Source organism: Metabacillus herbersteinensis, assembly GCF_042433335.1.
Lineage (GTDB): Bacteria > Bacillota > Bacilli > Bacillales > Bacillaceae > Metabacillus > Metabacillus herbersteinensis.
Genome location: NZ_JBHLVO010000013.1, coordinates 57,672 through 115,342, shown reverse-complemented (window position 1 = coordinate 115,342; position 57,671 = coordinate 57,672). Strand labels below are relative to the sequence as shown.

Sequence of the window (57,671 nt, the reverse complement as noted above, 5' to 3'; positions counted from 1 at the left end):
ATACTTACTGGAAATAAATAATTTAAGAACATGTTACAAAGCAGAACATGGTGATGTTTGGGCAGTCGATGGGGTAGATATTCTACTTGAACATGGTGAAAGTCTAGGTTTAGTCGGAGAATCAGGCTGTGGGAAGACAACCATCATTAAATCTATTATAAGACTACTTCCTGAAAGGGCATTTTCGGAAGGCGAGGTAATTTTCAATGGTGAAAATCTATTAAATTTATCTATGTCTGAAATTAGAAAAATACGATGGAATAAAATTTCGATTGTGTCTCAAAGTGCGATGAATTCATTGGATCCCGTTTATAGAGTAGGAGACCAAATTGTTGAGGCCATTCGAACTCATCGCAATGTCAAAAAGAAAGAGGCATGGAGCAGAGCTGAAGAGCTATTTGAATTAATTGGAATAGATAAATCTCGTTTGAAAGATTATCCGCACCAATTTAGTGGTGGAATGAGACAACGTGCCATTATTGCCATGGCTCTCTCTCTTGATCCAGAAATTATCGTTGCAGATGAACCAACAACAGCACTGGATGTTGTTGTACAGTCACAAATTCTGAAAAGAATTCAAAATCTTCAAAATAAATTAAATAGTTCAATGATCATGGTAACTCATGATATGTCGGTGGTTGCAGAAACATGTCAGAAGGTTGTCGTAATGTATGCTGGCAAAGTAGTTGAGTCTGGTTCTGTGGAATCAATTTTTAATGAGCCAAGTCATCCATATACAATGGGACTAAAAAATGCCTTTCCAAGTGTAAAAGGAGAAAAAATTGAGTTGATTTCGATTCCGGGCTATCCTCCTGATTTACAAAACCCTCCAACTGGTTGTCGATTTGCGGATCGATGTCCATTTACGACAAAGCTTTGTTTAGAAGAATACCCTGAAGTAGTTGAAGTCAATAAAAACCACAAAGTAGCATGCCATCATTTAAATAAAGTGGAAGAAATGCGGAAACTTGCTGCACACCGTTCTACTTGGGAAACCACTGGGAAGGAGTTAGTCTAATGGAAAATGTAAGACTAGAAGACTATGTCGTATATCCTGAAACGTTACTTGATGAACGTCCAATCGTTTTTGATATTCAAGACTTACAAGTTCATTTTCCAGTAAATCAAAGTCTTTTTGAATCATTTGGAAGTAAAAAAGAAGCTAAGAAATTTGTAAAAGCTGTAGATGGTATTTCACTTTCAATTAGAGAAGGTGAAACGATTGGACTCGCTGGAGAGTCAGGCTGTGGAAAAACAACTCTTGCCAAAACAATGGTCAGGTTGGAAGAAGCAACCTCCGGAAAAATTGCTTTTAATGGGAAGGATATAAAAGGATTTCGCTCACAAGAACTTAAGGAATTCCGCAAAAATGCACAAATGGTTTTCCAGGATCCCTATGAATCTCTTAATCCTCAATTTTCGATCAAGCAAACTTTAGAGGAGTCTCTTATCATCCACGGGATGAAGGGTAAAAAAAAGAGACGGGAAAGAATAATAGAAACACTTGATAAAGTTGGGCTTAGACCAGCTGAAAATTTTATTAATCGCTATCCTCATCAAATGAGCGGTGGTCAGCGTCAACGTGTTGCAATTGCAAGGGCTCTTGTAATAAATCCAAAGTTTCTTGTAGCAGATGAACCCGTTTCAATGCTAGATGTTTCAATTCGAGCAAGTATTTTAACTTTGCTCCAGGATTTAGTAAAAGAATTAAATTTAGCAAGTGTCTATATTTCACATGATTTATCACTAATTCGTTATGTTTGTGATAAAACAGCAATCATGTATTTAGGACGAATTGTTGAATTTGGACCAACGGAGGACGTGATCTTAAATCCAATTCACCCCTATTCGAAGGCTTTGATCTCAGCTGTTCCATCCCCTCAACCACTTACAGAAAGTTTACATGTGCCGTTGGAAGGGGAAGCCCCTAATCCAATTAATGTACCGAATGGATGTCGATTTCATCCAAGGTGCCCCGTAGCTATAGACAAGTGTAAAAAAGTGGAGCCAAAAGTCACATATTACGAAAGTCGTAGGGTAGAATGCCATCTATTTGATATAGAAGGAGGTCTATAAATGGAAAATGAAGTAATTTTAAGCATTGAGGAAAAGGTAGATGAAGAGTTACCAAATTTAATTGCTAGTTTACAAGAGTTTCTAAGAATCAAAAGTATCTCAGCGCAAGACATAGGGATGGAAGAATGTGCATTGTTTTTAAAAGACACGATGGAGTCCATCGGAATTAATTGTAAGATTCTAGAAAAAGAGGGTGCATTCCCAGTAGTATTCGGACAAATTCTAAACCCATCTGCTACAAAAACACTACTAATATATGGGCATTATGACGTGCAACCACCAGAACCACTTCATTTGTGGGATAGTGACCCATTTGAACCCGCTATAAGGAATGGAAAAATCTACGCTAGAGGGTCTACGGATGATAAAGGAAATCTCTGGGCAACTATTATGGCGGTTAAGTGTTTACTTGAAGCAGATATCCAAATACCTATTAACCTTAAATTCTTTTTTGAAGGAGAGGAGGAAGTCGGAAGTCCAAACTTCAAGGCATATATGGAAGAGAATAAAGCCTTATTAGAAGCAGATTATACGATTCTTTGTGACAGAGGTGTTCATGAATCAGGTCGTCCTCAAATGTATCTTGGTAATAAAGGAATTACCCATGCAGAAATCACAATACATGGTGCAAAACGAGATGTTCATTCAGGTCAGGCCCCTTTTATACCTAATACGGCATGGCAGCTAGTCTGGTTATTAAATAAATTAAAAGATGAAAATGAAAACATTTTAATACCAGGATACTACGATAATGTTTCGGAACCAAATGTGGAGGATTTACACCTATTAAGAAATGTTCCCTTCGATTCTAAGGAATACAGTGAAATCTATGGAATACGTGATATTTTAACGAAAAATGATGGCATGGCAGCATTAACATCGCTATTATTTAAACCAACGGCAACTATTAATGGTTTTACTTCTGGCTATCAAGGTGTCGGGAATAAAACGATTGTTCCGAATAAAGCATCCGTTAAAATAGATTTCCGCTTTGTGAAAAATCAAGATCCAATTCGATGTGTAGAATTAATCAAGGACCATTTACAAAAGAATTTTGATGGAGAGATTGAAGTTGAAATTGCTGAAGTTCGTAATCCTTCAAAGGTCTCACTAAGTGCTGAAGTTGTCCAAGTTGTAATTGAAGCTTCCAAAAGAATCTATAAAGAAGATCCTATTGTTTGGCCACTGTTAGACGGTGCTGGCCCAATGTCGTTGTTTGAGGAAATTTTAGGTGCACCAGCTATTATTGTCGGTCTTGGTGCCCCATTTGCTTTCGCTAATACACATGCTCCTAATGAAAATATTAGTATAGAAAACTATTCAAACGGTATAAAACTTATGGCAAGCACCTACTACTTATATGGAAAGAGGGAATAATTATGAGTCTAGAACGAGTTGGAAACCTAATTGATAATCGAAAAGACGAGTATTTAGAGCAGTTATTTACACTACTAAGACAGAAAAGTATAAGTACGCAAAATATCGGGGTTCGTGATTGTGCAGAATTACTTAAAGGTATGATGAAAGAAATCGGTATTGAAACTAGATTACTAGAAACTGCAGGTCATCCTATTGTCTATGGTGAAATCATGAAAGATCCAAGTGCCTTTACATTGCTAATTTATGGCCATTATGATGTGCAACCGGCTGAGCCACTTGATGAGTGGTTATCTTCACCATTTGAGCCTACTATTCGAGATGGCAAAATTTATTGTCGCGGAGTAGGTGACAATAAGGGGCAGTTAATGGCTCAGGTGCTTGCAATAAAAACATATTTGGATGCATTCGGTGAAATACCAATTAATATAAAATTGGTGTTTGAAGGTGAGGAAGAATGTGCAAGTGCTAATTTGGCAGAATTTGTAGAGAACAATAAAGAGCTATTAGCAGCCGATCTTGTCTATACCTCTGATGGTCCGATGCACGACAGTGGTTCTCCTTTTGTTCTTTTAGGTGTTAGAGGGATGTTGTATGTAGAGCTTACGGCAAAAGGAGCAGACTGGGATAATCATTCGGGTAACAAAGGTAATATCGTACCAAACCCATCATGGGAAATAATTGACCTTTTACGAACAATGCGTGATGAAAATGGCAGAGTATTAATAGAAGGTTTTTATGATCATATTGTTAAACCAACAGAAAAAGAAATTCAGATTATTAAAAAGCTTCCATATAATCAAAAAGATATTGCTGAAAAAATCGGTTATAGTGGTTTAGATATGGATGGTGAAACTTATTACCGTAGGTTAACGATGGAACCGACATTTAATATTGCAGGTTTTACAAGTGGGTATGGAGGAGAGGGATCAAAGACAATCATTCCTTCTAAAGCTGTATTGAAGATGGATATGCGTCTTGTTGTTGAACAGGATCCAGACGACATTTTTGAAAAATTTTGCAACCATGTTAAAAAGCATGCACCAAATATTGAAGTAAAACGATTAGGTGATATGAAGCCTTCACGTACATCTGCTGATCATGAAATTGTTGGAGTGGTATCAAATGCCGTACGGAATTCCTTTCAAACAGATCTAATTCTTCAACCAAGTATGGGCGGAAGTTTACCTGATTATGTGTGGACAAAAATATTAGGTATACCTTCAGTGGTTGTTCCTTATGCAAATTTTGATGAAGCTAATCATTCTCCTAATGAAAATATGGGAGTTCAAAACTTTTTGGATGGTATCAAATGCACATGTTATGTGATCAATGAAATTAGCAAGAATCATAGTAATGTGAAACTTCAAGAGACTTCAGTTTAATAAGGAAAGTATGATACTTTAGGGCGTGTCGCATTAGAACATAATGCTTGTTTCTGTTACGGATCAGACAAGGTAAGATCGCATTAGCAAAATTCGATTCTGACTACACAAAACGTATAGAGCCGCTATAGAAATTGAAATTGTAAGATACATCTAACACAACGGACTTGGTATCGGTGCGTTTAAGAAAAAAAATAGGTTCTTCTTGTCCCACTAATGGTCGCTTTCCTTTAATTAGGACTGCACCTATTTTTTTTTGCGATAGCACCTATATTACCGAGTGGGGAATATTTTCCTGAGAAATTGAAGCCATTCGTCGATCGGATATGTATTGATGACTTCTTTATGGGCGATGGCAGTAGAGGAAAACGCACAAGAAAACTTGGAATTGAAAAAAATATGCCCAACTTGGTTTAGAAGAATGGTATGGGCCGCAAGCTATTAAAAAAGTATATAAGAGACTTAGTAGCATAGACGATTGTCTTGTAGAAATGGCTCTACCTTAAGAATCAATTGGTAATAGCTTAATGTGTATGTGGTACTACTTCTAATAAATAAGCTTAAATTGGGAAGTGGATGAAATAAATAGCCTATTGGATAATGGGCTATTGTTACCTAAGTTATCTTGCCTGCCTGTTTATCAATTGGACAATGATACGGATAAACATCATTAGAAAAAATATGCTGATAGACGTGTGTATCCATGTCCATGTATGGTATTCAATTAAATCGGTATATTTTTCAAAAAGAACCTCAATAATCGTTAAAACGGAGGTATACACTACGCATTGCAGAGTAATGCCAAGATATCTTGAATAATAAGTTGTTTGATAAAAGTAAATACAGACTACTGGAAATAAGAGATATTCATAAAGAAGATTGGAACCAAAATATTCACTTAAGAAGCTTATAGGATATTCGAGCATTTTCTCTTCTACAACTAAAACACCAAGAAATATTGAGAAACAAGAGGCCAATAAGAAAATTAAAATCCAGTCTTTGATTGGTGGTTTTCTTAAACTAAAAACCAATAGGATGATTCCGATTATAAGTAGTAACCATAAAATTATTCTTTCCATGAATAAATTTGTCCTTCCAGTGGGTTTAAAATAAAGTTTGATCATTTTTGGTGTGTGTTGTTTAACATTAGCCACACATTAGTCATAATTAAGAGGAGTGAAAATCTCTTTTTTTTGTTTAGTTAATTTTATTATTATTTCATTTTACTAATAGGTACTTTGAAGACTACCAAATAAAAAATAATAATTGGAAGTCCAATCAAATATGTTAATAAAGTTTTCTTATGGTGCAGCAATAACGTTGGAAATAGAGTAGCGTCTAATAAAGCTGACCACTTCAAAGATTTATTTTTATCTAGAACCTTGATAATTATTCAATAATCTTCAAACATTATGATGGTTTTAATAAATGATTGATCAAAACAGGCTCTTTTGCTCACTTCAGGCTTGAAACCCCTTAAATAAAGTAAGAATTTCTCGGATAAGATCAGTAGTCAATGCGACAACTGTGGCTCTTCAAAGTTTAAGAGTTCTGTTAAAGGTTATTCGCGTTTTCTAGATATTTGTCTTCAACAAAAAAACTTCAATCTTATATAGTATATAAATTCATTAGAGAGGACTGAAACACGTAGAATGATTCTTAAAAGATTAACAGAAGATCAACTTAATAAATGGGAACAGGACGGTTGTCTCTACATTCCTTACGAGGAGATTTATAGCTCTGAGGTAAAAGGAAATTTAATCAAGTGGGTTGACGAAGTTCAAAATTTCCCTGAAACAAAAGGAAAATGGATGAAATATTACGAAAACAGTCTTAAAGACGGTACAAAAATACTAAATAGAATCGAAAAATTTTCTTTCTTATCATAAGAAACTAGATGAACTAGTAAATGGTAAATGGATGATAGAGCTTGTTTCACAATTGTTTGGAGAAGAAGCTGTTCTTTATAAGGAGAAAATTAACTTTAAACTTCCAGGTGGAGAAGGCTTTAACCCACATCAAGATGTACTAGCTGGATGGGATGAGTACGGACATACCTTGCATATTTCCGTTGCAATTTGTATTGATGAAGCTAATGAGAAAAATGGATGTTTAGAATGTACCTTAGGCGAACACAAAAAAGGACTCCTTGGACCAATGTTTAAAGAGCTTCCGAAAGAGGTCGTAGATAAATTAGATTGGGTTTCTTATCCTATGCAGCCTGGTGATATGATAATATTTGATTCATATACACCACATCGTTCAGGTCCAAACCTTACAGAGACAACAAGAAGAAAGATTTTTTTAACGTTTAATAAGCTTTCTGAAGGGAATTTCCGAGAAGAATATTATAAAAATAAGCGAAAAAATTTCCCGCCGGATTTTGAAAGAAAAACTGGGGAAAACTATGAGTATAAAATATAGTAAGTGGATTTAGGTATCTTGAAGGATCACCTTATAAAATAAAAAATAGAAAAGAATACGAACCTTATTAAAGGATATTTCCTTTCAGTTCCTTACTTCTGACACGGAATGATTTATTACACTAGCACAGCTATAATAAAGAGGTTAACATTAGAGGCTACTTATGCCTCATGTTAACCTTTTTAATTTACAATTCCATCTCAGAAGTCGCAGATACCCTAAGAAAACCAACCGTGTTCTTGCGATGAAATAGAAGATTGGTCACCGTGGGATGACAGCGGTGCTTTAAAAGTCGAAGATCCTTTTTATACTGATTATTAAAATGACTATGTAAACAAAAGGTGTTTCTTATAAGAAACACCTTTTGTTTACAATTATTTTTAGTTTCACACTCTATTTTTATCTTCAGTTTTTATACCAGAACCTTAGTATTATCTACTCCTCATGTTTACCCATACAACGCTCACATTCATATAAATAGGATTCATGTTGCTCTTTAATTTCACATCCGCATTCACGACATTCTTTTTTCGGTAAGTGACGGTAAAACTCCAAAGTTAACATTTTTACTACCCCCATTTATTATTTTATTAAATTCATTGTACTATAACAGATTTAAAATTTCAATACTGTTATATAATTAATTTTATTTCTATCTGAGGTATTGGCTTAACCACACGCACAAAACGCCACTAAATGTTTGGCTTGATACTTACTAGTCCATTGAATATAAACCTACCTTTTGGGCCAATTGTTTGTGAACATGAGGAAACAATGATTGTTGTAATTCTTGCGAAAAGAGGTTCAGTTCATCCGAAACAACTCGGGACTTAAAAAACACCATCCTTTCCACCATATTACAGAAAGAATAGCGTTTTTTTGTTTAGGGATAAAAGAGCCTTGTTCTACCATTACTTTTAATGCCATGATAGTTGCAGAATGAAAAAGCTTTTATTGTCGAAGTTTTTAGTTCAGTTATTAAACTGCTAAAAAGTTATAAACTTGTACTATAGAAAAGGAGAGAACATTTTGTACGAACTAAAAACAAAAGAAACCGAAAGCAATGTTATTGAGTTTATCGAAAATGTCGAAAGCCCTAAAAAGCGTGAAGACGCATATAAATTATTAGATATCTTTACTGAAACGACAGGGTATAAGGCGAAGATGTGGGGACCGAGTATCATTGGATTTGGTGCATATCATTATAAATATGAATCCGGTCATGAAGGCGATGCACCACTAGTTGGCTTTTCACCTCGAAAAGCAAAAATCAGTTTGTATTTTGCGACGGGAGACACAAAAAGAGAGGAATTGTTGAAGGACCTTGGAAAACACACATCTGGAAAAGCGTGTGTATACATCAATAAAGTAACAGATATTGATATTGATGTTTTAAAAGAGTTAATTAACCAATCTGTAAGGTTTTTAAAAGAAACCTATTCGAATCAATAAAGAGTTGTCCCGTACATTCTTTTTCAGTAAGTGGAATAGAAGCTTTAGGAAAAAAGATTTTCCACTAACAAAAGTAAAAATAAAGGACAACAAAAATCTTCATCTTAATAGAAGAGGATTTTTTAATGTGTTAACTTTTTTTTGCTCAATTGCATCTAATTTCATTTCATTTCATTTCATATCAGGTAAGTTTAAAACGATATTAAAAGGAATATACTTAAACTCTGATTAATTACTAGTTATTTTGAGATCAAATTAGTAAATGAATCATAAAAAAGGTAATAAACCTAATTATGTGGAATAGATATTGTGAAGTGAAATAATGGAGGTATTAACATGAGTAAATTTAGCTTGTTCGGTAAGCTTATAGCAAAAGAGGGAGAACGTGACACATTAGTAGATATTTTGTTAGAAGCAGCAGCGTCAATGGAGAATATAATTGATTGTGAACTATACATCGTGAATGTTTCAGATGAGGACTCTAATGCAGTATTTGTTTATGAGGTTTGGAAAAATGAAAGTGCTCATCAAGCCTCACTCTTGCTGGAAGTAACTCAAACCCTTATTCAGCGCGCGAAACCACTACTCATTGGAATGGAGAGAATCAATACACTAGTACCAAGAGGAGGTAAGGGTATTTCAACCCCTTTATAGAATTTGTAGAACAAACACAGCTTGATTTTGAACAAAAAGATGCTAAAGATAAATGGCTGAAGTAAATAAGAGTTGCTAGCGATCAGAAACTCGCTTTTTGTTATAAGTTTTAGTGAAAATTGTATGTTTGGAAAGGTATGATTAATTTGGATATTAATAGTAATGATGGTTTGTCTTTACCGAAAGGGCAACCTACTGGAAGTATATTCGCTAATCGAATTGTTCAAGCGATTATGGCTTCAAACCTTTTACTGCAACTTGGTATATGGGTAAGGAATTTTGCTATTTTATTATATGTCACAGACATTACAAATAACAATCCGATCTATGTTTCGTTAATTTCAATTGCAGAGTTTGCACCTATCTTTATCTTTTCTATTATTGGAGGTACTTTCGCAGACCGGTGGAAACCTAAACTTACAATGGTTTGGTGTGATGTGTTGTCTGCGGTGTCGATCTTTGTTGTGCTGCTAACTCTCATTTATGGTTCGTGGTATGCCATCTTTTTTGCTACTCTTGTGTCAGCGATTTTATCACAGTTCTCAATGCCGTCTGCAATGAGATTGTTAAAACAGCATGTACCAGCTGATCAATTGCAATCCGCCATGGCCATTTTCCAATCTTTGATGGCCATGTTTATGATCATAGGTCCAGTTGTAGGAACCTTTGTTTATCAAAAATATGGTATTTTTATTTCTATTACCGTCATGGGTGTTATGTTTTTGCTTTCTGCTTTAGTGCTAATGTTTCTTCCTCGAGATACCGTGAAGGAAAAAGTAGAAGTTCAAAGCGACTTCAAAAAAGAGCTGATGGATGGTTTTCGATATGTTATGTCTAAGAAGGTACTTAAATCAATGGGTGCTATATTTGCAGTATGCGGTTTAGCAGTTGGGCTCATATCACCACTAATGCTTTTCGTTACTATAGAAAACCTGGGTATGTCAAAGGACTTTCTTCAATGGTTACTTATGGCTAATGGAGCCGGTATGTTAATTGGGGGCGGTGTGGTGGTCGCTTTTTCTAAGAAGATATCTCCACAAAAGCTTCTTGCTATCGGTATCTTTGCAAGTATGATTTTCACGATTGGTATTGGGTGGTCTACAAGTGTACTACTAACCATTCTATTACAAATATTAAACGGCATGTTTTTCCCTTGTATCCATATAGGGATTAATACTTTAATCCTAAAAGGGACTGATGAATCATTCGTTGGACGTGTAAATGGTGTACTCAACCCTTTATTTATGGGAATGATGGTCATCGGGATGTCAGTTTCAGGACTTTTAAAAACCCCGTTGTCTTTATCCGGTGTTTATTTGGTCTCAGGTATATTGTTCCTAATCGGTACATTATTTGTTGTTCCGCTATTTAAATTAAAAGAAGAAGGACCATTAATAGAGCAAGTAGTTAATGTGGAGTAAAGTAGAAGAATATTTAACGGGGAATACAAACTTCGATTTAAAATTATTATAAGTTCTATGTGACACGCGGCTCTTTATAAAGTGGCCGAGTGTTTTTTATGATATCAGCTTAAGCTGTATAAAAACCAACCCACTTTTTAAGTCTGAATTAGCTAACCTTGCTTCAACTAATATAGGGTTAGAGAGCCCTCATCCGAATGGAAGAGGGTTCTGTTTTTAGAAGAATCTATGAGAGTAAGAATAATTTTCGTTGTTAATTTGTTAAAATAGAATTAAGGACTAAAGTGGAATTAATTCATCGAGTTATTTTTGTTGACTTTATAAACTGTAAATATTAAAATTACAGTAATCTTCTTGAGGAGGAAGCGATCAAAGTGAATAGTGATTTTACAATAGGAGTGCATAGTTTAGTCTTTTTAGCTTATTTACCAGATCATATGGCTAGTAGTGAGTCAATCGCTACAAATGTTTGTACAAACGCGGCACGGATTCGCAAGATATTGAGCTGTTTGCGCAATCATGGATTTGTTAAGACAAAAGAAGGTATCGGCGGTGGCTATATTCTCGACTGTAACCCTCAAGAGGTATCTTTGGCAGATATTTATCGTACAGTTTCACGTGGCAGCCTAAAACCAAACTGGTGCACAGGTGATCCGGAGCAAAATTGTGTTGTATCGTCTAATACCCAGGTGGTTATGGATCAAATTTTCAATGAGGCTGAATTGTATTTTGAAAAATATTTAGAGAATATTACTCTTAGTTCTGTTTTAGAAAAAATTAAACTGTGTCCATGATTTAGTTTTTTCTTTTGTCTATACTGTACATTATTTTATTACAGTATGACACGAAATAGATGGTAGACTCTTTTTTTAAAAATAAACTGTAACTTTTTTTATAACATTTAAGGGGTGTATATAACCATGGCCGATAAATATCGATTTGAAAATGGGGATTGGGTACAGGGTAGGTCGAAAGATGGAGAACTGATCCACGGGTTTGTTGAAACCGTAGACTCTAACCAAGGAATTGTAAAAGTAAATGTGGTAGAAAGTGACAATGAAATAGCGATTGGCAAATCGATTTGGATCCTAAATAAATGGACTGAAAAGCTGCCCGATTTAACAGTTAGTAATGAAAGTCACCTTTTAACATTAATCGATTTGGCTTTACTATCAAAAGATAAGCAGTGGTTTATGGAATTATCTGCGAATTTAGCATCCATTAAAAAAACTCCAGAAGTGTATACCAAGAAATCTGAATTTCTAATCAGTGGAAACAGAATTGGGGATTTTGATGCAAAAAGGTAATCTTCATCTATTTGGTGAGAAAATCAAAAAAGTGTTTTTTTTAAAATAAAAAAAATAATATTGGAGGAAATTATAATGGCTATTTCACACGTAACAGATCAAACTTTTACCACTGAAATAAAAGATGGATTAGTGTTAGTAGATTTTTGGGCGCCATGGTGCGGTCCTTGTAAAATGATTGCACCTATGTTGGAGGAAATCGATGGTGAAATAGGTGATAAAGTTGGGATTATCAAACTTAATGTAGATGAAAACCCAGAAACAACAAGAGCTTTTGGCGTCATGAGCATTCCAACGTTGATTCTTTTCAAAGACGGAGTTGCTGTAGATAAGGTTATTGGCTTTCAACCAAAAGAAGCTTTGACAGAATTAATTTCAAAGCACGTGTAAAACGGAAGGGCAATGAGAGAGCCATGCTAGATTGGTCATGTAGACAGACCTACATTGCTTTGGACAATATGACGACGGCAGCCGCACAAATCGACATTGATTCTTGTCCCATAGAAGGATTCGATTATGATGCTGTAAACAAAATTCTAGAAAAACAGGGAATGTTGGAAAACGGTGAGCTAGGAGTATCTGTCATAGTAGCTTTCGGTTTCCGAGTGGCAGATCCACAGCGGCCAAAAACAAGGAAAAAATTGAATCAAGTTGTAGTGTGGGTAAAGTAAGTTTTTCCGATTTTATAGAATTGAAAAAGGTGGAGGAGTAAAGACATGATGAATATAAAATATGCACCATTATTTGAGTCATTTAACATCGGAAAAGGGATTCAATTAAAAAATCGCATTGTCATGGCACCGATGACAAATTTCTCATCAAATCCTGATGGGATCGTCTCAGATGAGGAAGTTAAGTATTATGAACGACGTTCCAATGGCGTAGGGATGGTCATTACGGCATGTACCTATGTGACAGTTAATGGTAAAGGATTTCATGGTGAATTTGGTGGGGATCGTGATGAAATGATTCCAAGTTTACGTCGTCTAGCATCAGCGATTAAAGAGAAGGGTGCTAAAGCGATTTTGCAAATCTTTCATGGAGGCCGCGAGGTTCCACCTGAATTAGTGCCGAATAGAGATGTTGTTAGTGCGAGTAATATTCCTTCAGAAGGTGAAGGAAAACCCGTTCCACGGGCATTGACTGAAACAGAGGTTGAATCTATTATTCGCGATTTTGGAGAAACAACCAGGCGAGCGATTGAAGCAGGTTATGACGGAGTTGAAATACATGGTGCCAATGGATACCTGATTCAGCAATTCTTTTCCCCTCATTCCAACCGTCGTAAAGACAGATGGGGTGGCACTCTTGAAAAACGTCTAACTTTTCCGATGGCGGTTGTAGATGAAGTCAAGAAAGTTGTTGCTGCATATGCGAAGGAGCCTTTCCTGGTTGGATATCGTTTTTCACCTGAGGAACCTGAAACACCTGGAATAACTATGGCTGACACACTAGCACTAATAGATGCACTTGCAGAAAAAGACCTTGATTATCTTCACGTTTCATTGATGGATTTCTGGTCAACACCTAAACGAGGAGTTGTTGAAACACGTTCACGCATTGAAATCATTCAGGAGCGTGTAGGTGACCGAGTTCCAGTAATCGGTGTCGGCTCCATTTATTCAGCAGATGATGCGTTAAAAGCTTTGGAAACGGGAGTCACATTAATCGCATTGGCACGTGAACTGATTATCGATCCTGAGTGGGTGCAAAAAGTAGAGCAAGGTAGAGAATCAGAAATCGTAACCAAAATAAACAAGAATCATCAGCATGAGCTGGATGTACCAGATCCCTTGTGGAAGGCAATTATTCATTCGCCTGGATGGTTTCCGGGTGTAGAATAGATCAGTTGATTACTTATTAAACGGAATTTGTTTATAAAAAGAAAGTACCCAAGGCTAAATTGGGACTGAGCTATGCTAAAAAAATGAGACAATAAATAACACCTTCGTAATATGTACAATGAAAAAAGTACATGTAGCGGAGGTGTTTTTGTATGGGAAAAATCGACATTCAGCAAAAACGAACTATTGTTTTTTGAGCTAGCCGTGAACAAAAGATGTAAAATGATATGCATAAGTCAATTTCTTGTTTTCAAAGAAAGCAATTCAGGTATTAATAGAATGAAATAATTGTAGAAGAGACGGTGGGAAAAATGAAAAAAAGAATTGCTCTATCATGGAGCGGAGGAAAAGACGGCTGTATGGCGTTACATTCGTTAACAAAACAAGGGCATGAAATTGTTTGTCTGATCACAACTGTTCCATCTGAAATTGGGAGAACATTTGGCCATGGAGAAAAAACGGAAGCAATCAAATGTCAAAGCGATGCTCTAGGGATCCCCGTTCATTTTATAGAATGTACATTTGAAGGATATACGCAAAGTTTCATAGATTCTTTAATAAAGTTAAAGGAAAAATATGCTCTTACAAGTGTAGCATTCGGGGACTTGTATCTTGATGGACACCGGAACTGGGGCGAGGAAGTGACAAAGGCAGCAGAACTAGAAGCTATTTATCCTCTATGGATGGAAAAACAACATGCACCACTTGCACTTCAAGCTTTTGTAGATTCTGGTTATAAGGCAGTGATCATTAGAATTAAGGAGGAAGTACTTGAAGAATCGTGGCTTGGGCAAGAGATTGATCAACAATTCGTTGAGAATATCAAGGATAAAAATGTCTGTCCAATGGGAGAGGCAGGAGAGTATCATACATTTGTGTATAATGGACCGTTGTTTATGAAGGAAATTGGATTTAAGTTTGGTGATAAGCTTCAACTAGAAACAACAAAACGACTAGAGCTTGAAGATATGAGATTACTAAAAAAATAGTCGAAATGAACTGATATCACCGCTAATGCTTTTTGTGAAGTAAGAGAACTTCGAAATGTATATATGTTCTATGTGGAACACTCGGCTCTTTTATAAAGTAGTCGAGTGTTTTTGTTTATGATATCAGCGTAGGAAGTATATCCTAAAGTTTGTCCCACTATAACAATTGTTGATTTAAAATAAAGTAAAGATTGATAATTTATTATAAAGTTTGATCAAAAGTCTTGTATTGATATGCAGGATTTTTTTATTCAGCAATCGGGCCAGATTGTGGAATAAATAGATTCAATGTAATATTGAGGAAATGGAGCATCTTTAATTAAGAATATATAGGGAGTCGAATATAATGGGGAAAATGTTGGATAATTCTTAACTTATTTCAAAAGAGTTAATAAAAAAAAGCTTTCAAGAAAGTTTATCGGAGACAGAGAATGAGAAACTCGCTAAAAATGGTCAGTTCAATAAAAAACTACTCGATTACTTTGAATATTTTTCAGTAGATTTAATTCTGAGAACTTATGATTTGAGCGATGAGGAGCTTGAAAAGGGTATAACTGGAAGTGGTAATGACGGTGGGTGCGATGGCCTTTTTTTATTTGTTAACGATGAATTAATTCTAGATGATACACCTCTTGAAAATATAAAAAAGAATCCTGATGTAGATTTATACATAATTCAATCAAAATTTGAGAATTCTTTCAGAGAAAGTGCTTTTGATAAATGGAAGAGTGTTGTTGACAATCTTTTCTCATTAGATACTTTTAAAAACACAGATTTTACAAAGAGATACAACAATGATGTGTTAGAATTTTTTGATAGGTTCCATAATACCTTTCTAGAATTAATAACTAAGTCACCTAAAGTGAACTTTAAATTTATTTATGTATAATTAGGAAATGAAATACATGTTAATGTTCAGCAACAAGCTGAAGAGGTAAAAACAAAACTTAAAAAGTTATACCCTAGCCCTAATACAAATGTGACAGTAAATTTCATTGATGCTCAAGAAATTTTAACACTATATGATGCTCCTTCGAAAACAGATTTTGTTTTACATATTTCTGAATCACCAATAATTATAACAGAAGAAAAGGAATACATTGTTCTAGCTGATTTAAATCAGTACTTTGATTTCATAACAAATGAAGATGAAAAACTGATAAAACATATTTTTGAAGCAAATGTCAGAGATTATCAAGGCAAAACCACTGTGAACAAGGAAATAGCTGAAACCTTAGGTAAAAAGGTCTATGAGGAAGATTTTTGGTGCCTAAACAACGGAATTACTATGCTAGCTAATAAGATTGATTAAAAATCTACTAAAGTGTTTGAAATTAAAAATCCTGAAGTTGTTAATGGATTACAAACTACCACAGAAATATATAATTATTTCACCTCGAAAAAAGAAGAGAATGCTGAATATCATGAAGCTAGAAGAGTTCTACTTCGGATAATTGTTCCAAATAATGAGGCTTCACGAGATGCGATTATCTTAGCAACAAACAGTCAAACATCTATCCCAAAAGCAATTTTAAGAGGAACAGACAAAATTCACAGAGAAATTGAAAATTATTTGAAAACAAAAGATTTATTCTATGATCGTAGAAAGAACTTTTATAAAAATGAAGGAAAGCCAAAAGAAAAAATAGTCAGTATACCTTTTCTTGCTCAATGCTTAATATCTATACTGTTAAAAAAACCTAATTATGCGAGAGCACGACCTTCAACTCTCTTAAATGATGAGGAAACATATAAATATTTATATATTAATAATAAAACCTTGAACAGTTATTATAAGGGTGCACTAATAGGAAAGAAAGTTAAGCAAGTCATTAATAGTCTCGGTATATATACAATTAGTGAACAATCTGATATTTCCTTTTACGTAATGTATGTATGTTCTTCGAAAATCATTGAATCTAAAGATATTACACCTGATCAATTAGGTAATATAAACTGATGATGGAAATGAGTTGATGAAGGAAATAATGCCGAAATATCATGAGTTAGTTGATGGTATGTTTGATTCATTAAATTCGGATGAAGCTGAGACATTGGTGCATCTTTTGACAAAAGTAAGGAATGAAGTTTAAACCTTCATTTTTTTTAATACATTATCTCGAATTCGAGATAAATTACATTTAGGAGGATTTTAAGATGATAAATATTGGTTTATTAATCATTCGTTTGGTAATTGGTTTACTATTTGTGGGTCACGGTGCTCAAAAATTGTTTGGTTGGTTCGGTGGCTATGGGTTAAAAGGTACCGGAGGTTGGTTTGAATCCATTGGTATGAAACCTGGAGTAACCATGGCTCTTTTTGCAGGATTGGCAGAATTTGTTGGTGGCATATTGTTTGCTTTAGGACTTTTAACACCACTTGCAGGAATTTTGATTGCAGGGACTATGGCGATGGCTATCATTAAGGTTCATGTGCCTAATGGTTTATGGGAAACAGAAAATGGATATGAGTACAACCTAACATTGCTTGTAGTTGCTATTGGTATAGCTTTAATAGGACCTGGTCAATATGCTTTAGATCCATTTTTATTCTAAAATATCTCGAATTAAAGCTATATATTTAAAAATATATTTACTAGACATGTGTTATCAATTTTCAAAAGGACAAAATAAGGTCAGTCTAATTAAATGGAACAAACATCCTACCATTATAGCCAGGTTTTAATGAAGAGAATATCTTCTTGTATTGAAAGGGGAGAAAATAATGAAACATATATTTCAAAAAGGCTCGATTCCTTTAAAACCCACTTTTATTACTGCTTCACGGTACTGGAGGAAATGAACTAGATCTCTTACCTATTGCAGGAAAAATTGATGATGAGGCTTCAATATTAAGTATCCGTGGAAATGAATCGGAAAATGGAATGCCACGTTTTTTCCGAAGATTAGCAGAGGGAGTATTAGATGAAGAGGATTTAAAATTTCGAACAAAAGAATTAAATGAATTTCTTGACGAAGCAGCACAAAAATATGATTTTGACCGAAATAATATTTTTGCAGTTGGCTATTCAAATGGTGCGAATATCGCTGTAAGTTTATTATTTCACTATCAAAATGCTTTAAAGGGCGCAATTCTTCACCATCCGATGGTACCGATTAAAGGTATGGACCTTCCTGTTTTATCAGGAAAATCAGTCTTTATTACGGCTGGAACAAACGATCCATTAATATCACCATCGGAATCAGTTGAACTGGAATCTTTATTAGAAAAAGCTAGGGCAAATGTAGAGCTTCATTGGGAAAATAGGGAACATCAATTAATCATTGAAGAAGTAGAATCTGCAGCCGAATGGTATGCAAAGATTGTAAAAGGAGTGAAATGAGATGGAACTATTAGGATTACATCATGTATCAATATTAACAGGAAAAGCGGAAAAAAATTATGAATTTTATACAAAAATTTTAGGAATGAGATTGGTAAAGAAAACAGTTAACCAAGATAACACGGAATCCTACCATCTTTTCTATGCTGATGCGGAGGGAACCCCTGGGACTGATGTGACGTTCTTTGACATTCCTCATCTTGGACAAACATACAGGGGTACATCGGATATTTCTACTGTATCACTAAGGGTTGTAAATTCAGATTCATTGTTATTTTGGAAAGAACGTTTTAAACAATACGGGGTTGAACATGATGATATTCAAAAAAGAGCAAATCGTGATACATTGGCTTTCATAGATTTCGAGGGGACTTGTTTAATCCTAGTAGCCGATAATGGTGAAAAAGGTGTGAGAGCAGGGGTTCCTTGGCAAAGGGATGACATTCCTTTGCAACATGCAATTATTGGTTTAGGACCAGTAACTCTCACAGTCGGAATTGCAGAACCAACAATCGGTGTTTTAACAGAGGTTATGGGTTTTCGATTTGTCGGTTCCTATCCGTCACTTGAGGGGAATCACCCTGATATATTGATTTATGCAACAGGTGAAGGTGGTAGTGGTGCGGAAGTTCATATTGAAACAAGACCCGATTTGCCAAGAGCTCGCTTAGGTCGTGGTGGTGTTCACCATGTTGCCTTTCGTGTTCCGAATGAGGAAGAATATGATCAATGGGCAGTGCGTTTAAAGGATTATCGGTTACCGAATTCAGGGAAAGTGGAACGATATTACTTTAAGGCATTATATTTCAGAGAACCCAATGGTATATTATTTGAATTATCAACGGATACACCGGGATTTACGGCAGATGAACCAATGGAAACAATGGGGGGGAAACTAGCACTTCCACCATTTTTGGAACCAAATCGAAAAGAGATTGAAGAAAAATTACGATCATTAGATATAAATTAAATTTAGTTTCTAAGGAGGATTTTAATATGAACCATCTAAAAGGAATCCACCATGTAACAACGATTACTAGTAGTGCAGAAAAGAACTATGAATTTTTTACTTATGTTTTAGGTATGCGTTTAGTTAAAAAAACGGTAAATCAAGATGATATTCAAACTTATCATTTATTCTTTGCAGATGATAAAGGCAGTGCAGGAACAGACATGACTTTCTTTGACTTCCCAGGTATTCCGAAAGGCGTACATGGTACAAACGAAATTTCAAAGACATCGTTCCGTGTACCAAGTGATGCAGCGTTAGACTATTGGGTAAAACGTTTTGATCGTCTTGAAATCAAACAAACCGGAATCAAAGAGCAATTTGGCAAGAAAACTCTCTCTTTCGTTGATTTTGATGATCAACAATATCAATTGATTTCAGATGAATTCAATAAAGGGGTGGAATCCGGTACACCTTGGCAAGAAGGTCCAATTCCATTAGAATATGCAATTACTGGTTTAGGACCTGTTTTTATTCGAATTGCGAAATTTGATTACTTTAAAGAAATGATGGAAAAAGTTCTATTATTTAAAGAGACTGAACAAGAAGGGTCATTCCATTTATTTGAAGTGGGGGAAGGCGGAAATGGTGCCTCAGTTATTGTAGAATATAATGCCATTCTTTCTGAAGCCCGACAAGGTTTTGGTACGGTTCACCATGCTGCATTCCGAGTAGAGGATCGCTCTGTATTAGAAGGGTGGATCGAACGGATGAGTAGTTTTGGATTTCATACATCCGGATATGTAAATCGTCACTTTTTTGAGTCCTTATACGCAAGGGTTGCACCACAAGTTTTATTTGAGTTTGCTACAGATGGTCCTGGTTTTATGGGGGATGAACCCTATGAAACGCTTGGGGAAAGGTTATCGTTACCTCCATTCTTAGAACCTAAACGTGCAGAAATAGAAAAATTAGTTCGCCCAATTGATACAGTGAGAAGTACAAAGGAATTTATCAAAGAATAAAACGAAGATTAGTGGAAAAAAAGTGAAAGTGAATTTTGATTTAAAAAAAGACGATGTTTCCTACGCTAAGGAATCATCGTCTTTATTAGTGTAAAACGTTAATTTTTTTGATATTTTTTTAATGAATAACGAACCAAAAATCCAACTAATAATCCAGGGATTAAAAATAACATAGGAAGGAAGATTGGACCGAAAAACACATCGAACATGGTAAACTTCGTTGAATACATTAGCCCAACTGTAACGAAATATGCCCCAAAAGCGAAAGGTAAAAAAGCAAAAGGTCCAGTATTATCTCCAGCATTCTTGTAGGCGTCGTACATTGCAAACATGTAAACACATGGATAAAACATCAGCCATTGATAATCGATTATTTGTACTGCCTCGCTTATTTGCCCTAAAAAGCTAAGCATAATAGCTTTATTAAAAGAACTCATTACATTTATAAGGAATTCTAAGAATATGAAAATCATTCCTTTGATAATTTGACCATTAAGAAGTTGACCAAAACCGGGAAGAGCAATGCTCCAAAATACAGCTTCTATTTTGTTCGTTTTCCTCATCTTTCAACAAGCTCCCCCCTTGTTTCCAAAACTACAATTCCAGTTGATTATTTACTCATTGATTCTTCTACTTTCAGCAACAGGACTAGAAGTTTTTCTAATCGATTTTTCTATTATGTACTGAAATCCATAAATGACAATTGCGAAACCAACACATATAAAATACCAAATCGTATGATTCATCTTTTTTAATTTAAATATTCCGAGGTTTTCCCAGATTTGGGCAAAAGGGTAAGCATTAATAACGTCCAATACTATATTTGTTATTAAGTATTTCGAGAATTTGCCATAGGTTAATTTAAATATCCAAAGTGTTGCTACAAAAAACGGACCTAATATATAAGTAAAATCTACAAGACCTGGAGACAGAGGATTTTTATTTATCCACCACTTTTTCTTATTCGCAACTACGCTAAGTACACTTATGAACAAATTGGTAAAACTTGCTACAGGCAAGAACCTAAAAAATGAATTTTTCCCCATGAAAGGGACCGATAGCCATGGGAAAATTACCATAGCCAGTGAGAACGCCATTTTTTTATTATGCTTAGACATAAAGTTTCTCCTTTAACTGTAATATAAAACTTATCATTACCTTTTCTTTGGAGGTAATCTTGATAAAAATTTTGCAAAAACTTAACTACCACGACTTAAAAAATTATTTAACCACTTTTATAGTATTCATCCTGTGCCAACAAACTTATTCTATGTTTTTAGGGTATTAATTGGGATGAATAGGATATGGCAGGGGTTATATTTGGGAATTCATCTGAGCTGTCACTTCAATCGGTAAATTGCACCTGTTTTAGGTGCTATTTTCAAAATACGCCTATTCTAAACAATAAAAGCACTTATCAAGCTGTGGTCTGGTAACAAGTGCAAGAGATTGTGAAGTTCTTTTAAGAATCAAAAAAACGAAAAAGAGTTTACTATATCAAAAGCAAAGCGTTGATATAGTCGGCTTGTCAGGGAGTTCTATGCTCCCTGCAAGGCGTTGTCATGTGTTGAACCTAATCACAAGAAACTTATCATTAATTTAATGTTAATAACTCTACGGAGAGTATAAAAAGCCATTAAGCCTAGTGCGTTCCCTTTAAGGGGGGAAGTGTTAAGTAACAATAAAGTTGTTAAAAAAACGCCAGTCATACTATTCCACAATCTGGGCGCTATTGTTGAAGATCATAGGTAGAAAATGATCAAACTTTTTAATAAAAACCAAACTTAAATCTGCTGAAAAAGAATCCATTTTGATCAATCTTTTTTTCAAAATGGACTCTTTTAATTTATCGTAAAATATGGGTTTATGAGGTGTTTTTAATCAAAATTTGTTGCGGATGTTCTGAACTTTGAATATTTTTACGAAGAAGATAAGCGTGTTACAGCCTATTTAAAGCATATTGAGAAGTTATCACCAAATGCCACTGAAATCTATTAACATGAATAAACGACGGTGGATTTAATTGAAGATCAATAAGAATTTTCTTATCTAATTTCATACGTTCGTTCTTCAACAATAAGGAGCTTTCCTCTCATGAGGTTAGCTCTTTATATGTTACTAGCTATATATGAAATAAGAAATACAACAACAATTCCCATCCAAATTTAACAAACTTCAAAGAAAATTCCTCCCTAATACCGTGCCTTATTTTTTTAGGAGTTCATGGACCTATTAAAGCATTTTTTCTTCTTGTGAATGACAAATGAAAATAATTTCAAAAATAAACAAAAATAAATTCAAAAGAAAGCAAAGATATTGTATAATAAAAAACAGATAATAAAATTATAAAACAAACAAACGGACAATTAAGAGGAGGAAACAAAAATGGTTCAAAGTTTATGGAATAAAGAGCAAGCTGCAACATTACCTCAAGGAGTAGAGGAGTTGGTATACCGCTCTAACTTAATCGGTACAGATCGCGCAGTATGTAATTGGGGTGGCGGAAATACGTCAATGAAAACAATGGAAAAGGATTTCCGTGGCCGTGACATAGAAGTTATGTGGGTGAAAGGTAGCGGATCAGATTTAGCTACAATGAAAACTCAAAACTTCACAGGCTTAAAAATGGAAGACATTCGCTCACTTATCGAGCGTGAAGAAATGCCTGACGAACAAATGGTTACTTACCTTGCACACTGTATGATCGACAGCAAGCACCCACGTGCATCAATTGAAACACTTTTACATGCATTCTTACCTTTCAAACATGTTGATCACACACACCCTGATGCGATTATCAGCGTTTGCTGTGCAGACAACGGTAGACAAATTGCTGAAGAGATTTATGGAGATCGTTTTGTATGGGTACCATATGTACGCCCTGGATTTACATTATCAAAAATGATCGCTGAAGGTGTTAAAAACAATCCAAATGCAGAGCTAGTCTTAATGGAAAAACACGGTCTAGTAGTATGGGGAGAAACAGCAGAAGAAAGCTATGAAAAAACAATTTCAATCATTAATGAAGCAGAACAATATATTGGGGCGAGAGTTGTAGAGGAAAACGTATTTGGCGGAAAAAAATACGCTGCACTTTCAGATGAAGACCGCAAAAATGTTTTAGCACAAGTGATGCCAGTTATTCGCGGTGCTGTTAGTGATGAAAAGAAAATGCTTTTAACATATGATGATGCTGAAGATGTATTACAATTTGTAAACAGCAATAATGCACCAGAATTATCACAAGTTGGAGCAGCATGCCCTGACCACTTAGTTCACACAAAGATGACACCATTATACATCGATTGGAATCCGCAAACAGAAGATGTTGCTAGCTTAATAGAAAAAGTTAAAACTGGTATTGAAAGTTTTAAAGAAGAATATATTGCCTATTTTGAAAGAAACAAAAATGATGGTGACAAAATTTCTGAAGCGGCTCCACGTGTTATTTTAATTCCAGGTATCGGTATGGTTAACACGGGTAAAAACGTTGCAAATGCAAACGTGAGTGGTGCTTTATACCACCGTGCAATTTCAGTAATGAAAGGTTCTACTACTCTAGGAAGCTTTGTTTCTTTAGATGAAAATGAATCTTATAATGTAGAATATTGGCCATTAGAGCTTTACAAATTATCATTAGCTCCAGCAGAAGCTGAATTCTCAAGAAAAGTAGCATTTGTAACAGGTGGTGCAGGTGGTATAGGAAGCGAGACTTGCCGTCAATTTGTATCACAAGGAGCACATGTTGTGATTGCTGACCTGAACATTGAAGGTGCAGAAAAGGTAGCAGCAGAAATCAATGAACAATATGGAGAAAGCCGTGCCATTGCTGTAAAAATGGACGTTACAAATGAGGAAGCTGTTCAAGCAGCGTTCAGGCAGACAGCTTTATCTTACGGTGGCGTAGACGTTATCGTAAATAATGCAGGTCTTGCTACTTCAAGTCCCTTTGATGAAACATCTTTAAAAGAATGGAATCTTAACATGAACGTACTTGGTACAGGTTATTTCTTAGTTGCCCGTGAAGCGTTCAAACAAATGAAAGCACAAGGCGTTGGCGGAAACATGGTATTCATTGGTTCTAAGAACTCTATTTATGCTGGTAAAAATGCAGCTGCTTACAGCTCTGTTAAAGCAATGGAAACTCATCTTGCAAGATGTATCGCAGCAGAAGGTGGAGAATTCGGTATTCGCGTAAATTCTGTTCTTCCAGATGCTGTTCTTCAAGGATCAGCAATTTGGGGATCAAACTGGCGCGAGGAACGTGCAGCAGCATACGGCATTCACCCAGATCAATTAGAGGAACACTATCGCAAACGTACAACATTATTAGTGAATATCTATCCTAAAGATATTGCGGACTCAATTTTATTCTTTGCTTCATCTAAATCAGACCGAACTACAGGTTGTATGCTAACAGTTGACGGCGGCGTACCAGCAGCATTTACTAGATAATATGATAAAATCAAGGTGTAATAGGTAAAGAATTCTAATACACCTTGATTTATTTCCTCATTGTGAGTGTAACTGGGAGGGTAAGATTTAGATGCTTGTAGCAGAAAGACATCGGAAAATTGTTGAAGTAGTAAATGAAAAACTAAGCGTACGAGTTACTGAGTTAAGTAAGATCTTTCAAGTAACCGAAGAAACCATTAGACGCGACCTAGAGAAATTAGAAAAAGAGAATTTACTGCGCCGAAGTCATGGTGGTGCTGTTAGCATTCAAGATGAGCAATCAGAGGTTTCTTATGCAGAGAGAGAAATAACAAACTCTATGGAAAAGAAAGCCATTGCCATAGAAGCAGTAAAACTCATTCACCCAGGCGATCAAATTGTCTTAGATGCGAGTACAACAGCATGGTATATGGCAAAAGAAATGCCAGACCTACCATTAACAGTCATAACGAACTCAATTAAAGTCGCAGTAGAACTCAGCAAAAAAGATCAGGTTAAAGTCATCTCCACAGGAGGTATGCTCCTACCAAAATCCCTTTCATATGTTGGTCCTTTAGCAGAAAGGTCACTGAACATGTATCATGTAAACAAAGCGTTTATTTCCTGTAAAGGTGTACACATAGAAGGTGGATTGAGTGACTCAAATGAATGGCAAGCTTTATTGAAAAGACAAATGATGGCGATAGCCGATCAAACGATTCTTATGGCTGATTCTACAAAGTTTGGTGTTCGAACCTTTGCTCATATCACTGATATCGGGCAAGTAAATTGTGTGCTAACCGACTCTAAAATTGAGGAATTATATAGTAAGGCACTAGAAGAAAAAGGTGTCGAAGTCAGGGCTGTTATGGTTTAAGAGAAAGCGGGGTAGCAGGATTTTCTACTCCGTTTTGCTGTATAAGAAATTGACACCAATTAAAAAACCATTATTCTTCTAGTTAACTTTTTTTAACATATAAAATTTGATACTAAGTCTGCGTTTTTACATCCAGCTCCAGCGCCTAGACCCTCGAGGTCATAAGTCAGTTACAAATTGAAGGCAAAGTACACCTTCTATTTATAATCGTCTTATGCTTGTCGGGTCTGACCAATGCGCTTGCGCTTTTGTTCAGACACCATCTAACTAATCATGTGCAAATGAGGACAATAAAATAGTTAATTCATGTTAAAGGATCTACTATTTTATTGTTTTATTATGAAATAAGGCAAGCGTTTTCAATAAAGAGGGTGACGAAAATGAGTAAATATTGCTTAGCAGTAGATATAGGCGCATCAAGTGGAAGATTGATTCTTGGGCATCTCGAAGATGGTAAGCTAAAATTAAACGAAATTCATCGATTTGAAAACAATATTGTTCATTCTGGTGAACATTATTGTTGGGATATAGAAAAGTTATTCAATGAAATAATAGCAGGAATAAATAAATGCAAGGAGTTAGAGGTTAAGCCATTAAGTATCGGGATCGATACATGGGCAGTCGATTTTGTTTTACTAGATGAAGATAATAACCTATTAACAGATCCGGTGTCTTATCGAGACCCTAGAACGGATGGAATGATGGAAGAGGTTTTCAACATCATTCCGAAAGAGAAGCTCTACTTAGAAACAGGTATTCAATTTCAAAAATTCAACACGATTTATCAGCTATATGCTTTACAACAAAAATCTCCAGAGGTTCTTAAAAAAGCGAAAGCATTTCTTATGATCCCTGAGTATTTTAACTTTTTATTAACAGGTAAAAAGGTAAATGAATATACCAATGCAACTTCTACACAGCTAGTAAATGCTTTTACAAAAAAGTGGGATCATGAAATATTAGACCTATTAGGAATTAATAAAGAGATGTTCCAAGATATCAAACCACCTAAAACAATTTTAGGGAATTTATCTGAAGCGTTAGTATCTGAATTTGGATTTGATATGCAGGTCGTTCTACCAGCAACACATGATACAGGCTCTGCAGTTATTTCTGTACCTGAATTAGAGGAAACAATCTACATCAGCTCTGGTACATGGTCATTGATTGGTGTAGAAAATCGCTTCCCTATTTGTGTCCCCAAGGCTCTTGAATATAACTTTACTAACGAAGGTGGAATCGATTATCGCTTCCGTTATCTAAAGAACATAATGGGGCTTTGGATGATCCAAGAGGTAAAACGGAATTATGCTGACAAGTACTCTTTTTCTGATTTAGTTGAGCTCGTTCGTGAGGAGAAGGAATTTAGCTCGGTTGTGAATGTTGATGATGATCGTTTTTTGAAGCCAGAAAACATGATTAAAGAAATTCAGTGCTTCTGTAAAGAAACAAGTCAACAAGTACCACAAACTCCAGGACAAATTGCAAAATGTGTATATGATAGTTTGGCAGATAGTTATAAGCATGCTATCAATGAAATTGAAGAAATCTTCGAAAAGACATTTCCAAAAGTGAATGTAATTGGTGGAGGGTGTCAAAATGAAATGCTAAACCAATTGATTGCAGATGTGACTGATAAAGAGGTGTGTGCAGGACCAATAGAAGCAACTGCGATTGGCAACATTGTGTCACAGCTTATGGCACTTGGAGAAATAGAAGATATCCATCAAGCTAGAGCAATCATTAAAGATTCATTCGAAGTAAAAACATATAAACAATCAAACTTAAAAGGGTGAGTGGAATGACAATTAAAGAGAGTTATGAATTAGCAAAAAAAGAATACCAAAAATGGGGCATCAATGTTGATGAAGTATTAGAACAGTTAAAAAAGGTACCTGTTTCGATCCATTGTTGGCAAGGTGATGATGTTGGCGGCTTTGAAGTAAAAAAAGGTGCGTTTTCCGGTGGAATCGATGTAACAGGAAACTATCCTGGTAAAGCTAGAACACCTAACGAATTAAGAAGTGATTTAGAAAAGGCTCTTTCGCTTATCCCTGGTAAGCACCGTGTTAATTTACATGCTATCTATGCTGAAACAAACGGTGAAGTTGTTGAAAGAGACCAATTAGAGCCAAAGCATTTTGAAAACTGGGTAAACTGGGCAAAGAAAAACGAACTTGGTCTTGATTTTAACCCAACATTGTTTTCCCATGAAAAAGCTACAGATGGATTAACATTATCACATCCTAATCAAGAGATTAGAGAGTTCTGGATTAATCATTGTATCGCAGTCCGTAAAATTGCGGAGTACTTCGGAAAAGAATTAGGCACACCTGCATTAACAAACATTTGGATTCCAGATGGATATAAAGATATGCCTAGTGATCGTCTTACACCAAGAGTTCGTTTAAAAGAGTCATTGGATAAGATTTTTGAAGAGAAAATTGATGAGCAGTATAATATTGACGCAATAGAAAGTAAATTATTCGGTATTGGCTCAGAGTCATATGTAGTTGGCTCACATGAATTTTATTTGGGATATGCCTTAAAAAATAACAAACTATGCCTGCTAGACACTGGACATTATCATCCAACTGAAACTGTATCAAATAAAATTTCTTCAATGCTTCTATTTAGTGACAAGCTAGCACTACATGTTTCAAGACCAGTTCGTTGGGATAGTGATCATGTTGTCACACTAGATGATGAATTAAAAGAAATTGCCCTTGAAATCGTTCGTAATGATGCATTAGATAAAGTGATGATCGGTCTTGACTTCTTCGATGCAAGCATTAACCGTGTAGCAGCATGGACAATCGGAACTCGCAATATGATAAAGGCTATACTGTATGCAATGCTTGTACCAAATGAGCATTTAAAACAATTACAAGAAGAAGGTAACTTCACAGAAAGACTAGCATTGATCGAGGAGTTCAAAACATATCCATTTGGAGCTATTTGGCATTACTACTGTGAGCAAATGGGTGTTCCGGTGAAAGAAACTTGGTTAGAAGATGTTAAGAAATATGAATATGAAGTATTATTAAAAAGATAAATAGCTAAATGACTCATACCAATTTTTAAAGACGTATATATCAATGACAATTTGCATCTAATTATTATCCGTTAGAAATTCTTCAGTTTTTACTAAAAGAATTTCTAACGGATAAAAAATAATTATGGAAATTATTACCTATAAATAATAGGTCTGAGTTATTCTTTTTTCTCTATAAAAATCTAAGCATGACTTCATCATCGTTATTACCACTTGCTCAAGTAAAGATAGTATAGTTTGAATTCATCCCATTAATGTCCTCTAACTTCCCAATGGAAGATTTGGGAACAATAGTGACTATAGCTACTGTTCCTTTGCTTCTGTTCCTCAGCAATTGAATCAAACAGTTGCCTCAGAATCTAAACTAATGATAAGTAAATCATTCTGTGCTACAATTAAATTTTAGAAATACTTTCCCATTTTGGTTTGCTAAAAGTGTAAACAACATTCAGAAGTAGTAATTTCTAGTTAATAACTTACTTTTAACCCACATGGGTAGATTAGGAAAAAGATAGTTGCAATATCGCAAGTGTGTAACATAAAATAGTATAATAATTTATTATATGTTAAAACCCAGTTAGTAAAACAAAAAAGCGTCCTAAAAACAACATGAAACCCAAGTTAAACAAATAATAAAACAAGATATTTTGTTGGTTTTTTGTTGTTTTTTTAGATTTAGAAGTAGGTGAATTATATTGGAAACAAATCTGCCTTGGTTTGGTAACGAAAGGCAAGCTCATATTTATAAACTAATAGATGAACTTGGAAACATTAAAGTATCAGATATGAGTAAGCGTTTTAACGTAACCGAGGAAACAATTCGTAGGGACTTAGAACGTATGGAAAAAGAAGGTCTTTTAACTAGAGTTCATGGGGGAGCAGTTCCGCTAAAAAAGAGTGATACAGAAATTCCTGTATTAAAAAGGCAAAATAAACTTGTAATGGAAAAAGAGGCAATTGCATCAAAAGCTGCCACATTTATAGAAGATGGCGATATTATTGCTCTTGATTCAAGTACAACTACATTACGAATGACAAAACATATTAAAGCAAAGGATGTTACTGTTATTACTAACTCTGTTGCAGTAACTTTAGAATTAGCAAATCAAAAGGATATTACGGTTATTACAATAGGTGGTTATTTGTTACAAGATTCCATGTCTTTTGTTGGAATATCCACTCAAAAAGTCATTGAAGATTACCATGTAGATAAATTCTTTTTTTCATGTACCGGATTTGATGTAAATAGAGGAATAAGTGAGGTTCATGAAATGCAGGCTCAAATAAAGAAAAAGTTTATAGCGATATCCGACAAACTATTCTTACTTTGTGATTATAGTAAATATGGTATTAAATCTCTCGTTCGCATAGATGACCTACCAAATATTGATTATTTAATAACTGATCATAAGATGGCGGTAAATGATGTAAGGAATATTCGTAATCTTGGTGTAAATACAATTTTAGCTGATTAAAAAACACAAACAAATTTGTGAGACCACTGAAAAATTCTCGTTTTTTACAAAGGAATTTAATAGCTGTACCAAAAAGACGACTCAAATTCACTTCCTGAATTTTTGAGTCGTCTTTTTTTGAACACCTGGTTTGCTATATGACCTGGTTTTTAACCCATTAGTTTAAGAATTCTTTACTCTGGTATTCTAATCTACACATAGTAGTTGGTTAAATGCAAAAAAAATAACAAAAATCTGCGAAAAATAACAAAAACAAAGAAAAAGTGTTGAAAAACAAAAAAAATTGAATTATAATAAAAATCAGTTAAGGTGGTGGAACATTTGGAAAGTAAATTTGTGTTTGGAATTGATTTTGGAACTGAGTCAGCAAGAGCTATTTTAGTCAATGTCGAAACAGGAAAAACTGTTTCATCATCTGTTTCAAGTTATAAACACGGAGTTATAAGTGAATTATTGCCGGGAAACAATGTGTCTTTAGGACCTAATTGGGCATTACAACATCCGGAAGACTATATTTATTGTCTAAAAGAAACCATAAAAAAGTGTTTAATAGATTCTAATGTTAAAAATGAAAGCGTTATCGGAATAGGCGTTGATTTTACGGCCAGCACTGTCTTACCAATATCCAAAAGTGGGAAACCTCTTTGTTTAGTGCCTGAATTCAAAGAAAACCCACATAGTTGGGTTAAACTTTGGAAGCACCACGCTGCTCACAAGGAAGCTTCCCAAATAAATGAAACCGCTTTTAAGATGAACGAATCTTTCTTAAAAAGATATGGCGGTGAAATATCAGAGGAATGGATGCTTCCGAAAATATTACAGGTTTTACATGAAGCTCCTGAAATTTATGAAGCTGCGGACAAGTTTATTGAAGCTGGTGACTGGGTTGTTATGCAGTTAGTAGGAACTGAAATGCGTAGTTCTTGTATGGCCGGTTATAAAGGTACTTGGAGTAAACGAGAAGGCTTTCCTAATAGTAATTATTTGAAAGCGCTTGATCCTGCTTTAGAAACTATTGTAAAAGATAAGTTATCAAAAAACATTTATCCAATAGGAACAAGAGCTGGTTTCCTTACAAACGCAATCGCTGAAGAAGTTGGTCTTACTGAAAACGTTGCTGTTGCAGTAGGAATCATCGATGCACATGCTGCTGTGATAGGTGCTGGTGTAAATGAACCAGGAAAAATGGTAATGGCAATGGGGACTTCTATATGCCATATATGTATGGATTTAAAAGAAGCTTTTGTCCCTGGTATTAGTGGTGTCGTTGAAGATGGAATTATACCCGGATACTTTGCATATGAGGCAGGTCAAAGTGCTGGCGGTGATTCATTGGCTTGGTTTATAAAAAACGCTGTTCCAAGTCATTTACTTGAAGAGGCAGAAAAAGTAGGTATATCAATCTACCAGCTGTTGGAGGAAAAAGCTTCTCATTTAAAACCCGGTGAACATGGACTTATTGCCTTAGATTGGTGGAACGGAAATCGATCGATCCTAAAAGATTCTAATCTTACAGGAACGATCATAGGTATGACGCTGCAAACAAAAGCAGAAGAAATTTACAGAGCTTTAATGGAGTCATTAGCATTTGGTACAAGAAAAATTGTCCAAGCCTTTAATGAAAGCGGTATCGAGATTAAAGAGTTATACGCATGTGGTGGACTTGCTGAAAAAAATAAGCTACTAATGCAAATTTTTGCTGATATCACGCAAAAAAGTGTGCATGTCGTCACTGTTCCAAATACCTCTGCAATGGGATCTGCTGTCCTAGCCGCAGTTGCTGCTGGCAGTAATAGAGGCGGCTATGAAACCATAGAAGAAGCAGTTGCCAAAATGATTAAATTTGAAAGTGAAGTTTTTCAACCAATCTCTGAAAATAGTGAAATATATAATGAGATATTCTTAGTATATGATTCTTTATATAAATATTTTGGTGAAACATCAAATGAAATGAAAGCACTATTAAATATTAAAAGACAAAAAAAAGAAATCAATAAAGTATAGGAGGAATAGTATGGCTTTAATTGGTCCGTCACTTATGTGCGCTGATATGGGAAATCTACAGGAATCGATTTTGAAGTTAGATCAGGCAGGCGTAGATTTTTATCATTTGGATGTTATGGATGGGAAATTTGTCCCGAATTTTACGCTAGGTCCTGATCTAATAAGAACAATAAGGCAATATACGAAAAAACCTTTTGATGTTCATTTAATGATAGAAAAGCCAGAAGATTATATTGATCTATTTATCGAATCAGGTGCAGATATGATTTCGGTACATGCGGAAGCAACTAATCATCTACAACGTACCCTACAAAAGTTAAGGGATAAAGGTGTTAAAGCAGGTGTTGCATTAAATCCATCTACACCAATAAGTGACATTGAATATGTATTAGATGTAACAGATTACATAACGTTGATGACTGTAAACCCTGGTTTTGCAGGACAGAAATTTGTTCCTTTAATGAACAAAAAGATAAGTAAGTTAAAAACATTAATTGATAATGAAGGATATAACATTGAAATTCAAGTTGATGGAAATATCGGATATCAGACAATACCTGGCGTATTGGAAAACGGTGCTGGAATGTTAGTTTGTGGAACTTCATGTTTATTTAAACCAGATATTTCTCTGGAAGATGCGGTAAAAAATCTAAGATCGTTTATCGCTAATCAACAACTTGAAGCAAAAACTCTGGTGAAGATGGAGGAGAAATAATGGGGGATATTACAGTTGTTGGTAGTATTAACATTGATATTGTTGTTCAAACAGATCTATATCCTCAACGCGGAGAGACGATCTTTGGGAAACAAATGAATCTTTTATCTGGTGGTAAAGGGGCGAATCAAGCGACTAGTTGTGCGCGTTTAGGAAAATCTGTTTATATGATTGGGTCTGTTGGTGAAGATACTTATGGTGATATACTACTAGACGCTCTTAAAGAAAATAAGGTTAATACAACATTTATAAAACGAGTACAAAACAGTGCGACTGGCTGTGCCATAATTACTATCGATAGTACGGCAGAAAATACAATGCTCGTTGTCAAAGGGGCGAATGACGAGTTAACAAAATCTGATATCAAGCAAGCTTTTTCTCAAATTGAGGATAGTAAAGTTCTTCTTGTGCAGATGGAGATACCAGAAGAAGTTGTGCTTGAATCTATGATTGAAGCAAGAAGTAAAGGGATGTTTATCATTCTTGATCCAGCACCTGCAGAAGGAATCACTGTACGTGCACTAGAATATGCAGATTTAATTGTTCCAAATCGTCAAGAAACAAAACAATTAACTGGTATTGATGTAACAGATGTTGATTCTGCTTATAAGGCTGCAAAATACTTTGAATTAATCGGTGTGGAAAATAGCATAATTAAAATGGCTGAAAAGGGATCTCTAGTTTATACAAATGGAAATTCAGAATTTATTGAACCGATCAATGTTAGAGCAATTGATACTGTAGGTGCTGGGGATTCTTACGCTGGAGCAATAGCTTGCGCATTGGCGGACGGACAAGATCTTGTAAGCGCTGCAAAATTTGCCACCATCGTAGGAGCACTTAAAGTAACGAAGTTAGGTGCACAGGCAGGAATTCCGACAATAGATGAAATTAATCAATTTTGTGAAGAAAGAAACTTAACTTATTATAAGCTGGAAAATAAAAGTTCAACACAGGCTTGATTGTTTGAGAGAGGAAGGAGGATGACGATGTCAGAATACTTACTGAAAATGTCAAACATTAGTAAAACATTTCCGGGTGTGAAAGCGCTTGATGACGTCAAGATTGAAGTTAAGCCAGGTGAAGTTCATGCTTTAATTGGAGAAAACGGTGCAGGTAAGTCAACACTAATTAAAATTCTATCAGGTATTTATCAACCGGATTCGGGTGCGCAATTTTTCTTCGAAGGGAAAAAAGCTGAAATAACAAAACCTATCGATGCTACTCTAAAAGGAATTTCAATTATCTATCAAGATTTAAGTTTGTTCCCAAATCTTTCAGTAGCAGAAAATATATATATTGGTAGAGATAGTAATAATAAGGCATGGAAGAAAATTAAGTGGAAAGAAATGGAGGTAATAGCTGAAAAGGCGTTAAAAGAACTTGGTGTTGATATTGATTTACATGTTCCAGTTGAAAAGTTAAGTATCGCCCAACAACAATTAATTGAAATAGCAAGGGCATTAGCATTTGATTCTAAACTTATTGTCATGGATGAGCCAACATCTTCCCTTTCCAGTGGAGAGGTAGAGAAACTATATAAAGTGATTAATAATTTAAAACAAAGAGGAATATCTATTATCTTTGTTAGTCATAAACTGAAAGAACTATTTACTGTATCAGATCGTTTTACTGTATTGCGTGATGGTAAGTATGTTGGTACATACGATACAGAAGAACTTGATGAACAGAGACTAATCACATTAATGGTTGGTAGAAAAGTAGCGTATGAAAAAAACGAAAGCAACGCTAGCATTGGTGACGCAATGTTTGAAGTAAAAGGTTTATCAAAAGAAGGTAACTTTAAAGATATCTCCTTTGAATTAAAAAAGGGAGAAGTCCTAGGCATTACAGGACTTGTAGGTTCAGGAAGAACCGAATTAGCTCAAGCAATATTTGGTGTAAATAATCCTTATGAAGGTGAAGTCCTATTAAATGGAAAACAAATAAAGGTGAAATCTTCAGAAGATGCAGTAAAAAAAGGAATTGCCTATATTCCAGAAAGTAGAAAGACACAAGGTCTTGTTTTAAGACAATCTGTCATCAATAACATATCTTTACCTGTATTAAAGCAACTTCGAAATGCATTTGGTTTAATTAATCGTAAAAAAGAAATCGAGCTTGCAAATCATTATGTTAAAACTCTTGATGTTAGACCTGCATTGCCAGATAGACCTGTTGGGCAATTATCAGGTGGGAATCAACAAAAGGTAGTAATTGGGAAATGGTTATCTACAAAGCCTAAAATTCTAATCATTGATGAACCAACAAATGGAATTGATATTGGAGCGAAGACTGAGATTCATAAACTTCTCCGTAAACTTGCATCTGATGGTATGGGAGTAATTGTTATATCTTCTGAACTCCCAGAAGTATTAGCAGTTAGTGATCGTATTTTAATCATGAGACATGGAAGAATAGCAAGGGAATTAGGAATCGAGGAAGCAACTCAAGAAAATATTATGAATTATGCGCTGCGCGGTTCATCATTTAAAGCAAAGAAAACAAATGAGGTTGTAGCTAGCAAGGGGGTGCAGATGTGAAAACATTCTTAAAATCAAAAGAAATGAGTATTGCAGTAATTGTATTATTACTCGCTATTACCTTAACTTTTGTAAGTCCAGTATTTTTAACTGCAGATAATTTACTTGATGTACTAAAAGCAAACTCTGTTATTGGTATATTAGCTGTAGGTATGACTCTTGTTATTATTACCGGTGGGATTGATGTATCAGTAGCAGCTGTGACCAGTGCAGTTTGTGTAATCATGGGAAAAGTTATGTTAGTAATGCCAGATAACATGGTATCACTTTTACTTATTTTTTTGATTGCACCAGTGTTAGGTATTATATTAGGTGCAATAAATGGATTTCTAGTTTCAAAGATTCAGATACCAGCAATTGTTGTAACATTAGGAACAATGAGTATTATAAATGGTCTTGTTCTTTACATTACAAATGGTCAATACTTAAATAGTACGAGTTTCCCAAAAATATTTATTGATTTTGCTAACTTTGAAATTTTAGGTATTTCAATTATTATTCTTCTTTTTATCGCAATTGCAATTTTCACTTGGTATATCCTTAAATACACAGTAATAGGGCGTGAAGTTTTAGCAATTGGTGGTAACAAAGACTCTGCTGTAAGAGTTGGTATAAACTTTGATAAAGTTCAAATATTTGTATTCTCCTATATGGGATTTTTAGCAGGGATCGCCGCAATTGCCCAAACAGCATATACAAAAGCGGTCGATCCTAACGGTTTATTAGGTTTAGAACTATTAGTAATTGCGGCAGTTGTATTAGGTGGAGCAAATATTATGGGTGGTCGCGGTACGATTCATGGAACATTCTTGGGAGTGATCTTATTAGGAATTGTCCAAAATGGTCTAATTTTAGCCCATATTAGTACGTTCTGGCAAAAAGTATTTACTGGTGCAATCATTCTACTAGCAGTTTCTTATGATCAAATACAATATAAAAGAGCAAAGAATAAGCTTTCTAAAATAGAAGTAGAAGCATAGAAAGAGGTGTAAAATTTATGAAAGCGTTAACCTTATCGAAGGAAAATATTTTAGGACTTATTGCTTTAGGGTTATTTGTTCTAATGAGTCTATTTACACCAAGTTTTTTTACATCGAATAATCTTAATAACATGATGTTTCAACTACCTGAATTTGGATTAATTGCCTTAGCAATGATGGTGGTTATAGTAACGGGTGGTATCGACCTTTCAATTACTTATACGGCAGCGTTATCAGGAGTTTCTATTGCTATTATGCAAAGCAATGGATACCCAATCTTAACATCGATCCTTGTTGGTGTAATAGTAGGCTTATTATGTGGTAGTGTTAATGGTTTTATCGTTTCGAAAATTGGAGTTTCACCAATACTAGTAACTTTAGGAACGATGGTATTATTTGAGGGTATCATTTTAAGTATTACAAAAGGTAATTCTGTATCAGGCTTTAGTGAAGCTTATAGTTTAATAGGAAATGGTTACTATCTCGGAGTTGTTCCACTGTCTATAATCATATTTATTTTTTTCGCTATATTGACAGGAGTACTATTAACAAAAACAAACTGGGGAAGAAGTGTATATATGGTTGGGAGCAACCCGATTGCCTCACTTTTCTCAGGAGTTAATAATAGTAGAGTATTGATGAAAGTGTACTTATATTCTGCACTCCTTGCTATAATAGCATCGATTATTATGACATCTCGATACAACTCAGCAAAAGTTGACCTTGGATCTTCCTACCTTCTTCAAAGTGTGGCAGCCGCTGTACTCGGAGGTACTGAAATTCAAGGGGGATACGGAAAAGTAATAGGAACAGTATATGCCGTTATTATTTTCCAAATTTTATCGAATGGATTAAATTTACTTGGTGTACCACGTTCGATTGTTGGCGTTATGATGGGAGTTATCTTAATATTTGTTCTCGTCCTTAATTTCCTAAAAGGAAAATTGGATGAAAAGAAGCAGAAGAGGTTACAAGAAGCAGTTTAATGTAAGGGTTTACTCTGATCTAATTCAGATACCATAAAAAACTTATTTACAAAAAAGAGGGGGATTTTATCATGAAGAAGTTTATAGGGTCGATTGTATCATTCATGTTTTTAATCGGTATTCTAGCTGGTTGTGTATCGCAAGGAAGTTCGAACTCTGAAAATGAAGGAACTACGAACAATGCTAGTGAAGAAAAAGAAGCCAATGGTAAATTGAAAATTGCAGTAGTACCTAAGCTTATCGGTATTCCTTACTTTAATGCTTCAGAAAAAGGAGCGATTCAAGCTGGTGAAGATTTAGGGGTAGAAACTATTTATACTGGTCCTACTGAACCAGATGCTGCACAACAAGTTAAAGTAATCGAAGATTTAATCAGTCAAAATGTTGATGTCATTGCAGTTGCTCCAAATGATCCGGCTTCTTTAACACCAGTTTTAAAGAAAGCAAAAGACCAAGGGATTATCGTAATGGACTGGGACACTCCAGCTGACCAATCGGTTGTTGAATTGTCTGTTCACCAAATAGATGACGAGCAGTATGGTCGTCACATTGCGAAATCCTTAATTGAAAAAATGGGGACTGAAGATGGAGAAATTGCGATCCTAACTGGAGGTCTTTCAGCAGCTAACTTAAATACGTGGATCGATGGTGCGAAGAAAGAGCTTGAAGAAAATTATCCTGACATTAAATTAGTAACAGACAAAATTGCAACAGATGAAAAGCAACAAGTTGCATATCAAAAAACGCTTGATTTAGTTAAATCTTATCCAAATTTAAAAGGAATTATGGCATTCTCAACACCTGCTCCATTGGGTGCTGCACAAGCAATACAAGAAAAAGGTTTGCAAGATGATATCGCAGTAGTTGGTACTGCATTACCTACCGATTCTAAACCATATTTAGAAGATGGTTCTTTAGATGTAGCAATCCTTTGGGAGCCTGATAAATTAGGTTACCTAACAGTAGCTCTTGCTAAGCAATTAGCAGAAGGCGGAAAAGTTGAAAATGGTCAAAACGTTGAAAACGTTGGTGAAATTGAAGTTTGGGAAGATGGAAAAACGATTATCATGGGTCCTCCATCTGACTTTACAGCAGAAAACGCTGCAGACTACGACTTTTAAGTAAAGAAGACCCACAGTTTAAGTTGGACTGTGGGTCTTTTTTAGTAATAATTTTGAATCGGAAAAGATGTGGAGGTAATAAAATGATAAAACAAAATTTTGAAATAAAAAATGAGAAAATAAAAGAGTCCTTTTTTGAACTTAAAAAGAATAAGCCAGAACAATTTAAAAATAGATTAAATCTATCTTGGAGCAATTGGATGTTTGGTATGGAAACTCTGGAGGAATCAGCAAATAGATTACATAATGCTGGAGTAAAATATATTGAACTACACGGTAACCATTATGGAACTGATCTTGGTTATAGGGTTGATTCAACATTAAAGGTTCTTAATGAGTATAATATGAAAGTTTCAGGAATATGCGGTATGTTTTCGTCAGAAAATGATCTTTCCAGCAATAAGCCTTTACAAAGACAGGCAGCTTTAGATTATTTAAAGAGAGAAATTGAATTTGCCTCTAAAGTAGGTGCAGAGTATATTCTAGTTGTTCCAGGTGCAGTGGGAAGGCCAAAAGCTTATGACAATACCGAATTTGAAAGAAGTATTGAATCAATAAGACTAATTGCTGATTTGTTCGTGAAATATAATATAAAAGCTGCTATTGAGCCAATACGTGCAGCTGAAGTAAGTTTTATCCATTCAATTTCAGATGCAAAAGAATATATAAAGGCTGTTAACCACACTGGAATACAATATATAAACGGAGATGTATATCATATGCTTTCAGAGGAATCTAATATAGGGGAAGCCTTGATAAATGCAGGTGATATGCTAGTAAACCTTCATTTAGCGGATAGTAATAGGAGAGCGCTAGGAGAGGGTGCACTTGATTTAGACACCATAATAATGGCGTTATATTTATTTGGATATAATAGGGAAGGAAGGTTTGTAACACCTGAACCTTTGGGACCAGGTGGAGATCCATACCCAGCAATGAATGGAAAACCGGATAAGGAGAATAATGATAAATTAGTTATGCAGACAGTCAGGTACTTTAGAGAAAGGGAAGAAGTACTTGTAAAATAAATACTCATTTTCACTCCTAGAATAGTGAATTACTATTACGGCCATATGGATGGTCCGGTATAGTAACTTGTTTTAGAAGATGTGAATAAAAATATGCAGGTGTTTTATCAAAAGAATAAATAGTATAGGGAATTAAACCGAAAAATGGTTTAATTCCTTTTTATTGTGAGGCCAGCATTGGTCAAGCTAATGAGTCTGCAATACAAGATAAAACTCTTACTTCCGAAGATATCACAGAATAAATGAAATTAAATACATGAATAATCTCAAATTCAAGAAACTAACTTAATGAATCAAAAATCTTATCAAGCATGGTAAAGGAGTTTTATCATGAACGAAATACTAACAAAGTACTATGCGCAGGCCGTAGATCGAACAAAAAAAATTGTCTTAGAAGATCTTTTTAAATATTTAGAACGTAAAGTGACACTTCCATCCATTGAACAATATTTAAGAGAAAGGGGACCATACATTGACCAAATTTGGTTGAATTCTTGGCTAAATACTGCTACAAGTCATGCTTCTACTGCCGAAAAGATCGGCTATTTGTCAGATAAGGGTTTTCAAGTGGAAGGAGTAAGAAAAAAGCTAATCAACCAAATGTTTCGTACCGAGATTAGGGATGTGGAACCGTTCGATGTCATGGGCTGGCTAAACAGTTGGATTGTGGATCAATTGGAATCGTGGGAACAAAGATATGAGCAAGCTAGAGAATCCTATCTGCACCAAATGCATATTCAGCAACAACGTGAGTTAAGAAGAAAAATGGTGTTAAAGGTTGAACATTACATAAACCAAGTACTTGGCGCACATTATGAGGAACTGTACCTATATGTTCGATACTTACTTGGCAGTAACCTTGCTATTGAGGTCGAGCAGAAAGGGTTGATTTTATCAACAGAGGAAATCACCTTTTCTTCCTATTTATATAATGAAACTGAGTTAGCCTATAACGCACATCACTATGAAGAAGACCTAACCGAACAGTATGAACAACTCATTTCTACTTATTTATTTGATTTTGGTCCCAACTGGCTGAAAGACCACCTTTCCTCTCATCTTTTTGAAGAATACTTTGAGATGTTCGATGAAACGTTATCAGATTCATTATTGAGAGAGGCCGCATTTGAACCGTTTAATAATCTTAGCGCAGACTTATTTGAAGATTTGTTAGAAGAATATCTATCTGATTTAATTAAGCTAATAGACATTCCGTTTGACTTAGCTACACATCAAGAGATTTTTACTAAAGATCTTTCTGAAAGAGAACGGAAGCTTGTTGAAGAAAGTGAGGAAGTCACACGTCGAAAAGAAGAAGAAGAACGAATGATTGAGGACATTTTCGGAAGGGAATATAATCTCCCAGCAGGCCGCAATATTCAATATGTTCTTCATGTTGGTGAAACAAACACCGGTAAAACTTTTCAAGCTATAAAACGAATGAAGGCAGCAAGTAGTGGCCTTTATTTAGCACCCCTTCGATTATTGGCATTCGAAATATATGAAAGGCTAAATGAGGAAGCGGTTCCATGTTCCTTAAAGACAGGTGAAGATGAGAAGCTGGTGGATGATGCAAATCACCTTGCTTGTACAGTAGAAATGTTTCATGAAAAGGACTTTTATGAAGTGGTTGTGATTGATGAGTCTCAAATGATAGCCGATAAAGACCGAGGCTTCTCGTGGTATAAAGCGATGACTAAGGCTAATGCAAAAGAAGTTCATATTATCTGTAGTTTCAATGCAGAATCAATGATTCTTCAACTTCTTGGTGAATCAGAGGTTAAAGTTCATGTATATGTAAGAGACATTCCTCTAGAGGTGGAATCTACTTTATTTCGTTTAGGTCATGCTAAAAAAGGGGACGCACTCGTTTGCTTTTCGAGAAGGAGAGTTCTTGAAACCGCTTCAGAGCTCCAAAAGACCGGTCGCCAGGTAAGCATGATTTACGGGAGTATGCCACCAGAAACAAGAAAAAAGCAAATGCAGAGATTTATTAAAGGCGAAACAGCGGTCATCGTATCGACAGATGCAATCGGGATGGGATTGAACTTACCTATAAGGCGTATTGTTTTCTTAGAAAATGATAAGTTTGATGGTACTCGAAGAAGAACTCTAAAGTCTCATGAAGTAAAGCAAATTGCCGGACGTGCCGGGCGAAAAGGAATCTATGAGATCGGAAAAGTAGCGTTTACAAGCGACTCCAAACCGATGACTCGTCTTCTAGAGCAAGAGGATGAACCTCTTAAAGTGTTTGCCATTGCTCCGACAACTGGAGTCCTTGAGAGGTTTCAAAAATACTCACGAAAACTTAGTCTATTTTTTTACTTGTGGGAACAATTTGAAAGTGCTTCAGGAACAAAAAAAGCCACTTTATCCGAAGAAAGGCTTTTATATGAAATGGTAGAAGATACGCTAATAGAAGTAAAGCTCTCCGTAGCGGACTTATATAGCTTCTTACACTTACCTTTTTCAACAAATGAACCTTCTTTGAGAGCGGAATGGAAGAGAAAGCTTGAAGCAATTGTAGAAGTTGATGAATTACCTGATCCCTATATTAAAGAATCAGGGCTTGAAGAACTTGAACTTTCATATAAGTCGGTTGGTCTTCACTTATTATTCCTATACAAATTAGGCAGAAACACAGAAGCTCATTATTGGGAAAGAGTCCGTGAAGAAATCAGTGACAAAATCCATGAACACTTAAAATTAGGAGTACAACTTGTAAAGAAAACCTGTAAATACTGCAGGAAAAGCCTTCCACAACGTTTTAAATTTCAAGCTTGTGATGAATGTCATTTTGCACGACATGATAATAAAAAGTTCTTTAACACTAACTCCGGCACTAAAGGAGGACCTTCCCATTAAAATTAAGCTTCGATTGTTTACATTTTGTACTTTTGTCTGTGCCATGATCTCTAGTCATGTCGTAAACGCAAATGGTCCAACCCCACCCATGAAAGAACAGATTCAAGATGTTTTACAACAAGATCCTCGTCTAGATGGGTCTGTAACGGGGATTAGCATAATTTCAGGGGAAACGGAAGAAATCGTGTATCAACAGAATGACTCTATTCATTTGCAGCCTGCTTCTAATTTAAAGCTTTTTACGGCAGCTACAGCCCTTCAAAGCTTAGGTACAAATTATACGTTTACAACAGAGGTACTAACAGATGGAAAACAAAGGTTGGGACTGCTTGATGGAAATCTTTATATAAAGGGAAAAGGGGATCCCACTCTGTTAGCTAAAGATTTCGACCAATTAGCCAAGGGAATTAAGAAAAACGGGATATCGGTGATCCGAGGCAATATCATCGGGGATGACACTTGGTACGATGACGAAAGGTATTCGATTGATTTACCTTGGAGTGATGAAACAACTTATTACGGAGCCCAGGTTTCTGCCTTAACCGTATCTCCAAATTCAGACTTTGATGCAGGTACGGTAATTGTTGAGGTAAAGCCAGACAAAAAGCCGTCTCAAAAGCCGGAAATCATTCTAACTCCTTCTACTGATTTTATAGAGGTCAAGAACCTTGCTAAAACTGTTTCTTCAAATGGAGTGACAGATATAAAAATCGAGCGATTACACGGTACAAACACAGTGACCATCAAAGGAACTATTCCAATAAATAGTAATTCCTTAAAAGAGTGGATCGGCGTATGGGACACTACTAACTATGCCTTAAAAATTTTTAAACAGTCGTTAAATAACAACGGAATTAAACTATTAGGACAAGTAAAACCTGGGAAGACTCCTGAACACGCTACACCCATAACTCAACATACTTCCATGCCGTTATCAGACCTTCTCATTCCGTTTTTAAAATTAAGCAACAATGGACATGGAGAAGTTCTTGTTAAGGAAATGGGGAGGGTATTTGGAGCAGAAGGTAGCTGGGAAGAAGGATTAAAAATCATGAATAATGAGTTGCAAACTTTGGGAATAAACACCGATACCATCATGCTTAGGGATGGATCAGGCGTTTCTCACGTGAATGCTGTACCTGCTAATGAAATCACAAAGCTTTTGTACGAGGTCCAGGGTAAGGAGTGGTTTCCAGCATTTAAGGAAGCTTTGCCAGTTAGTGGAGCTTCAACTAAACTTGAGAGTGGGACACTAAGAAACCGTATGGAAGGATTGCCTAAAAATGCGAAAGTAAGCGCAAAAACGGGGACGTTAACCACAGTGAGTTCATTATCAGGGTATGTTACTTCTAAAAGTGGAAAAAATTTTATTTTTTCTATTTTGATCAATCATGTTATGGATGAGGAAAAAGCTAAACAAGTTGAGAATCAGATTGTTATGATACTTGCTAATCAGTAGTAATTTCTTATTTTTTTGAAGGACTACAATACGAAGGGTGCGAATAATAGTAGAGACACTTCAATTACTTCACCCTTTCTTATGTTTACATACAGATCCTGTGATCAGATTTTCGATTATGGAGTCTAAACGAAGACTGCAGGTTTACTTTGTGTTAATAGTGTGAACTTCAGGAGGGATACGGTGAATTTTCAAAAATCGGTCATCGAGACAATGAGTAAGCGTCAGTCGATTAGAACGTATGAAACTCAAACTATATCAGAATCTCATTGTAAAAGAATAGAAGAGTACCTAAATCAGGACAAGAACCTAATCGGACCGTTTGGCAGAAAAGGCAAAATTAAGATAATACAGGTAACCGATAATGTCACGGACAAGGGGATTAAGTTGGGCACATACGGATTTATTAAAAACCCTAAAGCATATATAGTAGGTATCTCCGAAAATAATAAATACTCCATTGTAGAGTTTGCTCACACGTTTCACAAACTTGTTTTATATTTGACGGAGTTAGAAATAGGTACTTGTTGGATGGGTGGAACGTTCAACAGAAATTCGTTTGAGAAGGAAATATCATTAAATGCAGGAGAGTTTATTCCTGGTATAACACCTATTGGCTATCCCAAAGATAAACAACGAGTTTTTGACAAAGCGCTTCGTTTCGTTGTAAAAGCAGACAATAAAAAATTATGGGATAAGCTTTTTTATTCATCAACCTTCGAAAACTCTTTAGAAAAAAAACAAGCAGGTGAGCTTGGGTTACCGATAGAAATGGTAAGACTAGGACCATCTGCATCAAATAAACAACCCTGGAGACTTGTGTTAACTGAAGACAGAAAAGTTTGCCACTTTTACATAGAGCATACGCCGAACTATAGTGCTAAATTAGGATATGACATGCAGCTACTGGACATGGGGATTGCCATGTGTCAGTTTGAATTAGCATGTGATGAATTAGAAATTGAAGGAGGGTGGGTAGTTGAAGATCCTAAACTAGTACACCCGAATGAACAGATAGAGTATGTAGGTAGTTGGAAGACTATATAATAGTGTTAGTTTACTAATTTCCATAAATTCAATAGACCGTTAACCTCTATGATACAATTGTGATAATGATTTATAATTGTTAATTAGTGCACGCAAAGTTACATACTTCACCACCATTCTTTTAACATCAATCCATGAAAACAAGCCTAGATAAATAAAGAGAAATATCCTCTAGAAGGAGCAAGGCATTTGAATATAAAATTAAGTCAAAAAATCATAAAAGAAATGTGCGGTACAGTCTCCTTCAAAAGAGGAGATTCTTTTTATCGCGGGAATAACGTTACATTTAATCATTACAGTCCCGATATTTGTGAAGCGATGGTTATTGGCAAGGAAGATTTTCATGTCACCATTGAAAAAGAAGTCAACGGAGGATTTCGCACGTCTTGCAGTTGCCCAACGCTTGCATCTTTTCAAAAAGATTGTCAGCATATTGCGGCCGTTTTACTATCTATTTACGAACACCAGCGTCACGGAACAGTCCCTATATCTCCTAACGATTATTACTCTGACTCTTCCATAAATCAAGCACTGACAGAAGGTTTGCTTACCCTTTTCAATGATCAGCCTATACGATCAACCAGCCAACAGCTTCACTTTGAAAAAAGGCAAGTTCTTGATGTAGAGTTTACATGTAAGCCCGTCGCAATAAAAAATGGAGAACATATGTTGGGAATAGAACTTAAGATCGGTCCGACAAAAGTGCAAAATATCCGAGATTTTCTCGTGCGAGTCAAAGAAGGAATTCCCAGCCCTCTTTCCACTTTATTCACGTATGACCCGAGCCTCCATTGCTTTCAAAATGAAACAGATGCTGTGATTCAGCAGCTCATTCAAGTAATCCATGATGAAAAGGTGTACATAGGAGAATCGTCAAACAAATTAGATGTAATAAGCGATAATCAACTATTACTAATTCCTCCATCTTCTTGGGACAGGCTATTTCCTATACTTGAGAAAGCACCTATAGTGAAGCTTGAGTATGACTGGAATTTGTATGACGGTCTACACTTATCAAACGAACCACTTTCTTTAAAATTTGACTTTGCTGAAACAGACGGTAAAGATTATCAACTGAAAATCAATGGGATGAATCAAATGGTCGTGTTGAATTCTTATAAATCTGTCCTAGCCGAAGGAAGACTAATACAGATGAATAGTGAGGACTGTAAACGACTTTCAGAGCTAAAACAGATGCTGGATGCTTCGGGAACGAATCAAATTCCAATTCCTCAGGAGCAAATAGGTTTTTTCCTAGACAAAGTAGTTCCAGGTTTGAAAAAGTTGGGCGACGTCCAAATATCTAGAGCTATTTCTAATCAGATTGTAAAAAAACCATTAATTGCCAACTTGTATTTGGATCGTGTGAAGAACCGCCTGCTTGCTGGGCTAGAATTTCACTATGAAAATAATGTAATAAATCCTTTAGAAAGCAGGGAACGCAGGGCTGGCTCTATTCTTATTAGGGATGTCGAGAAAGAGGATGAGATCCTGAAGCTGATGGAAGAAAGCTTGTTTGCCAAAACGGACGAGGGATATTATCTGCATAATGAAGAGTTGGAGTACGAGTTTTTGTACCATGTCGTTCCCAAACTTCAAAACCTTGTCAAACTATATGCAACTACAGCAGTGAGAAATCGAATTTTCAAAGGGAATGCACGTCCGCAGATTAGGGTTAGGATCAAAAAAGAACGAACCGATTGGCTGGAATTCAAATTTGAAATGGATGGCATACCTGAAAAACATATCCGTGATGTTCTATTGGCTTTAGAGGAAAAACGGAAATATTATCGTTTGCGAAACGGATCACTACTCTCCTTAGAGACAAGAGAATTTGAAGAAATTAATCGTTTCATGAATGCACAACCTATCCAAAAAGAAGATCTGGAGAGTGGCTTGAATGTACCAATTGTCAAGGGTTTTCAGCTAATAGATACTGTTGATGGTCATGTATTCACGTTAGAAGAAACGTTCCTTGAGTTCTTGGAAAATATCCGCAACCCGGGCGGCCTGGAGTTCGAGGTTCCGGAGAGCTTAGAGTCAATATTACGTGATTATCAAAAACAAGGCTATAAATGGATGAAAACACTTGCCAGCTATAGCTTTGGAGGTATTCTAGCAGATGATATGGGACTTGGTAAGACGTTGCAAAGCATCACGTTCATTCTATCAGAGCTTCATGAAATACGTAGAAAGAATTTACCTGTCCTTATTGTTTGCCCATCATCCTTGATGTATAACTGGCTAAGTGAAATCATGAAGTTTTCCCCAGATCTACAAACCGTTGTCGTTGATGGCAATAAAAAAGAAAGAATTAGTATACAGAAGGATTTAACGGGTATGGATGTTGTCATTACCTCCTATCCGTTGTTACGTAGGGACATAATGTGGTTTGAGAAACAAGCATTTCACACAGTGTTTTTCGATGAGGCTCAAGTCTTTAAAAATCCTGTTACACAAACTGCACGAGCGGTAAAAAGGATCCAGGCAGATTATCGCTTCGCCCTCACTGGTACACCGGTTGAGAATTCAACTGAGGATCTGTGGTCAATTTTTCACGTTGTCTTTCCTGAATTATTCATGGGGTTAAAGGAATACAGTAACCTATCACGGGAAAAGATTGCCCGACGCATTCGTCCATTTTTGCTTCGTCGATTAAAAGAGGATGTACTTTCAGAGCTTCCTGAAAAAGTCGAGTCGATTGATTCGGTGGAATTGCTACCGGATCAGAAGAAGCTGTACGCAGCCTATTTGGCGAAGTTGAAACATGATACTTTGAAGCATCTGAATAAAGATAATCTCCACAAAAATCGCATTAAAATCTTGGCTGGTTTAACTCGGTTACGACAGATTTGTTGTCACCCAGCCTTATTTGTTGATGATTATAAAGGAAGATCAGCGAAATTTGAACAACTGATGCAGATTGTAGAGGAATCAAAGCTTTCTGGAAGAAGGGTGTTGATTTTCTCTCAGTTCACGAAAATGCTTGAGCTCATTGGTAGAGATTTAGCAAATCAAGGGCTCCCTTTTTTCTACCTTGATGGACAAACCCCATCAAAGGAACGGATGGAAATCTGTAATCGATTTAATAGAGGCGAACGTAATTTCTTCCTTATTTCCTTGAAAGCAGGCGGTACAGGCCTCAATCTGACTGGTGCTGATACAGTTATCTTATATGATATTTGGTGGAATCCTGCAGTCGAGGAGCAAGCAGCCGACCGTGCACATCGCATCGGTCAGACAAATGTTGTACAGGTCATAAAGCTTGTTTCCAGAGGCACAATCGAAGAAAAAATGAATGAACTACAAGAAAAAAAGAAACATATGACTAATGAAATCATTGGTTCTGAAGCAAAAGTGTCCTCTACTCTTACCGAAGAGGACATACGGGAGATATTGAAGATATAGAATGAGAAATAATAGGTTCTTATAGTAGAATGAACAATAAAGAATGGAGGAAATGAATTATGTCTAATTTGCCAAATTGCCCAAAATGTAATTCAGAATACGCTTACGAGGATGGAAGCCTTTTTGTTTGCCCAGAATGTGCTCATGAGTGGACTTTAGAAATAGAAACTGAAAATAGTGAAGATAAAAAAATAATTAAAGACGCCAATGGAAATGTCTTAAATGATGGTGACTCTGTAACAGTAATCAAAGATCTTAAAGTAAAAGGAACTTCATCAGTCGTAAAAATAGGTACAAAAGTAAAAAGTATACGTTTGGTTGATGGAGATCATGATATAGATTGCAAAATTGATGGTTTTGGAGCTATGAAATTAAAATCTGAATTTGTTAAAAAGGTATAATTGCGATTTTAATGCAACAAAATCTAAATATATTTAAAAAAATCAAGGACTATCAAAAATGATGGTCTTTTTTTTAGTCTAATTTTTTCCAAACTATTCGTAACGCTCCTACTGAACGGAATAATTCATGGGAGGTTTTCTAACGTTTAAACTTGTTGAAAATAAGACAATTTAATAATTTTTTAATAAAAAATAAAAAAACGAACAATAGTTTAAGATATAACAGTATTGTTAGCGTTTGCATATGTTTGTTGACTAAATATTCAAAAAAGTAATTGATTATCGAGGAAGATTCTGTATAATATGAATTGTAGACGGTGTTAGTTTTCCTTACATTATAAGTTATATATAATAACATCTAGGTTTTCATAGGAATCGCTAATGCGACAGAATAAATAAAAGGGGTGTTGATTAATGAAATTGAAAAGAGGATTTTTAGCTTTACTGGTTGTAGTGGTACTCCTGGGTGCTTGTTCGGCACAGACGAATGCACCTGCTAAAGAAACTGGATCCGATACTAGTTCAAGTAGTTCTGATGGTGATACGGTTCAAGTTGGGATCTTACATTCCTTAAGTGGCACGATGGCCATTAGTGAGGTTTCCTTACGTGACGCTGAGCTAATGGCAATTGAAGAGATAAATGCTGCCGGCGGTGTACTCGGAAAACAAATTGAACCGATTATCGAAGATGGTGCATCAGATTGGCCTACATTTGCAGAGAAAGCAAAAAAACTTCTTCAACAGGATAAGGTTGCAACTATTTTCGGAGGTTGGACATCAGCTAGCCGAAAAGCGATGTTACCAGTGGTAGAGCAAAACAATGGATTACTGTGGTACCCAGTACAATATGAAGGTATGGAGGAATCTCCTAACATCTTTTATACCGGAGCAACTACAAACCAACAAATTGTGCCTGCGGTTGATTGGATGTTAGAAAACGTTGGAAAAGACATATTCTTAGTTGGATCTGATTACGTGTTTCCACGAACTGCGAACAAGATTGTAAATGCTCAGTTAGAAACAAAAGGAGGAACGGCAGTTGCAGAAGAATATACACCACTTGGACATACAGACTACAACACAATCATTAATAAAATTAAAACGGCAAAACCCGACGTCATTTTTAATACGCTAAATGGGGACAGTAATGTCGCGTTTTTCAAGCAGCTTCAGGATGCTGGCATTTCAGCTGATGATATTCCCGTTTTATCAGTGAGTGTTGCAGAAGAAGAAATTAGGGGTATTGGAACAACTGTATTAGAGGGACATTACGCAGCATGGAACTATTTTCAAACGACTGACACTCCTGAGAATATAGAATTCGTTGAAAACTATAAAGCAAAATACGGTGATGACCGTGTAACTGGCGATCCAATTGAAGCAGCATATATTGCCGTTTACTTATGGGCTGAAGCAGTTAAAAAGGCAGGCTCATTTGATGTTGAAAAGGTGAAAGAAGCGTCAGATGGAATTGAGTTCAAGGCTCCTGGTGGAGTCGTAAAGATAGATGGTGAAACTCAGCATATATACAAAACTGTTCGAATTGGTGAAGTGCAAGCTAATGGTCAATTTAAGGAAGTTTGGAACTCTGGTGAGCTCATAAAACCTGATCCATATTTAAAAACGTATGACTGGGCATCTGGATTAGGTCAATAAACATCGGTAATTTAGTGTAGGGGTTAAGCTTAGCTACTCCTTTCGTTCCTTAAAGAGATTTCTAGTTAGATAGAACGAAAGGTGTATGCTACAAGCTTAGAAAAAAAGGTCAGTTCTAATCGTAAAGGAGGTAATGTCCTTGTCAATTATCGTTACACAACTTTTTAATGGCATTAGTCTCGGATCGATACTTTTATTAATTGCTTTAGGACTAGCGATTACATTCGGATTAATGAATATTATTAACATGGCTCACGGTGAATTTATTATGATTGGAGCCTATACTACATATGTTCTTCAACAAGCATTCATTCAATATCTTCCACAATCGGTCTTTAGTTATTATTTTATCATAGCAATTCCACTATCTTTTATCGTAGCTGCATTGATTGGTTTATTAATGGAGAAGACAGTAGTCAGATTTTTATACGAGCGTCCACTCGATAGTTTACTAGCAACATGGGGTGTTAGTTTGATCCTCCAGCAGGTTGCAAGGTCAATCTTCGGCGCTCCAAATGTTGCTGTGGTTGCACCTGAGTGGTTAAATGGAGCACTTACTTTAAATGTTATAACATTCCCTTACAAAAGACTCTTTATTATTGCTTTAGTTTTAATGAGTATTTTCACTTTAGTCCTTTATCTCTATAAAACGCCTTCGGGAAGAAGAATGAAGGCTGTTACGCTAAATCGTGATATGGCTTCATGTTTAGGTGTATCGACCAGAAGGGTTGATAGTACAGCATTTGCTTTAGGTAGTGGTTTTGCAGGTTTTGCAGGTTGCGCCTTAACATTAATTGGTTCAATTGGACCTACTTTAGGAACTGCTTATATTGTTGATGCATTTATGATTGTCATTTTAGGTGGTGTAGGGAAGTTAAAAGGAACGATTATTGCAGCATTAATGCTAGGGATATTAAGTACCTTTGTTGAGTTATCAACAAGTGCAACAATCGCAAAGGTAATCGTTTTTGCTTTCATTATTATCTTCTTACAATGGAAGCCGACTGGACTCGCAGGTGTGAAGGTAAGAGCTTTAGATTAATGGAGGTGCGGTAATTGATGAAGAAATATAGTCAAGGAGCGTATTACGGATTGTTTTTTCTATTAATCTTTATAGCTCCTTTCATGCTTTCGGACTTTAGAGTAGGTTTACTTGCTAAGTTTTTATGCTTTGCTATTATCGCCGTTGGAATTAGTCTTATCTGGGGTTATACAGGTATTTTAAGTTTAGGTCATGGTGTTTTCTTTGGCTTAGGGGCCTATTGCATGGGAATGTATTTAAAAATTGAGGCTTCACCAAGTGGAGTTCCGGATTTTATGGAGTGGAATGGAATAACAGAACTGCCGTTTATATGGACCTTATTTAAGAATCCTTTTTTTGCGATTAGTGCTGCGGTGATACTACCATTTTTAATTGCTTCAATTATCGGATATTTTACTTTTAAAAATCGAATTAAAGGGGTGTTTTTTTCCCTTATTTCCCAAGCTGTTGTTGTAGTAACAGTTACACTTTTTATCGGGAGTCAGCAAATTACAGGAGGAACCAGTGGACTAACGAACTTTTTTACAGTATTTCAATTACCACTAGCTGATCCGGAGATTAAAAGACTGCTTTACTTTTTAACTGCTATATTATTAGCAGCTGTAATGAGTTTATCCTTGTTACTTACAAAAACCCGTTTTGGACGATTACTAATTGCGATAAGAGATGGGGAAAACCGCCTCCGCTTTTTAGGCTATAATCCGGTAAGTTTTAAGGTTTTTATTTATGCCCTTTCAGCAGCTTTTTCTGGCGTAGCAGGTGCACTATTTGTTTTACAAGTTGGAATTATTTCTCCTGAAATGATGGGGATTATTCCATCAATTGAAATGGTGTTATGGGTGGCGATTGGGGGTAGACATTCTATCTTAGGGGCGGCAATTGGAGCTATCTTAACAAATAGTGCAAAAAGCTTTTTAAGTGAAGCATACCCTGAATTTTGGACAATTTTCTTAGGGGGATTATTCTTACTAGTTGTCTTATATTTACCGAATGGATTAGCTGGTTTAGTTCAGAATGTGCAGAAACGCTTCTCGAAAAAAGATAAAAAGGAGGCGGAAAAGCATGCAGCTGATTCTCTCGTGTCATAATGTTATGGTTGATTTTTCTGGTTTTAAAGCACTTCAAGGAGTTGATTTACAGGTTCAAAATGGAGAAATATTATTTTTGATTGGGCCAAATGGAGCTGGGAAAACAACGTTGCTAGATGTTATATGCGGAAAAACAAAATCAACAAACGGTGAGGTTCTCTTTAATGAAAGAATCTCACTTACAAAACTTCCAGAGCAGAAAATAGTTCATGAAGGTGTAGCAAGAAAATTTCAAGCTCCAAGTATTTTTTTACAGTTAACACCATTTGAAATTCTTGAGATTGCAATGAAGCAAAAAAAGGGTCTATTTTCGATTTTAATTGCCAAAATGTCGAAAGCTCAGCAAGAGAAGATTGAATTATTGTTAAAGAAAATTAATTTATATGATGTTCGTAATGACTTAGCTGGATCATTAGCACATGGACAAAAGCAATGGCTTGAAATTGGGATGCAGCTTATTCAAGAACCTAAACTTTTACTTTTAGATGAGCCCATTGCAGGCATGTCGGGAGAGGAACGTACGAAAACAGGAGAGTTAATCAAAGAGATTGCTAAGACATGTTCCGTATTAATAGTGGAGCATGACATGGATTTTGTTCGAAAGTTTTCAACAAGGGTTGTTGTCATGCATGAGGGTCGTGTACTTTGTGAAGGGACAATGGAAGAGATTAAGGAGAATGAAGAAGTGAAGAACGTTTATTTAGGAAGGAGTGGGTAAGATGCTATCTGTTTATGATCTCCAAGCTGGATATGATGAAACAATGATTTTACGAAACGTTCAGTTGAAAATTCCAAAAGGGAAAATAGTAGGTCTTCTTGGTCGTAATGGAGTTGGAAAAACAACGCTCATAAAGGTTTTAATGGGTCTTCTACCTGTTGTCCATGGAAAAATCCAATTTGAAGAAAAGGAATGGAGAAATGAGCGTCCAGAACATCGAGCAAGAGCAGGCATGGCCTATGTACCACAAGGAAGAGAGATATTTTCCGATCTGACTATAAAAGAAAACCTTCTCTTAGGTATGGAAGCTATTCCTAAATCAAAACGTTCATCTGTCATTCCACAAGAAATTTTTGAGTGGTTTCCTGTACTGGAGGAAATGATCAATCGCAAGGGTGGAGACTTAAGTGGTGGACAACAGCAACAACTTGCAATTGCACGAGCCATCATTTCAAATCCTAAGCTCCTCTTACTTGATGAGCCAATGGAGGGTATTCAGCCTTCAATCATTCAGTTAATTCAGGATGTGTTGGTGAAAATTTCAAGAGAAAAAGAAATGTCAATTTTATTAGTTGAACACAACTTAGATGCAGTTTTGGCTTGCGCTGACTTGTATTACATTCTTGATAAAGGACGAATGGTCATGAATGGTCAGTGCGATGAAATAAATGAAGATGAACTTCAAAAGCATTTAGCAGTATAAGGAGAGGTTGAAAATGAAGCTGACATCACGTGAGCAAGATAAGCTGATGATTGTCGTAGCTGCCGATTTAGCAAGAAGAAGACAGCAACGTGGATTAAAGTTAAATTATCCCGAAGCGATCGCCATAATTACATATGAGGTCATGGAAGGAGCAAGAGATGGAAAGTCTGTATCAAAGTTAATGCAATATGGCAGACAGATTTTATCACGCGAAGATGTCATGGAGGGAATATCGGAAATGATCCATGATATTCAAGTGGAAGCAACCTTCCCTGATGGAACGAAGCTAGTGACGGTGCATGAGCCTATCCAATAATCAAAATTTATAAGTCTATGCAATGAGAAGAGGGTGAAGCATGATACCAGGAGAATACAAGTTGAAAAAAGATCCAATAATTTGTAATCAAGGAAAACAGCCGATAATCGTGGATGTAATTAATAATGGTGATAGACCAGTGCAAATTGGCTCACACTTTCATTTTTATGAGATTAATAGATCATTAGAATTTGATCGGACAATAGCATTTGGTAGGAGGTTGAATATTCCAGCGGGGACGGCCGTACGTTTTGAACCAGGTGACCGGAAAGAAGTTGAACTCATATCATTTTCAGGTGAACGGAAAGTATATGGACTCAACAATTTAACAAATGCTGCACTAGAAAAAGGAGTGTAACAATGGGTTTTCAAATGTCACGACAGCAATATTCAGATATGTTCGGCCCAACTGTTGGTGATCAGGTAAGACTAGGAGACACGGAACTATTTATTGAAGTTGAAAAGGATTATACAACATATGGTGATGAAGTAAAGTTTGGTGGAGGTAAAGTTATACGTGATGGGATGGGACAGCATCCTTTAGCAACGAGAAGTGAGTCGGTAGATCTAGTTGTAACAAATGCATTAATTGTTGATTACACAGGCATATATAAAGCGGATATTGGTGTGAAGGATGGTCTTATAGCAGCTATAGGTAAGGCTGGAAACCCGCTATTAATGGATTCTGTTGATATTGTTATTGGGGCATCTACTGAAGTACTTGCCGGAGAAGGAATGATTATAACAGCAGGTGGTATCGATGCCCATATTCATTTTATTTGCCCTCAGCAAATTCAGACGGCAATAGAGTCTGGCATGACAACGATGATTGGTGGTGGAACAGGTCCTGCAACAGGGACAAATGCTACAACTTGTACACCTGGAGCTTGGAATATCCATAACATGCTAAAAGCCGCAGAGGAATTCCCGATGAATATCGGATTTTTAGGAAAAGGCAATGCGTCAAGTGAAGAGGCACTTATTGAGCAAATTGAAGCAGGAGCAATTGGCTTAAAGCTACATGAAGACTGGGGTACGACTGCTTCTACTATTGATAAAGCTTTAACTGTTGCAGACAAGTATGATGTACAAGTCGCGATTCATACAGATACATTGAATGAGGGCGGATTTTTAGAGGATACACTTCGAGCAATTGATGGACGTGTGATTCATACGTATCATACCGAAGGAGCTGGTGGAGGTCACGCACCTGATATCATAAAAGCTGCTTCATATTCTAATATCCTTCCATCGTCAACAAACCCAACAAGACCATATACAGTTAATACCATTGCGGAACATTTAGATATGTTGATGGTATGTCATCATTTAGACCCTTCTGTTCCAGAAGATTTAGCATTTGCAGATTCAAGGATACGTAAAGAAACCATTGCTGCAGAAGATATCCTTCATGATCTCGGTGTGTTCAGTATAATCAGCTCTGACTCACAAGCAATGGGAAGGGTTGGCGAAGTTATTACACGTACTTGGCAAACGGCTGACAAAATGAAGCGTCAGCGTGGAGAGCTTGTTGCAGGAGAAGAAAATGATAATGCAAGAGTAAAACGATATATCGCTAAATACACGATTAACCCGGCAATTACACATGGTATTTCAGAATATGTTGGATCAATTGAGGTTGGAAAAGTCGCTGATTTTGTTCTTTGGAACCCAGGTTTTTTCGGTGCAAAACCTGAATTGATTGTTAAAGGAGGCATGATTGCATGGAGCGTAATGGGCGACCCAAATGCATCCATCCCAACGCCACAGCCAGTCATTTATCGTCCGATGTTTGCAAGTCTTGGTAAAGCAAAATATTCAACATCACTAACATTTGTATCAAAAGCTGCATTTGAGCAAGGTGTGCATGAAAAGCTTGGTCTACAGAAAAAGATTTGTGTTGTGAAAGATACTCGTAAATTAACGAAGAAGGATATGGCTCTTAACGGTGAAACACCTGAAATTGATGTCGATCCACAGACATACGAAGTGAGGGTGGACGGTGAATTGATCACATGTGAACCAGATGACAAGGTTTCATTAGCACAACGATACTTTTTATTTTGAGGTGAAGGAAATGATCATTGAAGAAATTATTGGAAATATAAAACGAACAGAAAAACTACCTACTCATATTGAACGCGTTTATTTAAGAAGTGATGATTTAGTTAAGAAAATTCAACGAGTTAAAACCGACCACGGGAATGAGCTCGGCATTCGCCTTAAGGAAGCAAAGGATTTAAAGGATGGAGATATCCTCTTTCAAGATGAGAAAAATTCAATCGTCATTTCTGTGATAGAAGATGATGTTATCGTGATTCAACCGACTAGTCTCATTCAAATGGGAGAGATTGCTCATCAATTAGGCAACCGCCATTTACCAGCTCAATTTGAAAATGACGAAATGATCGTCCAGTATGATTACTTAGTTGAAAAGTTACTACAGGAACTTGATGTTCCATTTGTTCGTGAAAAAAGAACAATGAAGGAAGCATTCAAACATATCGGACATTCTCATGACTAACCAGCTGTTTCATTTGCTGCAAATTTGTGATTCGAATTTTCCTTCTGGTGCGTTTTCACATTCATTTGGTCTTGAAACGTATATACAAGAAGAAAAAGTGATAGATAAAGAAACCTTTTTATTTGCCCTTAAACAATTTATACATTCACAATTTGTGTATACAGACGGCTTAGCATGCAGATTCACCTATGAAACTATTCAAGAAGGTCAATTAGAAAAAGTATGGCAAATCGATCGAGAATTATATGCCCTTTCTAATGCAAGAGAAACACGAGAAGGTAACAAACGGATTGGACGTCAGCTAGTAAAAATAATGAATGAATTATATCGTAATGAACATCTAAAAAATTATGAAGCAAGAATAAAAGCAAAACAAAGCCATGGACATAGTTCACTTGTTTTTGCGATCGTATGCTTAGGGCTGAAAATTGATGTAACAACAACTCTATCAAGCTACCTATTTTCTACTACCTCTTCGCTCATTCAAAACGGGGTAAGGGGTATACCTTTAGGTCAAACAGATGGGCAAAAACTACTACATGAGATCCAGCCATTTCTCGATTTAACAGTTGAAAAGATCCTGAATCTATCTGAGGATGATTTTGGAGCAGGAGCACCAGGATTAGAAATCGCCCAAATGATTCATGAACAGCTATCAGTACGCTTGTTCATGTCTTAAAAAGCTTAGTAATCTACGAGTGTATAAAAATAGAAAGGGTGAGTTAAATGGGAGAGCCTATACGCATTGGAGTTGGTGGTCCTGTTGGGGCTGGGAAAACACTTTTAGTCGATAAATTAACACGTGAACTAAATATTGACTATGAGCTTGCTGTCATAACGAACGATATATATACGAAGGAAGATGCTCAATTTTTAATCAAAAACGGAGCATTGCCCGAGGATCGGATTATCGGAGTTGAAACTGGAGGATGTCCACACACAGCGATTCGTGAGGACGCGTCAATGAATTTTGCAGCAA

51 protein-coding genes and 5 pseudogenes (2 of these 56 cut by a window edge) are annotated in these 57,671 nt (G+C 35.9%); 52 read left to right on the top strand and 4 right to left on the bottom strand.

The features are described 5' to 3' along the window. From ACFFIX_RS15670 to ACFFIX_RS15650, 5 genes and pseudogenes are all read left to right on the top strand, one after another. Positions 1-1,018, top strand: partial view of an ABC transporter ATP-binding protein gene (locus tag ACFFIX_RS15670; RefSeq protein ID WP_378935586.1) — the 3' portion only. 11 nt of this gene lie to the left of the window's left edge; the window shows 1,018 of its 1,029 coding nt (coding positions 12-1,029); its start codon lies off the left edge, out of view; it ends in the stop codon at positions 1,016-1,018. Further along, on the top strand, positions 1,018-2,076 hold the full coding sequence (locus ACFFIX_RS15665) for an ABC transporter ATP-binding protein (protein WP_378935584.1): 1,059 nt from the start codon (positions 1,018-1,020) through the stop codon (positions 2,074-2,076). The genes ACFFIX_RS15670 and ACFFIX_RS15665 overlap by 1 nt, the downstream gene beginning before the upstream one ends. Beyond that, positions 2,077-3,453: a M20/M25/M40 family metallo-hydrolase gene (locus ACFFIX_RS15660; protein WP_378935582.1), complete on the top strand. Its 1,377-nt coding sequence runs from the start codon at positions 2,077-2,079 to the stop codon at positions 3,451-3,453. A 2-nt stretch (positions 3,454-3,455) separates the two neighbouring features. Continuing rightward, positions 3,456-4,838, top strand: a complete 1,383-nt coding sequence (locus ACFFIX_RS15655) for a M20/M25/M40 family metallo-hydrolase (RefSeq protein WP_378935581.1) — start codon at positions 3,456-3,458, stop codon at positions 4,836-4,838. Between the two features lie 258 nt (positions 4,839-5,096). Beyond that, positions 5,097-5,344: pseudogene (locus ACFFIX_RS15650) on the top strand (hypothetical protein); the annotation flags it as partial. Between the two features lie 114 nt (positions 5,345-5,458). Here ACFFIX_RS15650 and ACFFIX_RS15645 read toward each other — a convergent pair. Then, on the bottom strand, positions 5,459-5,917 hold the full coding sequence (locus tag ACFFIX_RS15645; RefSeq protein WP_378935579.1) for a CBO0543 family protein: 459 nt from the start codon (positions 5,915-5,917) through the stop codon (positions 5,459-5,461). Positions 5,918-6,337: 420 nt separating this feature from the next. Here ACFFIX_RS15645 and ACFFIX_RS28000 point away from each other — a divergent pair. From ACFFIX_RS28000 to ACFFIX_RS15635, 3 genes and pseudogenes are all read left to right on the top strand, one after another. Continuing rightward, a pseudogene (locus tag ACFFIX_RS28000) lies at positions 6,338-6,454 on the top strand (DUF8096 family protein); the annotation flags it as partial. A 36-nt stretch (positions 6,455-6,490) separates the two neighbouring features. Continuing rightward, the gene (locus ACFFIX_RS15640; RefSeq protein WP_378935578.1) at positions 6,491-6,727 is read left to right on the top strand and encodes a hypothetical protein; all 237 of its coding nucleotides are present in this window, start codon (positions 6,491-6,493) and stop codon (positions 6,725-6,727) included. A 31-nt stretch (positions 6,728-6,758) separates the two neighbouring features. After that, positions 6,759-7,262 (top strand): phytanoyl-CoA dioxygenase family protein, encoded by a 504-nt coding sequence (locus ACFFIX_RS15635; protein WP_378935576.1) that lies wholly within the window; start codon positions 6,759-6,761, stop codon positions 7,260-7,262. 435 nt (positions 7,263-7,697) lie between these two features. Here ACFFIX_RS15635 and yhfH read toward each other — a convergent pair whose 3' ends face one another. After that, the gene (yhfH, locus tag ACFFIX_RS15630) at positions 7,698-7,826 is read right to left on the bottom strand and encodes a protein YhfH (RefSeq protein ID WP_378935574.1); all 129 of its coding nucleotides are present in this window, start codon (positions 7,824-7,826) and stop codon (positions 7,698-7,700) included. 465 nt (positions 7,827-8,291) lie between these two features. Here yhfH and ACFFIX_RS15625 point away from each other — a divergent pair, with 465 nt between their 5' ends. From ACFFIX_RS15625 to ACFFIX_RS15555, 15 genes and pseudogenes are all read left to right on the top strand, one after another. Further along, positions 8,292-8,714, top strand: a complete 423-nt coding sequence (locus ACFFIX_RS15625; RefSeq protein ID WP_378935572.1) for a DUF1801 domain-containing protein — start codon at positions 8,292-8,294, stop codon at positions 8,712-8,714. Between the two features lie 336 nt (positions 8,715-9,050). Then, positions 9,051-9,368, top strand: a complete 318-nt coding sequence (locus ACFFIX_RS15620) for a putative quinol monooxygenase (protein WP_378935570.1) — start codon at positions 9,051-9,053, stop codon at positions 9,366-9,368. 203 nt (positions 9,369-9,571) lie between these two features. Next, complete coding sequence (locus ACFFIX_RS15615; protein ID WP_378935603.1) at positions 9,572-10,789, top strand: MFS transporter; 1,218 nt, start codon at positions 9,572-9,574, stop codon at positions 10,787-10,789. A 374-nt stretch (positions 10,790-11,163) separates the two neighbouring features. Then, the gene (locus tag ACFFIX_RS15610) at positions 11,164-11,583 is read left to right on the top strand and encodes an RrF2 family transcriptional regulator (protein ID WP_378935568.1); all 420 of its coding nucleotides are present in this window, start codon (positions 11,164-11,166) and stop codon (positions 11,581-11,583) included. Between the two features lie 126 nt (positions 11,584-11,709). Continuing rightward, on the top strand, positions 11,710-12,096 hold the full coding sequence (locus ACFFIX_RS15605; RefSeq protein WP_378935566.1) for an IDEAL domain-containing protein: 387 nt from the start codon (positions 11,710-11,712) through the stop codon (positions 12,094-12,096). Positions 12,097-12,171: 75 nt separating this feature from the next. After that, a complete protein-coding gene (gene trxA, locus ACFFIX_RS15600; protein WP_378935564.1) occupies positions 12,172-12,486 on the top strand; it encodes a thioredoxin in 315 nt (104 codons plus the stop codon). An 11-nt stretch (positions 12,487-12,497) separates the two neighbouring features. Continuing rightward, positions 12,498-12,767, top strand: a pseudogene (locus ACFFIX_RS15595) (nitroreductase family protein); the annotation flags it as partial. A 45-nt stretch (positions 12,768-12,812) separates the two neighbouring features. Then, a complete protein-coding gene (locus ACFFIX_RS15590) occupies positions 12,813-13,940 on the top strand; it encodes an NADH-dependent flavin oxidoreductase (protein ID WP_378935562.1) in 1,128 nt (375 codons plus the stop codon). A gap of 311 nt (positions 13,941-14,251) precedes the next feature. Continuing rightward, positions 14,252-14,929, top strand: coding sequence for a Dph6-related ATP pyrophosphatase (locus ACFFIX_RS15585; RefSeq protein WP_378935560.1), 678 nt, complete (start codon positions 14,252-14,254; stop codon positions 14,927-14,929). A gap of 523 nt (positions 14,930-15,452) precedes the next feature. After that, a complete protein-coding gene (locus tag ACFFIX_RS15580; protein ID WP_378935559.1) occupies positions 15,453-15,818 on the top strand; it encodes a hypothetical protein in 366 nt (121 codons plus the stop codon). 90 nt (positions 15,819-15,908) lie between these two features. Continuing rightward, a pseudogene (locus ACFFIX_RS15575) lies at positions 15,909-16,889 on the top strand (AIPR family protein). A gap of 197 nt (positions 16,890-17,086) precedes the next feature. Further along, positions 17,087-17,485, top strand: coding sequence for a DoxX family protein (locus tag ACFFIX_RS15570; RefSeq protein ID WP_378935557.1), 399 nt, complete (start codon positions 17,087-17,089; stop codon positions 17,483-17,485). A 169-nt stretch (positions 17,486-17,654) separates the two neighbouring features. Then, positions 17,655-18,273: pseudogene (locus tag ACFFIX_RS15565) on the top strand (alpha/beta hydrolase). A gap of 1 nt (position 18,274) precedes the next feature. Further along, positions 18,275-19,243 carry a ring-cleaving dioxygenase gene (locus ACFFIX_RS15560; RefSeq protein ID WP_378935555.1) on the top strand — a complete coding sequence of 323 codons (969 nt, stop codon included), beginning with the start codon at positions 18,275-18,277 and terminating at the stop codon, positions 19,241-19,243. Between the two features lie 26 nt (positions 19,244-19,269). Beyond that, positions 19,270-20,247 (top strand): ring-cleaving dioxygenase, encoded by a 978-nt coding sequence (locus ACFFIX_RS15555; RefSeq protein WP_378935553.1) that lies wholly within the window; start codon positions 19,270-19,272, stop codon positions 20,245-20,247. Positions 20,248-20,345: 98 nt separating this feature from the next. Here the strand turns inward: ACFFIX_RS15555 and ACFFIX_RS15550 are convergent, their stop codons facing one another. Together ACFFIX_RS15550 and ACFFIX_RS15545 are read right to left on the bottom strand one after the other, a co-directional pair. Beyond that, positions 20,346-20,810: a hypothetical protein gene (locus ACFFIX_RS15550; RefSeq protein WP_378935551.1), complete on the bottom strand. Its 465-nt coding sequence runs from the start codon at positions 20,808-20,810 to the stop codon at positions 20,346-20,348. 51 nt (positions 20,811-20,861) lie between these two features. Further along, entirely contained in the window at positions 20,862-21,365 is a 504-nt protein-coding gene (locus ACFFIX_RS15545; protein WP_378935549.1) for a hypothetical protein, read from the bottom strand. Positions 21,366-22,632: 1,267 nt separating this feature from the next. Here ACFFIX_RS15545 and ACFFIX_RS15540 point away from each other — a divergent pair. The 29 genes from ACFFIX_RS15540 to ureG all read left to right on the top strand — a co-directional run. Next, a complete protein-coding gene (locus tag ACFFIX_RS15540) occupies positions 22,633-24,702 on the top strand; it encodes a bifunctional aldolase/short-chain dehydrogenase (protein ID WP_378935547.1) in 2,070 nt (689 codons plus the stop codon). A gap of 91 nt (positions 24,703-24,793) precedes the next feature. Beyond that, positions 24,794-25,558 (top strand): DeoR/GlpR family DNA-binding transcription regulator, encoded by a 765-nt coding sequence (locus tag ACFFIX_RS15535; RefSeq protein WP_378935545.1) that lies wholly within the window; start codon positions 24,794-24,796, stop codon positions 25,556-25,558. Positions 25,559-25,938: 380 nt separating this feature from the next. Then, on the top strand, positions 25,939-27,354 hold the full coding sequence (gene rhaB, locus ACFFIX_RS15530; RefSeq protein ID WP_378935543.1) for a rhamnulokinase: 1,416 nt from the start codon (positions 25,939-25,941) through the stop codon (positions 27,352-27,354). A 5-nt stretch (positions 27,355-27,359) separates the two neighbouring features. Continuing rightward, on the top strand, positions 27,360-28,613 hold the full coding sequence (gene rhaA / locus ACFFIX_RS15525) for an L-rhamnose isomerase (RefSeq protein WP_378935541.1): 1,254 nt from the start codon (positions 27,360-27,362) through the stop codon (positions 28,611-28,613). A gap of 695 nt (positions 28,614-29,308) precedes the next feature. Then, positions 29,309-30,088 (top strand): DeoR/GlpR family DNA-binding transcription regulator, encoded by a 780-nt coding sequence (locus ACFFIX_RS15520; RefSeq protein WP_378935539.1) that lies wholly within the window; start codon positions 29,309-29,311, stop codon positions 30,086-30,088. 321 nt (positions 30,089-30,409) lie between these two features. After that, the gene (locus ACFFIX_RS15515; protein WP_378935537.1) at positions 30,410-32,092 is read left to right on the top strand and encodes a ribulokinase; all 1,683 of its coding nucleotides are present in this window, start codon (positions 30,410-30,412) and stop codon (positions 32,090-32,092) included. 10 nt (positions 32,093-32,102) lie between these two features. Beyond that, a complete protein-coding gene (gene rpe, locus ACFFIX_RS15510; protein ID WP_378935535.1) occupies positions 32,103-32,807 on the top strand; it encodes a ribulose-phosphate 3-epimerase in 705 nt (234 codons plus the stop codon). Then, entirely contained in the window at positions 32,807-33,769 is a 963-nt protein-coding gene (gene rbsK, locus ACFFIX_RS15505) for a ribokinase (RefSeq protein WP_378935533.1), read from the top strand. The genes rpe and rbsK overlap by 1 nt, the downstream gene beginning before the upstream one ends. Before the next feature lie 27 nt (positions 33,770-33,796). Beyond that, entirely contained in the window at positions 33,797-35,350 is a 1,554-nt protein-coding gene (locus ACFFIX_RS15500) for a sugar ABC transporter ATP-binding protein (protein ID WP_378935532.1), read from the top strand. Then, entirely contained in the window at positions 35,347-36,330 is a 984-nt protein-coding gene (locus ACFFIX_RS15495) for an ABC transporter permease (protein WP_378935530.1), read from the top strand. The genes ACFFIX_RS15500 and ACFFIX_RS15495 overlap by 4 nt, the downstream gene beginning before the upstream one ends. Positions 36,331-36,347: 17 nt before the next feature. Then, positions 36,348-37,316 carry an ABC transporter permease gene (locus tag ACFFIX_RS15490; RefSeq protein ID WP_378935528.1) on the top strand — a complete coding sequence of 323 codons (969 nt, stop codon included), beginning with the start codon at positions 36,348-36,350 and terminating at the stop codon, positions 37,314-37,316. 71 nt (positions 37,317-37,387) lie between these two features. After that, positions 37,388-38,437, top strand: coding sequence for an autoinducer 2 ABC transporter substrate-binding protein (locus tag ACFFIX_RS15485; protein WP_378935526.1), 1,050 nt, complete (start codon positions 37,388-37,390; stop codon positions 38,435-38,437). 83 nt (positions 38,438-38,520) lie between these two features. Then, positions 38,521-39,465 (top strand): sugar phosphate isomerase/epimerase family protein, encoded by a 945-nt coding sequence (locus ACFFIX_RS15480; RefSeq protein ID WP_378935524.1) that lies wholly within the window; start codon positions 38,521-38,523, stop codon positions 39,463-39,465. A gap of 330 nt (positions 39,466-39,795) precedes the next feature. After that, positions 39,796-42,330 (top strand): helicase-related protein, encoded by a 2,535-nt coding sequence (locus ACFFIX_RS15475; protein WP_378935522.1) that lies wholly within the window; start codon positions 39,796-39,798, stop codon positions 42,328-42,330. Further along, positions 42,272-43,789: a D-alanyl-D-alanine carboxypeptidase/D-alanyl-D-alanine endopeptidase gene (dacB, locus tag ACFFIX_RS15470; RefSeq protein WP_378935520.1), complete on the top strand. Its 1,518-nt coding sequence runs from the start codon at positions 42,272-42,274 to the stop codon at positions 43,787-43,789. Before ACFFIX_RS15475 ends, dacB begins: the two co-directional genes overlap by 59 nt. Positions 43,790-43,972: 183 nt before the next feature. Continuing rightward, positions 43,973-44,836, top strand: a complete 864-nt coding sequence (locus tag ACFFIX_RS15465; RefSeq protein ID WP_378935518.1) for a nitroreductase family protein — start codon at positions 43,973-43,975, stop codon at positions 44,834-44,836. 189 nt (positions 44,837-45,025) lie between these two features. After that, the gene (locus ACFFIX_RS15460; protein ID WP_378935516.1) at positions 45,026-48,244 is read left to right on the top strand and encodes a DEAD/DEAH box helicase; all 3,219 of its coding nucleotides are present in this window, start codon (positions 45,026-45,028) and stop codon (positions 48,242-48,244) included. A 59-nt stretch (positions 48,245-48,303) separates the two neighbouring features. After that, complete coding sequence (locus tag ACFFIX_RS15455; RefSeq protein ID WP_378935514.1) at positions 48,304-48,645, top strand: zinc ribbon domain-containing protein YjdM; 342 nt, start codon at positions 48,304-48,306, stop codon at positions 48,643-48,645. Positions 48,646-49,059: 414 nt separating this feature from the next. Further along, positions 49,060-50,301, top strand: coding sequence for an urea ABC transporter substrate-binding protein (gene urtA / locus ACFFIX_RS15450; RefSeq protein ID WP_378935512.1), 1,242 nt, complete (start codon positions 49,060-49,062; stop codon positions 50,299-50,301). Positions 50,302-50,440: 139 nt separating this feature from the next. After that, complete coding sequence (gene urtB / locus ACFFIX_RS15445) at positions 50,441-51,343, top strand: urea ABC transporter permease subunit UrtB (protein WP_378935510.1); 903 nt, start codon at positions 50,441-50,443, stop codon at positions 51,341-51,343. A 17-nt stretch (positions 51,344-51,360) separates the two neighbouring features. Beyond that, positions 51,361-52,431, top strand: coding sequence for an urea ABC transporter permease subunit UrtC (gene urtC / locus ACFFIX_RS15440; RefSeq protein WP_378935601.1), 1,071 nt, complete (start codon positions 51,361-51,363; stop codon positions 52,429-52,431). Continuing rightward, positions 52,406-53,149 (top strand): urea ABC transporter ATP-binding protein UrtD, encoded by a 744-nt coding sequence (gene urtD, locus ACFFIX_RS15435; RefSeq protein ID WP_378935508.1) that lies wholly within the window; start codon positions 52,406-52,408, stop codon positions 53,147-53,149. Before urtC ends, urtD begins: the two co-directional genes overlap by 26 nt. Before the next feature lies 1 nt (position 53,150). Beyond that, entirely contained in the window at positions 53,151-53,852 is a 702-nt protein-coding gene (gene urtE / locus ACFFIX_RS15430) for an urea ABC transporter ATP-binding subunit UrtE (protein WP_378935507.1), read from the top strand. 13 nt (positions 53,853-53,865) lie between these two features. After that, positions 53,866-54,168 (top strand): urease subunit gamma, encoded by a 303-nt coding sequence (locus ACFFIX_RS15425; protein ID WP_378935505.1) that lies wholly within the window; start codon positions 53,866-53,868, stop codon positions 54,166-54,168. A gap of 40 nt (positions 54,169-54,208) precedes the next feature. Next, positions 54,209-54,526 (top strand): urease subunit beta, encoded by a 318-nt coding sequence (locus ACFFIX_RS15420; RefSeq protein ID WP_378935503.1) that lies wholly within the window; start codon positions 54,209-54,211, stop codon positions 54,524-54,526. Positions 54,527-54,528: 2 nt separating this feature from the next. Then, entirely contained in the window at positions 54,529-56,235 is a 1,707-nt protein-coding gene (gene ureC / locus ACFFIX_RS15415) for an urease subunit alpha (protein ID WP_378935501.1), read from the top strand. 10 nt (positions 56,236-56,245) lie between these two features. Further along, the gene (gene ureE / locus ACFFIX_RS15410; protein WP_378935499.1) at positions 56,246-56,692 is read left to right on the top strand and encodes an urease accessory protein UreE; all 447 of its coding nucleotides are present in this window, start codon (positions 56,246-56,248) and stop codon (positions 56,690-56,692) included. Beyond that, on the top strand, positions 56,685-57,371 hold the full coding sequence (locus tag ACFFIX_RS15405) for an urease accessory protein UreF (RefSeq protein WP_378935497.1): 687 nt from the start codon (positions 56,685-56,687) through the stop codon (positions 57,369-57,371). Before ureE ends, ACFFIX_RS15405 begins: the two co-directional genes overlap by 8 nt. Positions 57,372-57,418: 47 nt before the next feature. Next, positions 57,419-57,671: the beginning of an urease accessory protein UreG gene (gene ureG / locus ACFFIX_RS15400; RefSeq protein WP_378935495.1), read on the top strand. Its footprint extends 365 nt past the window's final position; 253 of the gene's 618 nt are visible here — the first part of the coding sequence; the start codon lies at positions 57,419-57,421; the stop codon falls past the right edge of the window.

Bases quoted from the DNA above. Each gene is read 5' to 3' on its own strand.
- ACFFIX_RS15665 (WP_378935584.1), top strand. From the start codon at position 1,018: ATGGAAAATGTAAGACTAGAAGACTATGTCGTATATCCTGAAACGTTA.
- ACFFIX_RS15660 (WP_378935582.1), top strand. From the start codon at position 2,077: ATGGAAAATGAAGTAATTTTAAGCATTGAGGAAAAGGTAGATGAAGAG.
- ACFFIX_RS15655 (WP_378935581.1), top strand. From the start codon at position 3,456: ATGAGTCTAGAACGAGTTGGAAACCTAATTGATAATCGAAAAGACGAG.
- ACFFIX_RS15645 (WP_378935579.1), bottom strand. From the start codon at position 5,917: ATGGAAAGAATAATTTTATGGTTACTACTTATAATCGGAATCATCCTA.
- ACFFIX_RS15640 (WP_378935578.1), top strand. From the start codon at position 6,491: ATGATTCTTAAAAGATTAACAGAAGATCAACTTAATAAATGGGAACAG.
- ACFFIX_RS15635 (WP_378935576.1), top strand. From the start codon at position 6,759: ATGATAGAGCTTGTTTCACAATTGTTTGGAGAAGAAGCTGTTCTTTAT.
- yhfH (WP_378935574.1), bottom strand. From the start codon at position 7,826: ATGTTAACTTTGGAGTTTTACCGTCACTTACCGAAAAAAGAATGTCGT.
- ACFFIX_RS15620 (WP_378935570.1), top strand. From the start codon at position 9,051: ATGAGTAAATTTAGCTTGTTCGGTAAGCTTATAGCAAAAGAGGGAGAA.
- ACFFIX_RS15605 (WP_378935566.1), top strand. From the start codon at position 11,710: ATGGCCGATAAATATCGATTTGAAAATGGGGATTGGGTACAGGGTAGG.
- trxA (WP_378935564.1), top strand. From the start codon at position 12,172: ATGGCTATTTCACACGTAACAGATCAAACTTTTACCACTGAAATAAAA.
- ACFFIX_RS15590 (WP_378935562.1), top strand. From the start codon at position 12,813: ATGATGAATATAAAATATGCACCATTATTTGAGTCATTTAACATCGGA.
- ACFFIX_RS15585 (WP_378935560.1), top strand. From the start codon at position 14,252: ATGAAAAAAAGAATTGCTCTATCATGGAGCGGAGGAAAAGACGGCTGT.
- ACFFIX_RS15570 (WP_378935557.1), top strand. From the start codon at position 17,087: ATGATAAATATTGGTTTATTAATCATTCGTTTGGTAATTGGTTTACTA.
- ACFFIX_RS15560 (WP_378935555.1), top strand. From the start codon at position 18,275: ATGGAACTATTAGGATTACATCATGTATCAATATTAACAGGAAAAGCG.
- ACFFIX_RS15555 (WP_378935553.1), top strand. From the start codon at position 19,270: ATGAACCATCTAAAAGGAATCCACCATGTAACAACGATTACTAGTAGT.
- ACFFIX_RS15550 (WP_378935551.1), bottom strand. From the start codon at position 20,810: ATGAGGAAAACGAACAAAATAGAAGCTGTATTTTGGAGCATTGCTCTT.
- ACFFIX_RS15545 (WP_378935549.1), bottom strand. From the start codon at position 21,365: ATGTCTAAGCATAATAAAAAAATGGCGTTCTCACTGGCTATGGTAATT.
- ACFFIX_RS15540 (WP_378935547.1), top strand. From the start codon at position 22,633: ATGGTTCAAAGTTTATGGAATAAAGAGCAAGCTGCAACATTACCTCAA.
- ACFFIX_RS15535 (WP_378935545.1), top strand. From the start codon at position 24,794: ATGCTTGTAGCAGAAAGACATCGGAAAATTGTTGAAGTAGTAAATGAA.
- rhaB (WP_378935543.1), top strand. From the start codon at position 25,939: ATGAGTAAATATTGCTTAGCAGTAGATATAGGCGCATCAAGTGGAAGA.
- rhaA (WP_378935541.1), top strand. From the start codon at position 27,360: ATGACAATTAAAGAGAGTTATGAATTAGCAAAAAAAGAATACCAAAAA.
- rpe (WP_378935535.1), top strand. From the start codon at position 32,103: ATGGCTTTAATTGGTCCGTCACTTATGTGCGCTGATATGGGAAATCTA.
- rbsK (WP_378935533.1), top strand. From the start codon at position 32,807: ATGGGGGATATTACAGTTGTTGGTAGTATTAACATTGATATTGTTGTT.
- ACFFIX_RS15500 (WP_378935532.1), top strand. From the start codon at position 33,797: ATGTCAGAATACTTACTGAAAATGTCAAACATTAGTAAAACATTTCCG.
- ACFFIX_RS15490 (WP_378935528.1), top strand. From the start codon at position 36,348: ATGAAAGCGTTAACCTTATCGAAGGAAAATATTTTAGGACTTATTGCT.
- ACFFIX_RS15485 (WP_378935526.1), top strand. From the start codon at position 37,388: ATGAAGAAGTTTATAGGGTCGATTGTATCATTCATGTTTTTAATCGGT.
- ACFFIX_RS15480 (WP_378935524.1), top strand. From the start codon at position 38,521: ATGATAAAACAAAATTTTGAAATAAAAAATGAGAAAATAAAAGAGTCC.
- ACFFIX_RS15475 (WP_378935522.1), top strand. From the start codon at position 39,796: ATGAACGAAATACTAACAAAGTACTATGCGCAGGCCGTAGATCGAACA.
- dacB (WP_378935520.1), top strand. From the start codon at position 42,272: ATGATAATAAAAAGTTCTTTAACACTAACTCCGGCACTAAAGGAGGAC.
- ACFFIX_RS15455 (WP_378935514.1), top strand. From the start codon at position 48,304: ATGTCTAATTTGCCAAATTGCCCAAAATGTAATTCAGAATACGCTTAC.
- urtA (WP_378935512.1), top strand. From the start codon at position 49,060: ATGAAATTGAAAAGAGGATTTTTAGCTTTACTGGTTGTAGTGGTACTC.
- urtC (WP_378935601.1), top strand. From the start codon at position 51,361: ATGAAGAAATATAGTCAAGGAGCGTATTACGGATTGTTTTTTCTATTA.
- urtD (WP_378935508.1), top strand. From the start codon at position 52,406: ATGCAGCTGATTCTCTCGTGTCATAATGTTATGGTTGATTTTTCTGGT.
- urtE (WP_378935507.1), top strand. From the start codon at position 53,151: ATGCTATCTGTTTATGATCTCCAAGCTGGATATGATGAAACAATGATT.
- ACFFIX_RS15425 (WP_378935505.1), top strand. From the start codon at position 53,866: ATGAAGCTGACATCACGTGAGCAAGATAAGCTGATGATTGTCGTAGCT.
- ACFFIX_RS15420 (WP_378935503.1), top strand. From the start codon at position 54,209: ATGATACCAGGAGAATACAAGTTGAAAAAAGATCCAATAATTTGTAAT.
- ureC (WP_378935501.1), top strand. From the start codon at position 54,529: ATGGGTTTTCAAATGTCACGACAGCAATATTCAGATATGTTCGGCCCA.
- ureE (WP_378935499.1), top strand. From the start codon at position 56,246: ATGATCATTGAAGAAATTATTGGAAATATAAAACGAACAGAAAAACTA.
- ACFFIX_RS15405 (WP_378935497.1), top strand. From the start codon at position 56,685: ATGACTAACCAGCTGTTTCATTTGCTGCAAATTTGTGATTCGAATTTT.